Source organism: Serratia sp. Nf2, from assembly GCF_003028435.1.
Classification (GTDB): Bacteria; Pseudomonadota; Gammaproteobacteria; order Enterobacterales; family Enterobacteriaceae; genus Serratia; species Serratia marcescens_L.
On the sequence record NZ_PYTW01000014.1, the window covers coordinates 1 to 56,646 of the forward strand.

55 protein-coding genes and 3 tRNA genes (1 of these 58 only partly in view) are annotated in these 56,646 nt (G+C 58.1%); 40 read left to right on the forward strand and 18 right to left on the reverse strand.

The genetic code is table 11. The annotated features are described in order from the left end of the window. The first annotated feature begins 46 nt into the window (after positions 1-46). Both C9411_RS23890 and dkgB read left to right on the forward strand, forming a co-directional pair. Positions 47-123 (forward strand) — tRNA-Asp (locus tag C9411_RS23890). A gap of 213 nt (positions 124-336) precedes the next feature. Then, positions 337-1,140 (forward strand): 2,5-didehydrogluconate reductase DkgB, encoded by an 804-nt coding sequence (dkgB, locus tag C9411_RS23895; protein WP_107228055.1) that lies wholly within the window; start codon positions 337-339, stop codon positions 1,138-1,140. Between the two features lie 43 nt (positions 1,141-1,183). On the opposite strand, the gene yafC is transcribed toward dkgB, so the two are convergent. Beyond that, a complete protein-coding gene (gene yafC / locus C9411_RS23900) occupies positions 1,184-2,071 on the reverse strand; it encodes a DNA-binding transcriptional regulator YafC (RefSeq protein ID WP_063990811.1) in 888 nt (295 codons plus the stop codon). 331 nt (positions 2,072-2,402) lie between these two features. On the opposite strand from yafC, the gene C9411_RS23905 reads away from it, so the two are divergent. Beyond that, a complete protein-coding gene (locus C9411_RS23905; protein ID WP_028127832.1) occupies positions 2,403-3,197 on the forward strand; it encodes an endonuclease/exonuclease/phosphatase family protein in 795 nt (264 codons plus the stop codon). A gap of 50 nt (positions 3,198-3,247) precedes the next feature. On the opposite strand, the gene mltD is transcribed toward C9411_RS23905, so the two are convergent. Both mltD and gloB read right to left on the reverse strand, forming a co-directional pair. Then, entirely contained in the window at positions 3,248-4,633 is a 1,386-nt protein-coding gene (mltD, locus tag C9411_RS23910; protein ID WP_107228082.1) for a murein transglycosylase D, read from the reverse strand. 71 nt (positions 4,634-4,704) lie between these two features. Then, entirely contained in the window at positions 4,705-5,460 is a 756-nt protein-coding gene (gene gloB, locus C9411_RS23915; RefSeq protein WP_074181258.1) for a hydroxyacylglutathione hydrolase, read from the reverse strand. Positions 5,461-5,504: 44 nt separating this feature from the next. Here gloB and C9411_RS23920 point away from each other — a divergent pair, with 44 nt between their 5' ends. Continuing rightward, a complete protein-coding gene (locus tag C9411_RS23920; protein ID WP_063990813.1) occupies positions 5,505-6,224 on the forward strand; it encodes a class I SAM-dependent methyltransferase in 720 nt (239 codons plus the stop codon). On the opposite strand, the gene rnhA is transcribed toward C9411_RS23920, so the two are convergent. After that, positions 6,221-6,688 (reverse strand): ribonuclease HI, encoded by a 468-nt coding sequence (gene rnhA, locus C9411_RS23925; protein WP_063990814.1) that lies wholly within the window; start codon positions 6,686-6,688, stop codon positions 6,221-6,223. The genes C9411_RS23920 and rnhA overlap by 4 nt on opposite strands. 71 nt (positions 6,689-6,759) lie before the next feature. Between rnhA and dnaQ the strand changes: the two genes are divergently transcribed. Together dnaQ and C9411_RS23935 are read left to right on the forward strand one after the other, a co-directional pair. Beyond that, positions 6,760-7,503, forward strand: a complete 744-nt coding sequence (gene dnaQ, locus C9411_RS23930; RefSeq protein ID WP_063990815.1) for a DNA polymerase III subunit epsilon — start codon at positions 6,760-6,762, stop codon at positions 7,501-7,503. 150 nt (positions 7,504-7,653) lie between these two features. Then, positions 7,654-7,730, forward strand: a tRNA-Asp gene (locus C9411_RS23935). Between the two features lie 106 nt (positions 7,731-7,836). Here C9411_RS23935 and C9411_RS23940 read toward each other — a convergent pair. Further along, complete coding sequence (locus tag C9411_RS23940; protein ID WP_107228056.1) at positions 7,837-10,077, reverse strand: TonB-dependent siderophore receptor; 2,241 nt, start codon at positions 10,075-10,077, stop codon at positions 7,837-7,839. Positions 10,078-10,306: 229 nt separating this feature from the next. Between C9411_RS23940 and C9411_RS23945 the strand changes: the two genes are divergently transcribed. The 4 genes from C9411_RS23945 to hpxK all read left to right on the forward strand — a co-directional run bounded on the left by C9411_RS23945 (position 10,307) and on the right by hpxK (position 14,864). Continuing rightward, on the forward strand, positions 10,307-11,185 hold the full coding sequence (locus C9411_RS23945) for a siderophore-interacting protein (RefSeq protein ID WP_063990817.1): 879 nt from the start codon (positions 10,307-10,309) through the stop codon (positions 11,183-11,185). Positions 11,186-11,321: 136 nt separating this feature from the next. Continuing rightward, positions 11,322-12,161 (forward strand): MurR/RpiR family transcriptional regulator, encoded by an 840-nt coding sequence (locus tag C9411_RS23950; protein WP_107228057.1) that lies wholly within the window; start codon positions 11,322-11,324, stop codon positions 12,159-12,161. Between the two features lie 208 nt (positions 12,162-12,369). Beyond that, the gene (locus C9411_RS23955; RefSeq protein ID WP_107228083.1) at positions 12,370-13,614 is read left to right on the forward strand and encodes an alanine--glyoxylate aminotransferase family protein; all 1,245 of its coding nucleotides are present in this window, start codon (positions 12,370-12,372) and stop codon (positions 13,612-13,614) included. Then, positions 13,611-14,864 (forward strand): allantoate amidohydrolase, encoded by a 1,254-nt coding sequence (gene hpxK, locus C9411_RS23960; RefSeq protein WP_107228058.1) that lies wholly within the window; start codon positions 13,611-13,613, stop codon positions 14,862-14,864. The genes C9411_RS23955 and hpxK overlap by 4 nt, the downstream gene beginning before the upstream one ends. Here the strand turns inward: hpxK and C9411_RS23965 are convergent. Together C9411_RS23965 and C9411_RS23970 are read right to left on the reverse strand one after the other, a co-directional pair. Then, entirely contained in the window at positions 14,856-15,629 is a 774-nt protein-coding gene (locus C9411_RS23965; protein ID WP_107228059.1) for an amidohydrolase, read from the reverse strand. The genes hpxK and C9411_RS23965 overlap by 9 nt on opposite strands. Next, the gene (locus tag C9411_RS23970) at positions 15,617-16,777 is read right to left on the reverse strand and encodes a pyridoxal phosphate-dependent aminotransferase (RefSeq protein ID WP_107228060.1); all 1,161 of its coding nucleotides are present in this window, start codon (positions 16,775-16,777) and stop codon (positions 15,617-15,619) included. The genes C9411_RS23965 and C9411_RS23970 overlap by 13 nt, the downstream gene beginning before the upstream one ends. Positions 16,778-16,941: 164 nt before the next feature. Here C9411_RS23970 and C9411_RS23975 point away from each other — a divergent pair, with 164 nt between their 5' ends. From C9411_RS23975 to C9411_RS23985, 3 genes are read left to right on the forward strand one after another with little or no spacing between them, the layout of a single operon-like run. Continuing rightward, on the forward strand, positions 16,942-17,556 hold the full coding sequence (locus C9411_RS23975) for a methylthioribulose 1-phosphate dehydratase (protein WP_063990822.1): 615 nt from the start codon (positions 16,942-16,944) through the stop codon (positions 17,554-17,556). After that, the gene (gene mtnC / locus C9411_RS23980) at positions 17,553-18,242 is read left to right on the forward strand and encodes an acireductone synthase (RefSeq protein ID WP_107228061.1); all 690 of its coding nucleotides are present in this window, start codon (positions 17,553-17,555) and stop codon (positions 18,240-18,242) included. The genes C9411_RS23975 and mtnC overlap by 4 nt, the downstream gene beginning before the upstream one ends. Next, positions 18,239-18,781 (forward strand): acireductone dioxygenase, encoded by a 543-nt coding sequence (locus tag C9411_RS23985; RefSeq protein WP_107228062.1) that lies wholly within the window; start codon positions 18,239-18,241, stop codon positions 18,779-18,781. The genes mtnC and C9411_RS23985 overlap by 4 nt, the downstream gene beginning before the upstream one ends. 17 nt (positions 18,782-18,798) lie before the next feature. Here C9411_RS23985 and mtnA read toward each other — a convergent pair whose 3' ends face one another. Further along, the gene (gene mtnA / locus C9411_RS23990; protein ID WP_107228063.1) at positions 18,799-19,827 is read right to left on the reverse strand and encodes an S-methyl-5-thioribose-1-phosphate isomerase; all 1,029 of its coding nucleotides are present in this window, start codon (positions 19,825-19,827) and stop codon (positions 18,799-18,801) included. 145 nt (positions 19,828-19,972) lie between these two features. On the opposite strand from mtnA, the gene mtnK reads away from it, so the two are divergent. Continuing rightward, positions 19,973-21,172 (forward strand): S-methyl-5-thioribose kinase, encoded by a 1,200-nt coding sequence (gene mtnK, locus C9411_RS23995; protein ID WP_063990826.1) that lies wholly within the window; start codon positions 19,973-19,975, stop codon positions 21,170-21,172. A gap of 73 nt (positions 21,173-21,245) precedes the next feature. Here mtnK and C9411_RS24000 read toward each other — a convergent pair whose 3' ends face one another. Continuing rightward, positions 21,246-21,398, reverse strand: coding sequence for a Hok/Gef family protein (locus C9411_RS24000; RefSeq protein WP_063990827.1), 153 nt, complete (start codon positions 21,396-21,398; stop codon positions 21,246-21,248). A 289-nt stretch (positions 21,399-21,687) separates the two neighbouring features. After that, positions 21,688-24,144, reverse strand: coding sequence for an acyl-CoA dehydrogenase FadE (fadE, locus tag C9411_RS24005; RefSeq protein ID WP_063990828.1), 2,457 nt, complete (start codon positions 24,142-24,144; stop codon positions 21,688-21,690). 246 nt (positions 24,145-24,390) lie between these two features. On the opposite strand from fadE, the gene lpcA reads away from it, so the two are divergent. Next, on the forward strand, positions 24,391-24,972 hold the full coding sequence (lpcA, locus tag C9411_RS24010; RefSeq protein WP_004930220.1) for a D-sedoheptulose 7-phosphate isomerase: 582 nt from the start codon (positions 24,391-24,393) through the stop codon (positions 24,970-24,972). Positions 24,973-25,065: 93 nt separating this feature from the next. Further along, complete coding sequence (locus tag C9411_RS24015) at positions 25,066-25,869, forward strand: class II glutamine amidotransferase (RefSeq protein ID WP_004930222.1); 804 nt, start codon at positions 25,066-25,068, stop codon at positions 25,867-25,869. Here C9411_RS24015 and dpaA read toward each other — a convergent pair. Continuing rightward, complete coding sequence (dpaA, locus tag C9411_RS24020; RefSeq protein ID WP_063990829.1) at positions 25,804-26,574, reverse strand: peptidoglycan meso-diaminopimelic acid protein amidase; 771 nt, start codon at positions 26,572-26,574, stop codon at positions 25,804-25,806. The genes C9411_RS24015 and dpaA overlap by 66 nt on opposite strands. Before the next feature lie 555 nt (positions 26,575-27,129). On the opposite strand from dpaA, the gene C9411_RS24030 reads away from it, so the two are divergent. The 9 genes from C9411_RS24030 (at position 27,130) to C9411_RS24075 (ending at position 34,718) form a co-directional block, all read left to right on the forward strand. Next, positions 27,130-28,479: a Na(+)-translocating NADH-quinone reductase subunit A gene (locus tag C9411_RS24030; protein WP_107228065.1), complete on the forward strand. Its 1,350-nt coding sequence runs from the start codon at positions 27,130-27,132 to the stop codon at positions 28,477-28,479. Positions 28,480-28,482: 3 nt separating this feature from the next. Beyond that, the gene (locus tag C9411_RS24035; protein ID WP_063990831.1) at positions 28,483-29,724 is read left to right on the forward strand and encodes an NADH:ubiquinone reductase (Na(+)-transporting) subunit B; all 1,242 of its coding nucleotides are present in this window, start codon (positions 28,483-28,485) and stop codon (positions 29,722-29,724) included. Continuing rightward, positions 29,714-30,508 (forward strand): Na(+)-translocating NADH-quinone reductase subunit C, encoded by a 795-nt coding sequence (locus C9411_RS24040; protein WP_063990832.1) that lies wholly within the window; start codon positions 29,714-29,716, stop codon positions 30,506-30,508. The genes C9411_RS24035 and C9411_RS24040 overlap by 11 nt, the downstream gene beginning before the upstream one ends. Further along, positions 30,501-31,130, forward strand: coding sequence for an NADH:ubiquinone reductase (Na(+)-transporting) subunit D (locus C9411_RS24045; RefSeq protein WP_004930232.1), 630 nt, complete (start codon positions 30,501-30,503; stop codon positions 31,128-31,130). Before C9411_RS24040 ends, C9411_RS24045 begins: the two co-directional genes overlap by 8 nt. Before the next feature lie 6 nt (positions 31,131-31,136). Next, positions 31,137-31,733, forward strand: a complete 597-nt coding sequence (gene nqrE, locus C9411_RS24050; protein ID WP_004930235.1) for an NADH:ubiquinone reductase (Na(+)-transporting) subunit E — start codon at positions 31,137-31,139, stop codon at positions 31,731-31,733. A 15-nt stretch (positions 31,734-31,748) separates the two neighbouring features. Further along, complete coding sequence (nqrF, locus tag C9411_RS24055) at positions 31,749-32,972, forward strand: NADH:ubiquinone reductase (Na(+)-transporting) subunit F (protein ID WP_033637209.1); 1,224 nt, start codon at positions 31,749-31,751, stop codon at positions 32,970-32,972. Next, positions 32,973-34,004 carry an FAD:protein FMN transferase gene (locus C9411_RS24060; RefSeq protein WP_063990834.1) on the forward strand — a complete coding sequence of 344 codons (1,032 nt, stop codon included), beginning with the start codon at positions 32,973-32,975 and terminating at the stop codon, positions 34,002-34,004. Between the two features lie 7 nt (positions 34,005-34,011). Further along, positions 34,012-34,239 carry a (Na+)-NQR maturation NqrM gene (gene nqrM, locus C9411_RS24065; RefSeq protein WP_004930244.1) on the forward strand — a complete coding sequence of 76 codons (228 nt, stop codon included), beginning with the start codon at positions 34,012-34,014 and terminating at the stop codon, positions 34,237-34,239. Positions 34,240-34,415: 176 nt separating this feature from the next. Beyond that, complete coding sequence (locus tag C9411_RS24075; protein ID WP_107228066.1) at positions 34,416-34,718, forward strand: putative T6SS immunity periplasmic lipoprotein; 303 nt, start codon at positions 34,416-34,418, stop codon at positions 34,716-34,718. Between the two features lie 265 nt (positions 34,719-34,983). Here the strand turns inward: C9411_RS24075 and C9411_RS24080 are convergent, their stop codons facing one another. From C9411_RS24080 to C9411_RS24090, 3 genes are all read right to left on the reverse strand, one after another. Next, positions 34,984-35,193, reverse strand: coding sequence for a hypothetical protein (locus C9411_RS24080; RefSeq protein ID WP_033651022.1), 210 nt, complete (start codon positions 35,191-35,193; stop codon positions 34,984-34,986). Beyond that, positions 35,190-35,708, reverse strand: a complete 519-nt coding sequence (locus tag C9411_RS24085) for a T6SS effector amidase Tae4 family protein (RefSeq protein WP_107228067.1) — start codon at positions 35,706-35,708, stop codon at positions 35,190-35,192. Before C9411_RS24085 ends, C9411_RS24080 begins: the two co-directional genes overlap by 4 nt. Before the next feature lie 388 nt (positions 35,709-36,096). Beyond that, positions 36,097-36,993: a glycerophosphodiester phosphodiesterase family protein gene (locus tag C9411_RS24090; protein WP_107228068.1), complete on the reverse strand. Its 897-nt coding sequence runs from the start codon at positions 36,991-36,993 to the stop codon at positions 36,097-36,099. Between the two features lie 182 nt (positions 36,994-37,175). Between C9411_RS24090 and dinB the strand changes: the two genes are divergently transcribed. Next, on the forward strand, positions 37,176-38,237 hold the full coding sequence (dinB, locus tag C9411_RS24095; RefSeq protein WP_107228069.1) for a DNA polymerase IV: 1,062 nt from the start codon (positions 37,176-37,178) through the stop codon (positions 38,235-38,237). 42 nt (positions 38,238-38,279) lie between these two features. On the opposite strand, the gene pepD is transcribed toward dinB, so the two are convergent. Then, on the reverse strand, positions 38,280-39,740 hold the full coding sequence (pepD, locus tag C9411_RS24100; protein ID WP_107228070.1) for a beta-Ala-His dipeptidase: 1,461 nt from the start codon (positions 39,738-39,740) through the stop codon (positions 38,280-38,282). Between the two features lie 338 nt (positions 39,741-40,078). Here pepD and gpt point away from each other — a divergent pair, with 338 nt between their 5' ends. The 13 genes from gpt to C9411_RS24170 all read left to right on the forward strand — a co-directional run bounded on the left by gpt (position 40,079) and on the right by C9411_RS24170 (position 51,216). Beyond that, the gene (gene gpt, locus C9411_RS24105; protein ID WP_025301674.1) at positions 40,079-40,537 is read left to right on the forward strand and encodes a xanthine phosphoribosyltransferase; all 459 of its coding nucleotides are present in this window, start codon (positions 40,079-40,081) and stop codon (positions 40,535-40,537) included. Positions 40,538-40,678: 141 nt separating this feature from the next. Further along, positions 40,679-41,926 (forward strand): esterase FrsA, encoded by a 1,248-nt coding sequence (frsA, locus tag C9411_RS24110; RefSeq protein ID WP_021504999.1) that lies wholly within the window; start codon positions 40,679-40,681, stop codon positions 41,924-41,926. Positions 41,927-41,986: 60 nt separating this feature from the next. Next, the gene (gene crl / locus C9411_RS24115) at positions 41,987-42,388 is read left to right on the forward strand and encodes a sigma factor-binding protein Crl (protein WP_107228071.1); all 402 of its coding nucleotides are present in this window, start codon (positions 41,987-41,989) and stop codon (positions 42,386-42,388) included. Positions 42,389-42,504: 116 nt separating this feature from the next. Then, a complete protein-coding gene (proB, locus tag C9411_RS24120; protein WP_015376738.1) occupies positions 42,505-43,608 on the forward strand; it encodes a glutamate 5-kinase in 1,104 nt (367 codons plus the stop codon). A 9-nt stretch (positions 43,609-43,617) separates the two neighbouring features. Continuing rightward, positions 43,618-44,871: a glutamate-5-semialdehyde dehydrogenase gene (gene proA, locus C9411_RS24125; protein WP_049272387.1), complete on the forward strand. Its 1,254-nt coding sequence runs from the start codon at positions 43,618-43,620 to the stop codon at positions 44,869-44,871. 186 nt (positions 44,872-45,057) lie between these two features. Next, positions 45,058-45,133 (forward strand) — tRNA-Thr (locus tag C9411_RS24130). Positions 45,134-45,295: 162 nt separating this feature from the next. Further along, positions 45,296-46,477, forward strand: a complete 1,182-nt coding sequence (locus tag C9411_RS24135) for an integrase arm-type DNA-binding domain-containing protein (RefSeq protein ID WP_046688294.1) — start codon at positions 45,296-45,298, stop codon at positions 46,475-46,477. Positions 46,478-47,256: 779 nt separating this feature from the next. Further along, complete coding sequence (locus C9411_RS24145) at positions 47,257-47,520, forward strand: AlpA family transcriptional regulator (RefSeq protein ID WP_107228074.1); 264 nt, start codon at positions 47,257-47,259, stop codon at positions 47,518-47,520. Further along, positions 47,520-47,732 carry a hypothetical protein gene (locus C9411_RS24150; protein ID WP_196239171.1) on the forward strand — a complete coding sequence of 71 codons (213 nt, stop codon included), beginning with the start codon at positions 47,520-47,522 and terminating at the stop codon, positions 47,730-47,732. Before C9411_RS24145 ends, C9411_RS24150 begins: the two co-directional genes overlap by 1 nt. Next, on the forward strand, positions 47,719-48,264 hold the full coding sequence (locus C9411_RS24155; protein ID WP_107228075.1) for a host cell division inhibitor Icd-like protein: 546 nt from the start codon (positions 47,719-47,721) through the stop codon (positions 48,262-48,264). The genes C9411_RS24150 and C9411_RS24155 overlap by 14 nt, the downstream gene beginning before the upstream one ends. Continuing rightward, entirely contained in the window at positions 48,261-48,524 is a 264-nt protein-coding gene (locus C9411_RS24160; protein WP_043146645.1) for a hypothetical protein, read from the forward strand. The genes C9411_RS24155 and C9411_RS24160 overlap by 4 nt, the downstream gene beginning before the upstream one ends. Beyond that, positions 48,521-48,856 (forward strand): DUF5375 family protein, encoded by a 336-nt coding sequence (locus tag C9411_RS24165; RefSeq protein ID WP_033631431.1) that lies wholly within the window; start codon positions 48,521-48,523, stop codon positions 48,854-48,856. Before C9411_RS24160 ends, C9411_RS24165 begins: the two co-directional genes overlap by 4 nt. Before the next feature lie 11 nt (positions 48,857-48,867). Beyond that, positions 48,868-51,216, forward strand: a complete 2,349-nt coding sequence (locus C9411_RS24170) for a primase-helicase zinc-binding domain-containing protein (RefSeq protein WP_107228076.1) — start codon at positions 48,868-48,870, stop codon at positions 51,214-51,216. A 312-nt stretch (positions 51,217-51,528) separates the two neighbouring features. On the opposite strand, the gene C9411_RS24175 is transcribed toward C9411_RS24170, so the two are convergent. After that, a complete protein-coding gene (locus C9411_RS24175) occupies positions 51,529-54,621 on the reverse strand; it encodes a multidrug efflux RND transporter permease subunit (RefSeq protein WP_107228077.1) in 3,093 nt (1,030 codons plus the stop codon). 167 nt (positions 54,622-54,788) lie between these two features. Beyond that, a complete protein-coding gene (locus tag C9411_RS24180) occupies positions 54,789-55,679 on the reverse strand; it encodes an ABC transporter six-transmembrane domain-containing protein (RefSeq protein ID WP_107228078.1) in 891 nt (296 codons plus the stop codon). Positions 55,680-55,775: 96 nt separating this feature from the next. Here C9411_RS24180 and C9411_RS24185 point away from each other — a divergent pair, with 96 nt between their 5' ends. Next, entirely contained in the window at positions 55,776-56,372 is a 597-nt protein-coding gene (locus C9411_RS24185) for a TetR/AcrR family transcriptional regulator (RefSeq protein ID WP_107228079.1), read from the forward strand. 87 nt (positions 56,373-56,459) lie between these two features. On the opposite strand, the gene C9411_RS24190 is transcribed toward C9411_RS24185, so the two are convergent. Next, positions 56,460-56,646, reverse strand: the 3' portion of a protein-coding gene (locus tag C9411_RS24190; protein WP_146158895.1) for a transcriptional regulator. Its footprint extends 788 nt past the window's final position; only the last 187 of its 975 coding nucleotides appear in the window; its start codon lies off the right edge, out of view; its stop codon occupies positions 56,460-56,462.

The following is a 56,646-nucleotide window of genomic DNA, read 5'->3' on the forward strand; positions in this document are numbered from 1 at the left end:
AGCGCGAATTTGCCGGCATCGAGAGATGCGACGTAAAAGAATCGGTGGAGCGGTAGTTCAGTTGGTTAGAATACCTGCCTGTCACGCAGGGGGTCGCGGGTTCGAGCCCCGTCCGTTCCGCCACTTAATTGATAAGCCCTGAGTCAGAGACTCAGGGCTTTTTCATATGCAAAATTCACGAAATATCGTCGAATTTGCCACCGCTCCTGCCGCTTTTTCTCAATATTGTTGCCTGCTGGTCAAAAGTATTATGCCGAACCTGGCGTTTTTGCTCACTAAAAATATTGCCATACTCTCTTGCATCGCTATTTATCCACTAATGAGAGAGTAAACATTGTGAGCATTCCTGCATTTGGTTTAGGTACTTTCCGCCTTCAGGATCAGGTCGTTATCGACTCGGTAAGCACGGCGCTGGAACTGGGCTATCGGGCTATCGATACCGCACAGATCTATGAAAACGAAGCGGCCGTCGGCCAGGCTATCGCCGCCAGCGGTGTGCCGCGTGACGAGTTGTTCATCACGACCAAAATTTGGATCGCGAATCTGGCAAAGGGTGCATTAATTCCCAGCCTGCGAGACAGCCTGGTCAAGCTGCAGACCTCATATGTCGATCTGACGCTGATTCACTGGCCATCGCCAAATGATGAGGTGCCTGTCGCGGAGTTTATGGCTGAACTGCTGGAAGCCAAGCGCTTGGGGCTGACCCGTCAGATAGGGGTATCCAATTTCACGGTCGATCTGATGCAGCAGGCGATTGACTCGGTCGGCGCCGATCAGATTGCGACTAATCAGATAGAACTGTCACCGTTCTTGCAGAATGAAAAAGTGGTGGCGTTCGCACGGCAGCATGGTATTGCCATCACCTCTTATATGACGCTGGCGTATGGCAAAGCGTTGCAGGATGAGACGATCAAAAGCATTGCCGCACGTCACAATGCGACGCCGGCACAGGTGGTTCTGGCCTGGGCGTTGAAGCTGGGCTATGCGGTGATCCCTTCCTCGACCAAGCGTGAAAACCTGGAAAGCAACCTGTTGGCACAGCAGCTGATGCTGAGTGACGACGATATGGCGCAGATTGCGGCGCTTGAAAGCAACGGCCGATTGGTCAGCCCGGAAGGTCTGGCACCCAACTGGGATTAATCTCTGGACATCACGACGCCAGGCGCCCAAGAGGGCGCCTTTTTTATCGCTTTAGCCGATCGCTGATAAAATCGATAAAACTGCGCAGGCGGTTACTGACGGCGCTATCGCTGTAGTACACCGCGTTGATCGGCATTTCGAGTGGCAACGTGTCTTCCAGTAGAAGGGGGACCAGGTCTCCGCGTTTGACGTCTTCATCACTCATAAAGTCCGACAGGCAGGCGATGCCGTTGCCGTGCAGGCACAGGTGGCGCTGGGTTTCGCCGCTGTTGGTAGTCAGACCTGGAACGATCTCCAGTTGTCGACCATCGGCACAGGTCAGCGGCCAGCGGTTCAGGTTGGGCAGATCGTTGAAGCCGATGCAGCAATGGTGCTCCAGATCGGCTACCGTCTTTGGTGCGCCATACTGCGCCAGGTAGGCGGGGGAGGCCAGGATGCGCCGATAGCTGGCCATCAGCTTGCGCGCTTTCAGCGTAGAGTCCGTCAGCTCGCCGACGCGTATTGCGATATCCACTTTTCGTTCGATCAAATTGATGAAGTTTTCCGAAGAGACCAGCGATAGCGACATTTCCGGATAGCGTTCACGAAACTCGGCGACCAGCGGCGTCAACAGATGCAAGACGACTGGCGTTGCGGCATCGACGCGCAGCAGCCCCTGCGGGCGTTGACGGCTTTCCATCAACGCATTTTCCGCTGCGGCCATATCGCTCAACACTTTCTGCACCTGCCGAAAGTAGTTTTCGCCTTCTTGGGTCAGGCTGATTTGGCGTGTCGTGCGGTTGAGCAGGGTTACCCCCAGCTTGCTCTCCAGCTTTTTTACCGTCCGACTGACCACGGAGTTGGCCTGCTGCAGGCGCTCCGCCGCCCGGCTGAAACTGCCGCTTTCCACTACGGTAACGAAGGTGATAAGCTCGTCCGAATTCGCTTTCATTTTTGCTCCACAGGCAAGCTCTATTCTAAATTTTTAGCGATTTAGTCATTTAAGCACGTCGGAGCATCCTCGTCACCCACATGAACGTGATTGCGCATATTCCTGTTTCCCCGTTTGCATTTTGCTGGCCCTTTCGCATTTTTCACCTCTGCTGCACCACCTTTACACAGCTATACCCTCAGAAGATTGAAATCGCCGCAGACGGCCCCTATAACTGAAAAGGTTATGCCTGTAAAAGCCATGCCCTCTGTGCGGGGCAGGCGTATAATCAATTCACCGTTGGCGAAGTCTTCATCGCCAGTTTCATGCTAATGGGTAATAGGCGAATCGCGTGCCGAAACGAACTTATGCAATGAGGTATGTTGCAGGACAGCCAGTTGAGCGAATCTTTCCTGGCGCCGTTAACCAGCCGTTGCCGCCAGGGGCGGCGCTGCCGACGACCGGCGCCTTGCGCGTTATGGTGTGGAATATTTTCAAACAGCAGCGAGCCGACTGGCTTTCGGTGCTGAAAAATCATGGCAAAGATGCGCAGCTGGTGCTGTTGCAAGAGGCGCAAACCACGCCGGAGCTGGTGAGCTACGCGACCGCCAACTATTTGGCGGCCGATCAGGTGCCGGCCTTTGTGCTGCCGCAGCACCCTTCCGGCGTGATGACGCTGGCGGCCGCTCATCCGGTTTACTGCTGCCCGCTGCGCGAGCGAGAGCCGCTGCTGCGGCTGTCCAAGTCGGCCCTGATCACCGTTTATCCGCTGTACAACGGCGAGTTGTTGATGGTGGTGAACATCCATGCGGTGAACTTTAGCCTGGGAGTCGACGTCTACAGCAAACAGCTGGGGCCGATCGGCGAGCAGATCGCCAGCCACCGGGGGCCGGTGATCATGGCCGGGGACTTTAACGCCTGGAGCCGCAAACGTATCAATGCCTTGTATGACTTCGCCGGCGAGATGGCGCTGCGCGAAGTGAGTTTCGCCGACGATCACCGCCGTAAGGCCTTTGGCCGTCCGTTGGACTTCGTGTTTTACCGTAATCTTGGGGTTGTAGAGGCGTCGGTACTGGTGACCAGCGCGTCGGATCACAACCCGCTGTTGGTGGAGTTCCACCCGGAAAAAGACTCCCCCGTCTGGTGAATCACAGGTAATAAAAAAGCACCCCGAGGGGTGCTTTTTTGTGCCGAAACTTAGGTGTCCGGCGTAAGCTTGTTGCCGACAAACAGGGTCAACTTCAGACCGGGTTGAAGGCTGTTGCCTTTACCGAGCGTTGAATTCCAACGCATCACGTCGTTAATATCGACGCCGTGACGACGTGCGATACTGGCAAGCGAATCCCCTTTACGAACCTGATAGGTGATACTGCTATTACTGCCAGTATTGCTGGCCACTTGCAGGGTTTGCCCAACTTTTATGGCGCTCTTGGCGCGTAAGTTGTTCCAACTCTGCAAATCGCTGGTCTTAACGTTCAGCCGCTTGGCAATGCCCGATAAGGTGTCGCCGGAGCGCACTTTATACGAGCTGCCACCGGTCAAACCGCTGTTCTTCGCCAACTGCGTCGTTGGCTGAGTCACGGCGATCTGGCCATCGGCCAGCGAGTCTTTCAGTTGCTCGGCATGTCCTTTGGGAACCATGATGTAATGGGGCCCGTTGGGTGCCGTAACGCCTTTTTTGTAGCCTGGGTTATACGCTTTCATCTTGGTGACTGAAAGCCCCGCCATCTCAGCCGCCTGAGTCAGCTGGATCTGCTGCCCGACATCGATACGCGCCAGTGCACGGGTTTCATCCGTTTTCGGGAGTTTCACGCCGTACTTCTTGCTGTTCTTGATGATGTCGCTCAGCGCCAGCATTTTCGGGACATAGATTGACGTTTCACGCGGAAGCGACAGTGCCCAGAAATTGGTTGGCTTACCCTGGCGTTTGTTTGCCTTCACCGCTTGCATCACGCGGCCTTCACCACTGTTATAGGCGGCTACGGTCAGTAACCAGTCGCCGTTAAACATGCGGTTCAAGCGTTGCATCATGTTCAGCGCAGCGGTTGTCGAGGCGACGACATCGCGTCGACCGTCATACCACTGATTGTTTTTCAAACCATAATTGCGACCCGTTTGCGGCACGATTTGCCATAGCCCTGCGGCGTTGGCACTTGACGTGGCGTGTGGGTCAAAAGCGCTCTCCACTATGGGTAGCAGTACCAGTTCCATCGGCATATTACGTTTCTTAATCTGCCCGACTATCCAGTACATGTACGGCTCTGCCCGTAATGTTACATCGTGGAGATAGCTCTTACTTTTTAAGTACTTTCTTTTCTGATCACGGATCCGGGAATTTTCCGGAACCTCCATCTTCAGCTCGTCGCTAATGAAGTTCCACAGGTCCTGTTGCGCGGCGGGACTGTTGTTATCCAACCACCGCGCCGAGCTCGCTCGGCCATTTGCTGTGTACTCTCCTGCTTCACCATCTTGACCAGCCGAAGACAAACTCTGTGCATGCTGTTCTGGCGCCGGTGCGTCCTGCCTGGACGACTGGCAACCCACTAGCAAGACTGAGGCGAGAAATATCGCTTTAGCCTTCATGTGTGTGTCAATGTAGTTGCTTAAAAGACGAGCAATAATACTTTGCTTCGCCAAATAACACAACTAAAAGCTTAGAAGTTATCTTTCCGCAGGCGTAATTCAGAAAAAACTGAATGAAGGCTTTCTGGTGGTGAATTAAAGCCTAATTTCTTTTGTAAATCAGTATCATGGCAACGTAAAAACAGGTTAATTTTGCGCTCTAATTGCAATGTGGTCGGCACACTGGCTTGGCCTTTTGCCCTTAACGCTTCAACATGTTGTTGATATGTTTCAATCTCTCGATCTTCCGGCAAAATAGCCCGCGCAAACTTAAGATTTGAAAGAGTATATTCATGCGCGCAGCAAATTAAGGTGTTATCGGGAAGTTGCGCGAGTTGTTGAAATGAGTCGTACATTTGTTTGGCGGTGCCTTCAAACAGTCTGCCGCAGCCGGCGGAAAAAATTGTGTCGCCGCAGAACAGATAAGGGGCACTATAGAATGCCACATGGCCCAATGTATGGCCGGGGACGGCGAAAGTCCTGAACTGGCGCCCATCGATGTTAAAGGTGTCGCCGTCGCGGACGATGTGATTGGCGCCTTTGTCAGCGGTTTCTTGCGGCCCATAGACAGCCATGCCGGGATACTGGGCCACGATCTGCGCCACGCCGCCGACGTGATCGTGATGATGGTGGGTCAGCAGGATCGCCGCCGGCACCAGCTGCAGGCGCTGCAGCGCTTCGAGCACCGGCTGCGCCTCACCCGGATCGACGATAATGCAGCGCCCCTGTCGGTCATCCAATAACCAAATGTAATTGTCCTGGAAGGCGGGAATGCTGATAAGATTCATGGTGTACCTCTCGTTGGCAACGGCTTGAAAGAAGATAATAAATCATGAAACCAGCCCATACTCTACAAAAGCTCACCGGCCCGCAGTCCTGGGCCGAGCTGCCGTGGGGGGAGTATTATCGTGAAGCGCTCGAGCGGCAGTTGCAACCCTGGTGGCCAAAGCTGTTCGGTTTCCATCTGCTGAAGATGGGCATGCTCAGCGCCGAGCTGGCCACGGACAAGTGCGCGATTTCCCATCAGGTCAACGTAGGGCTGGAGGGAGAAGGGCTGCAGGTGATCGCCGATGCTTATCAACTGCCGTTTGCCGCCAAGTCGGTGGATGCCTGCCTGTTGGCGCATACGCTGTCCTATGCAGACGATCCGCACCGCATGCTGCGTGAAGTCGACAGGGTGTTGATCGACGACGGCTGGGTGGTTATCAGTAGCTTCAATCCGTTCAGCCTGCTGGGATTGGGTAAGCTGGTGCCCGGATTGCGTCGCCGTCAGCCCTATGTCAGCCGCATGTTTACCCAGATGCGGTTGCTGGATTGGCTTAGCCTGCTGAATTATGAGGTGCTGCACCAGGCGCGTTTTCACGTGCTGCCGTGGCATCGCCAGGGCGGCAAGTTTTTATGCACCCATTTGCCGGCGCTGGGCTGCATGAGCGTGATTGTGGCGCGTAAACGCACTTTGCCGCTGACGCCCACGCCGATGAAACTGGGGGCGAGAAAACCGTCTCTCAGCCGCGCGGTGGGCGCGACCAAGAGCTATCGCAAACTGCCTTAGGCTTCCGGTTGGTAACCGACGTCTTCCTGTGTCGGCTTACCGGCCGCTTCGCGCGCCAATACGTCACAACGTTCGTTTTCCGGGTGGCCGGCGTGGCCCTTGACCCATTCCCATCTCACCTCGTGGCGCTGAATGGCCTGATCCAACCGCTGCCACAGATCGACATTCTTGACCGGCTTTTTGTCGGCGGTTTTCCAGCCGCGCTTCTTCCAGTTATGGATCCAACTGGTGATGCCCTGACGCACATACTGGCTGTCGGTACTGAGCGTCACGGCGCAGGGCACGGTCAGCGCTTCCAGCGCCACGATCGCCGCCATCATTTCCATGCGGTTATTGGTGGTCAGACGAAAACCCTCGCTGAAGGTTTTTTCCGTCTGCTTATAGCGTAATATCGCACCGTAGCCACCGGGGCCGGGGTTGCCAAGGCAGGAGCCGTCGGTGAAAATTTCTACCTGTTTGAGCATCTCTGGTAGACTCTTCCTATCAGTTTTTAAAAGCCAAGTCTGACATAAACGAGCGCTGCGAGCACTGCAATATGATCTCTACAACCACCAGACAGATTGTCCTCGATACCGAAACCACCGGTATGAACAAGCTTGGGGTGCACTACGAAGGGCACCGCATCATCGAAATCGGTGCGGTGGAGGTGATTAACCGCCGCCTGACCGGGCGCAATTTCCACGTTTACATCAAGCCGGATCGGCTGGTGGATCCGGAAGCCTACGGCGTACACGGCATCAGCGACGATTTCCTGGTCGACAAGCCGACCTTCGATCAGGTTGCCGAGGAATTCCTCGACTTCATCCGCGGCGGCGAGCTGGTGATCCATAACGCGGCGTTCGATATCGGCTTTATGGATCACGAATTCCGCATGTTGCAGCAGGGCATCCCGAAGACCGAGACCTTCTGCACCATCACCGACAGCCTGCTGATGGCGCGTCGCCTGTTCCCGGGCAAGCGCAACAACCTCGATGCCTTGTGCAGCCGTTATGAGATAGACAACAGCAAGCGTACGCTACACGGCGCATTGCTCGATGCCGAGATCCTGGCGGAAGTTTATCTGGCGATGACCGGCGGTCAGACCTCGATAGCGTTCCAGATGGAGGGTGATACCCAGCAAAACGACGCCGCGCAAGAAATTCAGCGCATCGTCCGCCCGGCGACGGCGATGAAAGTGGTCTACGCCAGCGACGAAGAAGTGAAGGCGCACGAGGCGCGTCTGGATCTGGTGGCGAAAAAGGGCGGCAGTTGCCTGTGGCGCGGTGCGCCGGCGGAGTAGGAGTAACGGCATTTTTGCACGAAAAAAACGCACAGGGTGAAGCTTCGTTGAAAAACTGTGCAAACGGTTCATTTGGTGAGAAAAAGGCGTTGACGGAACCGAGAGGCGTCCGTAATATGCGCCTCGTTCCCCCGCAAGAGGGAATGGCGCGGAGCGGTAGTTCAGTTGGTTAGAATACCTGCCTGTCACGCAGGGGGTCGCGGGTTCGAGCCCCGTCCGTTCCGCCACTATTCAGAAGCCCTGAGTTAGCGATAACTCGGGGCTTTGTCGTTTCTGCTCTCTGAAAAACGGTGCGGCCCAATAAAAGGGACCGGCGGACCGGCCCCTTATTCCTCAGAACAACACCGAGTAGTTCAAACCGAAGGTGCGCCCGCGGCCTTTATAGCTGTACAGCTCAGGCGAGCCGTAGGTCGGGCTGTACAGGATCGGCGCGCGTTGGCCCCAAACGGTGGTGTACTGCTTGTCCAGCAGGTTTTCCACGCTGAAGCTGATTTTCCCCACCGGCAGGCTATAGCTGCCGAGAAAATCGAGGGTGTTGTAGCCATCGATCTTGCGGCCCTGAGTGGAGTTGGCCTTGGTGTAATCGCCGTCGTCCGACACGTCGAAGGTTTGCTGCGACTGTAAGCGCAGATTCCAGTCGCCCGGCGCCCAGCCGACATAAGCGGTGACTTTCGATGGGCTGGCGGTATCCACCACCAACTTCTTCCATTCGCCGTTGACCTTGGTTTCGGAACGGATAACGTTGAAGTTGGTGCCGGCGCTCCAGTCGCTGTCTTCAAAGAAATAATCCACCGCGCCTTCCACCCCGTAGATGCGGCGCTTGTCCGCATTGACGTTGATGGTCATGTCGGTTTTGTTGATGGCGATGCTCTTGTCGGACAGCGAGTAGTAGGCGGCGATTTGCGTGCGGAGGTTATCGCCGGTATAGCGCCAGCCCAACTCGTAGGCATTGACCTTGATGCCTTCCAGCTTGGAATCGCCGACGTTGACGCTCTTCAGCAACTGGTAATGGCCGCCGTTCAACGCGTAGGTGCCGTTGCCGTAATATTTGCCCGGATCCGGGATCTCGAAGCCCTGAGAGAAGTTGAACCAGGTTTGCTGGCGATCGGTCAGGTGCGCCAACAGGCCGGCATTAAACAGCGCGTTGTTGTAGTCGGTTTTCCCTCCCGGTATCGCGTCGGCAGAAGTCGCGGCGCCGGTGGCGATCGCCTGCTGTTGGTTATAGCCGACGAAGTCGTCAATCTTGTTTTCGGTGTATTGGTAACGCACGCCGCCGCTCAGGGTGAAGATCGGGTTGATATCGTAGCTGGCCTGCAGGAACGACGCCAGGTTGCTGGTGGTATAGCTCGGATAGCGGCCGGTGCTGTAAGCGTTCTCCAGCGTCATGCCGCCGGACTGTTGGGCCTTCGCCAGGTTGAAAAACTGTTGGTTGGCGTTGAAGCTCTCATGCTCGGCGTCGATGCCGTAAGTCAGCGTCAGCGCATCGACAGGCTTGCTGTTTAACGTCAGCTTGCCGCCGTAGAAATCGGTTTTTTGCTGCGAAGCGCCAATGCTGCTGACGTAATAGTCCGGCGCTTTGCCCGCCAGCGTCGGGAATGGGTAGAAGGTCAAGGTTTCGTCGCGGTAGTAGACCTGCGCCACCAAATCCTGGCCAAGGAAATCGGTGTTGGAATACTGCAGGTTGATCAGATGGCGTTCGGTGCCGGGGATGCGGTCGGAATTTAAGTTGCCGCTGTTGTATGCCTTGGCGCCGCCCGTCACCGCCGCGAAGTTTTCCCCCAGGAACAGGCCGTGGTCGCCGTCGGATTGGCTTTTGTAGTATTGGGTGGTCAGCTGCAGCTGTTGATGATCGTCGATGTTGAGGGTGCCGGTGCCCATCACGTCAAGGCGATCGGAATACTGCAGGCCGGTTTGGGTATTGTCGATCAGTACCTCATTGCCTTTGCCGTCGTACCAGCCGCCATAGCGCTGGTAAGAAACGGACAGGCGCCCCGAGGCGTTGTCGTTGCCGCCGCTGACCGCCGCCGCCACGTTCTCGTCGTGATCGTTATGGCCGCCAAAGCCGGTTTTACCGCCGATCTGCAACTCGACCTGCTGTTCCCGTTGCCCCTTTTTGGTGACGATGTTGATCAGGCCGCCGGTGCTGCCACCGCCGTACAGCGAAGTCGCGCCGGAAATCACCTCAATATGATCGATATTGAACGGATCGATCGAATCCAACTGGCGGCTGTCGCTGCGCGATGAATTCAGGCGTACGCCGTCGATCATCACCATCATCGAACGGCCGCGCATATTCATACCATAGTTGGTGCGGCCCTGGCCGCTGACGTCCATGCCGGGGATCAGCTGCGCCAACATGTCTTTGATCTCTTTACCGCCCTGAACCTGCTGTTCAATCTCCTGGCTTTCGATGACCCAAATGGTCTGCGCCATTTCCGCCACGCTGCGGTGCGAACGGCTGGCGGAGACCACCAACTGCTCTTCGTTGCCGGCTTTCTGATCTTCTGCCCAAGCCGCCGGCGCAAGCATTGCCAGCAGACAAGGGTTCAATACCCAAAGGTGTTTGCGTTTCATCGTTATTTCCCAGGTGATATTGTTATTACTCTATTTTTGAGAATGATTCTTTTATCAATAACGTTTCTTGTTATCAATAAAATCATGATATGATTTTTTGCGATACATTAACGTAATTAATTAGTTTTATTAACATTTTACCCGCTGCACGATCGAGCACCCCACGCCGTCAACACGGCAGCCGATCGGCCATACGCACAAGCGACAGCGTTGCCGGAGAATCGAGAACATGTCCGCCAGCTACAGAATTTTTGATATCACCTTGAAAAGTAAAACGCTGATTTCACCTTCGCTGGTGCGCTGCGTGTTTGAAGGTGCGGATATTCATCGGATGAAGCTTGAAGCGCCAGATCAGCGCATCAAACTGTTGTTCCCGGCGGCGGACGGCAAGATCCCGCAGTTGGTCAACAGCCCGGACTGGTACGGCGATTACATGGCGATCCCCAAAGAACAGCGTCCGGTGATGCGCACCTATACGCTGCGTGCGTTGCGCCGTGAGCAGAATCAGATGGACGTCGAATTCGTGCTGCATGGCGTGAACGGTCCGGCTTCCGCCTGGGCGACCCACGCCGAGCCGGGTGATGCCATTCAGACGGTCGCGCCCAACGGCGAGTTCGGCGGCGACAGCGGCGGCTACGAATGGGCGCCGCCGGCGCAGTTGCAGCAGGCGCTGTTGATCGCCGATGAGACGGCGGTGCCGGCGGCGATGGGTATTCTGGAGCAGCTGGCGCAGCAGGCCAATCCGCCGCGGGTGCAGGCATTCTTCGAGGTGCCGGTGGCGGGGGATTGCCTGGATTTGGCCCGTTTCCCGTTCGCTGAGGTTTACTGGCTACCGCGCGACGTAGGGCACCAACTGGCACACGGCACGCTGCTGGTGGAGGCGGTGCGCCAGCGGGTCGACATTCCCGCGTCGGCGTGCGCGCAGGCGCAGTCCCTGGCGGAAAGCAGCCTGAGCGATGAGGTGTTGTGGGAGCGGGCGGCCGGCGGTAACGCTTTTTATGCTTGGGTGGCGGCCGAGTCTTCCACGGTGAAAACGCTGCGGCGTTATCTGATCGGCGAACGCGATTTGGATCGCGCTACCGTCAACTTCATGGCCTATTGGTGCTGAACGCGCGGCCCTTTTCCGGCATTGACGCGGGAGAAGGGCATGCCGCTGCCATTTCCCACCCACGAATAATCGCTTGCCAGCGGGTAGTTCGACCGTGTTATGTTCCGCTGAAACGAAGGTTACAGCGAGAACGATAATGCAACGGTTCGACGAACGCCTGCGCCGCGACTACCCACAGCTGACGCCGCAGGAGCAGCGGGTGGCCGACTTCATCTTCGATCACTATGACGATTTGATCGGTTACAACAGCGCCGAGCTGGCGCGCCTGAGCGGCGTTTCCAAAGCCACGGTCAGCCGCTTGTTCAAACGGCTGGGCTACCCCAACTACCGCGCCATGCGCGATGAGCTGCGCACCCTGCGCCAGAGCGGCATGCCGCTGACCGACAGCCGCGATGCGGTGCAGGGCGATACGCTGTTGGCGCGGCACTGTAAGCAGGAAATGGCCAACCTCACCCGCTGGGTAAAGCAGATCGATGCGGTACAGTTCAGCGCGGCGATCGCCGCACTGACGCAGGCGCGAGGCGTACTGCTGCTGGGGCTGCGCAACAGCTATCCGGTGGCGATGCACCTGCGCCAGCAGCTGATGCAGGTGCGTGAACAGGTTCTGCTGGCGCCGCAGCCGGGGCAGACGCTGGCGGAAGATCTGGCGGGGCTGACGCCGCAGGACATGGCGGTGGTGGTGGCGTTCCGTCGCCGGCCGCGTCAGATAAAGGCGGTGCTGACGCTGTTGCAAAGTCGCGGAGTACCGACGCTGCTGATCTGCGAGCCGCAGGCGCAGGCGCTGTTTCCGTTGGCCAACTGGCACTTGACCGTGCCGCTCGACAGCGTGTCGGCGTTCGACAGCTATGCCGCTGCCATGAGCCTGGCCAGCCTGCTCAGCAATGCGTTGCTGCATGAGCGGCTGGCTCAGGGGCGGCAGCGTATTCATCACGTCGCCGAACTGTTCCTGGCGCTGGACGAACTGGAGCTGCGTTAAGCGCGGCAGGTCATTTCCCTTCCTTCACCTACCGCCGTTTAAGGCGGATCGGTCACCTCATTTTGTTACTTTGGTTTCATTTATTGGTTATAAGAATCTTTTGTTTCAACTGAATTCCTATCGGGAGTAGGCTATTGGGCAGCAAACAAACGTCATGTCGACGCTGAAGGCATAACTCAATAACTTACTAAGCTGACAGGGAATGAACATGTTGGATATCTCGCAATTCGATCAGATTAACCCGCCGGCGCGCCTGCTGATGGGGCCGGGGCCGATCAACGCCGATCCGCGCGTACTGCGCGCCATGTCGAGCCAGCTGATCGGCCAGTACGATCCGGCGATGACCGGCTATATGAATCAGGTCATGGCGCTGTACCGCGCGCTGTTCCGCACCGAAAACCGCTGGACGATGTTGGTGGACGGCACCTCGCGCGCCGGCATCGAAGCGGTGCTGGTTTCCGCTATTCGGCCGGGCGATAAGGTGTTGGTGCCGGTCTTCGGCCGTTTCGGGCATCTGCTGTGCGAGATTGCCCGCCGCTGCCGTGCCGAGGTACACACGATCGAGGTACCGTGGGGCGAGGTGTTCAGCGCCGATCGCATCGAAGACGCGATTAAGCGAGTGCGTCCGCGCCTGCTGCTGACGGTGCAGGGCGACACCTCCACCACCATGCTGCAGCCGCTGCATGAGCTGGGCGATATCTGCCGCCGCCACGGCGTGCTGTTCTATACCGACGCAACGGCTTCCTTCGGCGGCAACCCGTTGGAGACCGATGCCTGGGGGCTGGATGCGGTCTCCGCCGGGCTGCAGAAGTGCCTGGGCGGCCCCTCCGGCAGTTCGCCGGTCACTCTCAGCCCGCAGTTTGAAGAGATTGTGCGCCGCCGTAAATGCGTGGAGGAGGGGATCCGTACCGCCGAGCATGCCGACGGCGACGACGAGATGATCTACTCCAACTATTTCGACCTCGGCATGATCATGGATTATTGGGGGCCGGAGCGTCTCAATCACCATACCGAAGCCACCAGCATGCTGTTCGCGGCGCGAGAATGCGCGCGAGTGATCCTCGAAGAAGGGCTGGATCACGCCATCGCTCGCCACCGGCTGCACGGCGCGGCAATGCTGGCGGGCATCCGGGGCATGGGGCTGGCGGTGTTCGGCGATCTCGAGCACCGCATGAACAACGTGCTCGGCGTGATGATCCCGCCGCAGGTGCACGGCGAACAGGTGCGGCAGATGATGCTGAACGACTTCGCCATCGAAATCGGCACCTCGTTCGGCCCGCTGCAGGGCAAGATCTGGCGCATCGGCACCATGGGCTACAACGCGCGCAAGGATTGCGTGCTGCAAACCCTGGCGGCGCTGGAGGCGGTGTTGAATCGTCTCGGCTTCGCCAGCAAGCAGGGCGAGGCGTTGCAGGCCGCCTGGAACGTTTATGACGCAGGCAAGCGTGGATGACGCCGGTGGAGGCGCAGCAGGCTGCCGCACGGGTGATGGCGCGCTGTGACGAGCTGGCGGCGATCAGCGCAGAGCCCGATCGGCTGACGCGTCTTTATCTCTCTGCTGAACATCGGCGCGCCAATCGTCTGGTCGGAGAGTGGATGCGCGAGAGCGGGATGCAGGTTTGGCAGGACAGCGTCGGTAATATCTGCGGCCGTTATGAAGGGCTCACGCCCGCTGCCCCCGCGCTGCTGCTCGGTTCGCATCTGGACACGGTGCGCAACGCCGGGCGCTATGACGGCATGCTCGGCGTGCTCACGGCGCTGGAAACGGTGGCGCACTATCACCGCCAGGGGCGTCGATTGCCGCTGGCGCTGGAGGTGATAGGCTTTGCCGACGAAGAGGGCGCGCGCTTTGGCGTCACGCTGCTCGGCAGCCGCGGCCTGACCGGCCAGTGGCCCGCAGAGTGGCTGGCGTGCACCGACGCCGACGGCATCAGCGTGGCACAGGCCATGCGCGACTTTGGGCTGGATCCGGCGGCGATTGCGCAGGCGCGTCGCGCGCCAAACGAAATTCGCGCCTATCTCGAATTGCATATCGAACAGGGCCCGTGTCTGGAGGCAGCCGATTTGGCGCTGGGCGTGGTGACGGCGATCAATGGCGCGCGCCGGCTTACCTGCACTTTCAACGGTGAGGCGGGCCACGCCGGCACGGTGCCGATGGGGCAGCGCAAAGACGCGTTGGCGGCCGCGGCGGAATGGATGATGGCGGTCGAAACGCTGACCCGCGCCGCCGATCCGCATTTGGTGGCCACCGTGGGGTGTATTGAATGCCTGCCGGGCGCGGTCAATGTGATCCCCGGTGAAGTGCGATTGACGCTCGACGTCCGTGGCCCGCAGGATGCGCAACTGGCGGCGCTATTGTCGGCGTTGCTGGCGCAGGCGCAGGCGATCTGCGTACGCCGCGGAGTACGCTTCGCCAGTGAAGAGTTTTACCGCATTGACGCCACCGCCTGCGACGCGGAGCTGCAGCACCGTTGGCAGGCGGCCGTCGAGCAGGTACAGGGGCGCGGCCTGGCGCTGCCGAGCGGCGCCGGTCACGATGCCATCGCCGTGGCGGCGCACTGGCCGGTCGGCATCCTGTTCGTGCGTTGCGCCGGCGGCGTCAGTCATCATCCTGACGAAGCGGTGCGGCCGGCGGACGTGGCGCTGGCGATCCGGGCCTATTGCCTGATGATCGCCGGCTGGGAGAAGGGGGAATCAGTCTAAACGCAGAAAGCTGTCGGCATCGCGCCAGGCCGGGAAGGCGCTGCGGTAACTCTGCAGGGTTTCCAGCGACAGCTCGGCGTCCAACCGCGTGGCCGCGCCGGGCTCCGCATCCGCCAGGATCTCGCCCTGAGGGCTGATGATCAAGCTGTCTCCGCTGTAGTTCAGGCCGTTGGGATCTTCGCCCACCCGGTTGCAGCCCGCCACATACACCTGATTTTCAATCGCCCGCGCCGCCAGCAGCGTTTGCCAATGGCTGCTGCGCGGCGCCGGCCAGTTGGCGACGTACAGCGCCAGATCGTAATCCTGCTGATAGCGCGCCCAAACCGGGAAACGCAGGTCGTAGCAGATCTGCGGCAGGATGCGCCAGCCGCGCCACTCGAAGATTTCACGCCGGTTGCCGGCCTGGTAGTGCAGGTGTTCGCCGGCCATGCGGAACAGGTGGCGTTTGTCATAGGCGTGCACCTGGCCGCCCGGCTCCACCAACAGGAAGCGGTTGACCGCGCCCTCGTCGGTTTTCAGCGCCACGCTGCCGCCGATTAACGCGTGGCTTTTCACCGCCCAACCGTGCAGCCATTCGATCACCTGCTGTTCGGGCAGCGCGCTCTCGCCGGCATCCATGGCGAAACCGGTGGTGAACATCTCCGGCAAGACGATGAGATCTCGGCCAATGATCGGCGCCAGCAACGCATCGAAAGCCGCCAGGTTGGCGGGGCCGTCGCGCCAGACCAGCGGTTGCTGCAACAGGGTAATTTTTAAAGTCGACATAACCGCTCCGCAGCTGCATCCAGCGTGGCGTCCTGTTTAGCGAAGCACAGCCGGATCAATTTATGAGGGAAAGGATCGGCACAGAAGACCGACAGCGGAATGGCCGCCACGCCCACGTGCTCGGTTAACCAATGGCAGAATGCCACATCGTCCAGATCGGAGATGGCGCTGTAGTCTGCCAGCAAGAAGTATGTACCCGCGCAGGGTAAAATTTCCAGTCGGCTGCTCGCCAGCGCTTGCACAAAGCGGTCGCGTTTGGCGCGATAGAACGCCGGAAGCTGTCGCCAGTGCTCCGGCTCGGCGCGCAGGCTATCCGCCAGCGCCAGCTGCGCCGGGGTATTGACCGAAAAGGTCAGGTATTGATGCACTTTGCGCACCTCGGCACTCAGCGCGGCGGGCGCCACGCAGTAACCCACTTTCCAGCCGGTCATGTGGAAGGTTTTACCGAAGGAGGACACCGCGATCGCGCGCTGGCGCAGCTGCGGGTGGGCCAGCACGCTGGCGTGCCCGCCTTTGGCGAAGCAGATGTGTTCGTAAACCTCGTCGCTGAGCACGTAGATTTCGCGTTCGGCGATAGCGTGCCACAGCTGCTGCATGTCTTCCGCCTGCCAGGCGGTAGCGGACGGGTTGTGCGGCGTGTTGACGATCACCAGGCGGGTGCGCGGTGACAGCGCGGCGGCGAACTTTGGCCAATCCACGGCAAACGCGGGCGGCTGCAGGGCGATGCGTTTGAGTATGCCGCCGGCCAGCGTCACCGCCGGTGCATAGCTGTCGTAGCTGGGATCGAAACAGATCACCTCGTCGCCGGGGCGCACCAGCGCGCTGATGGCGGCAAACAGCGCTTCGGTGGCGCCGGCGGTGACGGTCACTTCGGCGGCGGCGTCCGGCTGCCAGCCATACAGCTCGGCGGTTTTGTCGGCGATGGCTTCGCGCAGCGGCGCCACGCCGGTCATCGGCGCATATTGGTTGGCGCCCTGGGCGACGTGCCAGGCCAGACGTTCTTTCAGGTAGTCTGGGCCGTCGAAATCGGGGAAGCCCTGAGACAGGTTGATCGCCTGGTGCTGCTGCGCCAGCGCGCTCATCTGGGTAAAGATGGTGGTGCCCAGTGAGGGCAGTTTGCTTTCGGGAACCAATGCGGAAGTGCTCATAGCAGGTGAATACTCCAGGCGCTTATATTGCCGTCAATATAACACGATGCTAGTATTTGGCAATCAAGACGCTTAGATGGCTAAATTCGAAAAAGTGCTTAGCCCGCCACGCGGCAGGCAAAGCTTCTTCTGCCGGCCGCCTTACCGAACGGGAAACGATAATAATGACGGATAATCCGCAACTTACCGCATTGCTGGCGGCCTGCCACTGGATTGGCGACAAAGGCTGGTGCCCGGCGACCGGCGGCAACATGTCGCTGCGCCTGGACGAACGTCAGTGCCTGGTCACCGAGTCCGGCAAAGACAAGGGTAGCCTGAGCGCCGCCGATTTTCTGCAGGTGGATATCGCCGACAATCATGTGCCGAGCGGCCGCACGCCATCGGCGGAGACTGGGCTGCATACGCTGCTCTACCGCCTGTCTGCGCACATCGGCGCGGTGCTGCATACCCATTCGGTCAACGCTACCGTCTTGTCGCGGGTGGAACGCGGCGATGCGCTGGTGTTGCAGGGGTACGAAATGCAGAAGTCGCTGGCCGGCCAGCGCAGCCACCTGGACAGCGTGGCGATCCCCATTTTCGACAACGATCAGGACATTCCCCAGCTGGCTGCGCGCGTGGCGGCCTATGCCGAGGCCACGCCGTTGCAATACGGCTTTCTGGTGCGCGGCCACGGTCTGTATTGCTGGGGGAGTCAGGTGGCGGAAGCTCGCCGTCATCTCGAAGGGCTGGAATTCTTGTTCCAGTGTGAACTGCAACGCCGCTTACTGGAGGCGAAATGATCCGCGCTATCGTGACCGATATTGAAGGTACCACCAGCGATATTCGCTTCGTGCATCAGGTACTGTTTCCTTACGCCCGCGAACGGCTGGCAGATTTTGTGCGCCGCCATGCCGCTGAGAGCGAAGTCGCCGCACCGCTGGCGGCGCTGCGCGCTGAAATTGACCAGCCGCAGGCTGATCTCGACACGCTGATCGCCGCCCTGTACCGCTTTATGGATGAAGATCGCAAATCCACCGCGCTCAAGGCGTTGCAGGGCATTATCTGGCGCAGCGGTTACCGCGAAGGGGACTTCCGTGGGCATCTGTATCCGGAAGTCGCGGGACAGTTGGCCGCCTGGCAGCGGCAGGGAGTGAAGCTTTACGTCTATTCCTCCGGTTCGGTGGAGGCGCAGAAGCTGCTGTTCGGCCACAGCGACGCGGGCGATCTGCAGCCGCTGTTCAGCGGCTATTTCGATACGCACGTCGGCGCCAAGCGTGAAACCGCGTCGTATCGCAACATCGCGCAGGCTATCGGCCTCGCGCCCGACGAGCTGCTGTTTTTGTCCGACATCCACCAGGAGCTGGATGCGGCGCAGACCGCCGGCTGGCATACCTGCCAGCTGATCCGCGATGACGCGGACGACCAGAGCCAGCATCCGCAGGTTAACCGTTTTGATCGTATCGATTTAGGGGAGTTCGTCTCATGAGTGGATTGACCATTTTCAGCGATACAGCGCCGCAGCAGCCGCTGTGGCAGAGCCGCGATGCGCAGGAGATCCAGCGGCAGTTGGCGCAAATCGGCGTGCGCTTTGAGCGCTGGCAGGCAGATCGCGAGCTGGGCGACAATCCGCAGCCGGAGGCGGTGATCGCCGCCTATCAGCATGAGATAGACCGGCTGGTGGCGGAAAAGGGCTACCAGAGCTGGGACGTGATCAGCATGCGGCCGGACCACGAACAGCGCCAGGCGCTGCGCGAAAAATTCCTGTCCGAACATACGCACGGCGAAGATGAAGTGCGCTTTTTCGTCGAAGGCGCAGGGCTGTTTTGCCTGCATCTGGACAGCAAGATCTTCCAGATCCTGTGCGAAAAGAACGATCTGATCTCGGTGCCGGCCAACACCCGGCACTGGTTCGATATGGGCTCGGCCCCGCATTTCACCGCGATCCGGGTGTTCGACAACCCGGAAGGCTGGGTGGCGCATTTCACCGGCGACAAGATCGCCGATGATTACCCGCGTCTGGACTGATCGCCAATCGGCGGGCGTTAACCCAACGCCCGCCGGAAGATCCCCGCTTCAACCTGCTGCGGTGTAATCACGCCGCTGTCGAATACCCATCCGCTGATGAGCTTCGCCGGCGTGACGTCGAACGCCGGATTGTAGACCGGCGCATCGGCAGGCGCCCACTGGCAGGCGCCGAAGCTGCCTGAAACGCCGGTGACTTCGGCCGCCGCGCGCTGCTCGATCGGGATGGCGGCGCCGTCCGGGCAGTGTGGATCGTGGGTGGTATGCGGGGCGGCCACGTAGAAGGGGATGCCGTGATAGTGCGCCAGCACCGCCAGGCTGTAAGTGCCGATTTTGTTGGCGACGTCGCCGTTGGCGGCGATGCGATCCGCGCCGACCCACACTGCATCGACCTGGCCCTGCGCCATCAGGCTGGCGGCCATCGAATCGCAGATCAGGCGATAGGGAATGCCCAGCTCGCCAAGTTCCCAGGCGGTCAGGCGGCCGCCCTGCAGCAGCGGCCGGGTTTCATCGACCCACACCTGTTGCACCTTGCCCTGCCGGTGGGCGCGCCGCAGCACCCCGAGGGCGGTGCCGACGCCGGCGGTGGCCAATCCGCCGGTATTGCAGTGGGTCAGCAGGCGGCTGCCGGGTTTGACCAGCCCAGCGCCGTGATCGGCGATGCGATCGCACAGCAGGCGATCTTCTTCCACCAACCGCAGCGCTTCGTTCGCCATCGCCGGTGCCCAATCGGGCTCGGCCAGCGCCAGCTTCATGCGATCCAGATTATTCATCAGGTTGACCGCCGTCGGGCGGGCGGCGCGCAGCGTGTGCAGCGCCTGTTCCAGCTCGGCACGCGATAGACCGCGTTCCGCGAGCAGCGCCAGCAGCAGGCTGGCGGACAGCCCGATCAGCGGCGCGCCGCGCACCCGCAGGCTGTGAATATGCCCGACCAACTCTTCCACGCTGTCGCAGGCGCGCCACCGCTTTTCCTGCGGCAGGGCTTGCTGATCGAGGATCCAAAGGCGGTTGTCCTGCAGGGTCAAACTGGTGGTGTTAAGCGCTTGCATCGGCGGTTAATTCCTTGTTGCGTGGTTATTGCATCTGAAACGCTATTCTGCCAACATGACTTCCAGATGTATAGACGTCCAAATGCTTTTACGTCTAAATAAACAGAATCGCTGGGTCAGTGAGAGAGAACAGAGGGGTTGGGGAATGTCGCTTTATCGTACGTTTACGGCTGCCGACGCCGTTGAATACGCCCGCCAGTACGGGCAGGTGGCCGAACCGCAGGCGCTGGTCAGCGCCGACGAGATCGGTGACGGCAACCTGAACCTGGTGTTCAAGATCCGCGATCGCGAAGGCGTGAGCCGGGTGATCGTCAAACAGGCGCTGCCCTACGTGCGCTGCGTGGGCGAATCCTGGCCGCTGACGCTGGATCGGGCGCGCATCGAAGCGGAAACGTTGCTGGTCCACGGCGGCTTCTGCCCACGCCATACGGTAAAAGTCTTGCATCACGATCCCGAATTGGCGGTGATGGTGCAGGAAGATCTTTCCGACCATCGCATCTGGCGCAGTGAGCTGGTGCAGGGCAACTATCACCCGCTGGCGGCCGGACAGCTCGCGGAATACCTGGCGCAAACGCTGTTCCACACCTCCGATTTTTATCAGTCGGCACAGCAGAAGAAGGCGGAAGTCAGCCGTTTCACCAACCCCGAGCTGTGCCAGATCACCGAAGATCTGTTCTTTACCGATCCCTATGTCGATCATGAGCGCAATCAGTTCGAGGCGGCGCTGTTGCCGCAGGTGCAGGCGCTGCGTGAGGATGCGCCGCTGAAGCTGGCGGTTGCCGGCCTGAAACATCGCTTCCTCAGCAAGGCGGAAGCGCTGTTGCACGGCGATATTCACAGCGGTTCGATCTTCGTGGCGGAAGGGCGGTTGAAAGCGATCGACGCTGAATTCGGTTTCTACGGCCCGATCGGTTTCGATATCGGTACTGCGTTAGGCAACTTGCTGCTCAACTATTGCGGCCTGCCGGGGCTGTTCGGGCCGCGCGACGCCGCCGCTGGGCGCGAGCAGCGCCTGCAGGATGTGCGCGAGCTGTGGCTGATCTTCGCCGATCGCTTCCTGGCGCTGTGCCATCAGCAAAGCCGGGATGCGGCGTTGGCGACGCCGGGTTACGCTGAGCAGTTCCTGCAGCAGGTCTGGACTGACGCAGTAGGGTATTGCGGCACCGAACTGATTCGGCGCACCATCGGCCTGGCGCACGTCGCCGATCTGGACAGCATCGCCGACGCCGATATGCGCCTAGACTGCCAGCGTCATGCGCTGGGACTGGGGCGCACGCTGATCGTCAATGCGCCACAGATCGAGCATATCGACGCGCTGTTGGCGCGCATTCGTCAGCAAGGTTGAAAAGGCGGGTGCTCGTGGATCCTGCCTGACACCATCAGCCAACGGGCGGGGCGAACCCCGCCGTTGGGTTGCCTTACCGTTCGGATTCGTAAGCCAAAGTGGCCGCAACCTCCGAGTCTCCCAGCCTGATGCGCAGTTCGCACAGCGAACCGCGGGTTAGCCAGATGAACGGGATCAGCGTCATACAGACGATCACCAGTTTAAGTACGACCCGTTTTTGCTGCATCTTTGACCTCCCTATCCTTGCCTTGCGGCGGGTAAGAGGCTAACCTGATGTTGTTGGGCATCAGAGTGGCCTCGGGTTGATAATATCGACTCGGGGCCTTTCTCTTTCTCTCCTTTGCCAAGGCTCCGGACAGAAAGATCCAGAGCACCCGCCGCGCAGTCTACTCGAACTTCCTCCCCGTGAAATCCGCCGTTGCGCCAACCTGCGGCGCGGTGCGAAGTTCGTGATGCAAGAAAAGAAAAAGGGGCGATGATGATCGCCCCTTGGATGTGTGGAGTGGGAATTGGCGTTAAGCCGCTTCGGTCTGCTGTTGGCGCTTAGACTGCGCCGCCGGCTTTTCCGGCTTGGCAGCCGCCAGCGCATCCGGCGCAAAGTCGTCCACGTTGATGGAGCGCAGACGGCTCTCTTCGGCTTTCACCAGGATTTTCGCCTCGTCGGCGCTGATCTTGCCTTCTTCCAGCGCGCGTTCCGCCAAACGATCCAGACGGGTGAACGGCAGGTTTTTACCGACCGCCTTGCACAGACGTTCATGAATCGGCTCGGCGGCCATCACGTCGGCCAGCGCCGCTTCCAGCAGGCCGATTGGGTTATGTTCGCTCGGCGTCAGGTACTGGCCGCGCCCCAGACGGCTGCGGGTGGCGGAAGGCACCTGCAGGATCTTGGCCAACTGGTGATCCAGACGATCGGACGGTGCGGTATGCACGCGGCCGAGCGGGAAGACCACGAAGCGCATCGCGCCGGCGATAAAGCGGTTCGGGAAGTTGCGCAGCAGGTCATCCAGCGCCTGTTCGGCTTTATGCAGGCTGTCTTGCACGCCCCAATGCACCAGCGGCAGATCTTCTTTCTGACGGCCTTCGTCGTCAAAGCGTTTCAGCACGGCGGAAGCCAAATACATCTGGCTGAGGATGTCCCCCAGGCGAGCGGAGATGCGCTCGCGGCGCTTCAGGCTGCCGCCCAGCACGCCCATGGAAACGTCCGATAGCAACGCCAGGTTGGCGCTCAGGCGGTTCAACTGCTGATAGTAACGACGGGTCGCGTCCTTGGTCGGTGTGGCGCTGGTGCGGCCGTTGGTCAGGCCCAGCCAGAAGCTGCGTACCTTGTTGCTGCCGACGTGGCCCAAGTGGCCGAACAGCGATTTATCGAAGGCGTTCAGATCGTTGCTTTGCGCCGCCGCCATTTCATCCAGCACATAAGGATGGCAGCGGATCGCGCCTTGACCGAAGATCATCATGGTGCGGGTCAGGATGTTCGCGCCTTCCACCGTGATGGCGATCGGTGCGCCTTGATAGGCGCGAGCCAGGAAGTTGGATTCGCCGAGCATGATGCCTTTACCGCCGGCGATGTCCATGGCGTCAACGATCGACTGCTGGCCGCGGTGCGTACAGTGGTATTTGACGATGGCTGACAGCACGGCCGGCTTCTCGCCCTGCACCAGCGCATAGGTGATCAGCGAAGCGGCGGCGTCCATCACATAGGTGTTGCCGGCGATGCGCGCCAACGGTTCTTCAATCCCTTCCATCTTGCCGATGGAGATCTTGAACTGACGGCGAATGTGCGCGTAGGCGCCGGTCGCCAGGGCGATGGATTTCAGGCTGCCGGTAGAGTTGGACGGCAGGGTGATGCCGCGACCGACCGACAGACACTCAACCAGCATGCGCCAGCCCTGGCCGGCCATTTTCGGCCCGCCGATAATGTAATCGATCGGGACGAACACGTCGGTGCCGCGGGTCGGGCCGTTCTGGAACGGCACGTTCAGCGGGAAGTGGCGGTTGCCGATTTCCACGCCCGGCGTGCTGGTCGGGATCAGCGCACAGGTGATGCCCGGGGATTCGTTATCGCTCAGCAGGCGGTTTGGGTCATGCAGTTTGAACGCCAGGCCCAGTACGGTGGCGACCGGCGCCAGCGTGATGTAGCGTTTGTTCCAGGTCAGGCGCATGCCCAGCACCTGTTTGCCTTGCCATTCGCCCATGCACACGGTGCCGACGTCCGGAATGGCGCCGGCATCGGAACCCGCTTCCGGGCTGGTCAGCGCGAAGCAAGGGATCTCGTCGCCGCGCGCCAGGCCCGGCAGGTAGTGGTTTTTCTGTTCTTCGGTACCGTAGTGCTGCAGCAGTTCGCCCGGGCCGAGGGAGTTCGGCACGCCGACGGTGATCGCCAGGATGCCGGAAACACCTGCCAGTTTTTGCAGCACCATCGCCTGAGCGTAAGGGGAGAATTCCAGACCGCCATACTCTTTCTTGATGATCATCGCGAAGAAACGGTGTTCTTTCAGGTACGCCCAGAGTTCAGGCGGCAGATCGGCCAGTTCGTGGGTGATCTGGAAGTCGTTGGCCATGCGGCAGGCTTCTTCCACCGGGCCATCGATAAACGCCTGCTCTTCTTCCGTCAGGCGCGGTTTCGGGTAGCTATGCAGCTTGTTCCAGTCCGGCGCGCCGCGGAACAGATCGCCTTCCCACCAGGTGGTGCCGGCGTCGATCGCTTCCTTCTCGGTGGTGGACATCGGCGGCATCACCTTGCGGAAGGCGCGCAGCGCCGGCGCGGAGAGCAGGGAACGGCGCACAGAGGAAAGGTTCAGCGGCAGCAGCACGATCGCCAGCGGCAGCAACAGCCAGAAGCTCCACAGGCCGATAGCGCCCATGGCGGCGGTGTACGCCACCAGGATCAGGCTGCTGAGGGTAAGGTTCACTCGGTGGTAGAACACCACGCCGAGGAGAGCCAGGAAAACGACGATACTAAGAACCATCATAAGAAGCTCCGAAGTAGTAAGAGGTCTGACCTGTTGTGTGTATGTAATAGGTTTTAGTACAAGGCAGAATTTTTATCAATGCGTTTACAGTTTAATTACAACTCAGGTCACAAACTGACAGCACCAATCATCAAAAACCTCTCCGCTTCCTTAACCGGCGCGCTGTTTGGCTGAGAATGCTTCTCGCTGTTTCCGCGATCCGGTACACTGCGAAGCGGAAGATTTGACGATAACAAGAGGTTCCTCATGTACCACGACCTTATTCGCAGTGAACTGAACGAAGCGGCTGATACCCTGGCGAAATTTATCAATGACGACGCCAACATCGACGCCATCCAACGTGCGGCGGTGCTGCTGGCGGATTCCTTCAAAGCCGGCGGTAAAGTGATTTCCTGCGGCAACGGCGGTTCCCATTGCGACGCGATGCACTTCGCCGAAGAGCTGACCGGCCGCTACCGTGAAAACCGTCCGGGCTACCCGGCGATTGCCATCTCGGACGTGAGCCACCTGTCCTGCGTCAGCAACGACTTCGGCTATGAGTACGTATTCTCTCGCTATGTAGAAGCGGTAGGCCGCGAAGGCGACGTGCTGCTGGGCATTTCCACCTCCGGCAACTCCGGCAACATCATCAAAGCCATCGATGCGGCGCGCGCCAAGGGGATGAAAGTGATCACCCTGACCGGCAAGGACGGCGGCAAGATGGCGGGTTCCGCCGATGTGGAAATTCGCGTGCCGCACTTCGGCTACGCCGACCGCATTCAGGAAATCCACATCAAAGCGATTCACATCTTGATTCAGCTGATCGAAAAAGAGATGGTTAAGGCTTGATAGCCTGCGGGGAGCTGCGGCTCCCCATGAATAAGACTGCGGGCGCCGCATGGCCCGCACAGCCTGTGTCAGTGTGGTTAAGGAGTGCTGGCGATGTGTGAACTGCTCGGGATGAGCGCAAACGTACCGACCGATATCTGCTTCAGCTTTACCGGCCTGGTACAGCGCGGCGGCCGTACCGGGCCGCATAAGGATGGCTGGGGCATTACCTTCTATGAAGGGAACGGCTGCCGCACATTCAAGGATCCGCAGCCGAGCTTCAACTCGCCGATCGCCCGCCTGGTGCAGGATTACCCGATCAAGTCCTGTGCGGTGGTGTCCCATATTCGCCAGGCTAACCGCGGCGAAGTGGCGCTGGAAAACACCCACCCGTTCACCCGCGAACTGTGGGGCCGCAACTGGACCTATGCACACAACGGCCAATTGAAAGGCTATCGTCAGCTGGATACCGGCACGTTTCGCCCGGTCGGCCAGACCGACAGCGAATACGCGTTCTGCTGGCTGCTGCATCAGCTGGCGCTGAAATACCCGCGCACTCCGAGCCAGTGGCCGGCGGTTTTCCGCTACATCGGCCTGTTGGCGAGCCAGCTGCGCAAGAAAGGGGTGTTCAACATGCTGTTGTCGGACGGGCGCTTCGTGATGGCCTATTGCTCCACCAACCTGTATTGGATCACGCGCCGCGCGCCGTTCGGCAAGGCGACGCTGCTCGATCAGGATGTGGAAATCGATTTTCAGCAGCAGACCACACCGAACGATGTGGTCACGGTGATCGCCACCCAACCGCTGACCGCCAACGAAACCTGGCACAAGATTGAGCCAGGCGAGTTCGCGTTATTTCACTTCGGTGAGCGGCTTGTTCTGAGCGAAGGGGTTGGTGTTGGGCGTCGGGCTGGCTGACGCGTACTGCGTCATCATGCCGCCGCTGCTCATCAACGGTTGACCCAAGACGTACTGGCCATTGAGCACGCCCATTGTCGGCGGCTGGTGGTTCTTCGCGAAGTAATCGTAGCCCGGCTTCAGCTGGCGCCAGAAGGCGATATAGCTGGATGACGCATGGCGCTTGAGGTTTTGCTCGGTCATGCGGAACGGGTAGATGCTGATGTCGACGCGGCTTTGTCCATAGGCGAAGGCGGCTTCGACGTAGCGATAGATCTCATCCATATAGGTGTTGGTCATCGCGTAACAGCCGATCGATTTACATTCGCCGTGGATCATCAGATAAGCGCCGGAATAGCCCTGCGACTTGTCGTAATCATTAGGGAAACCGATATTGATCGCCCGATAATACTTGCTGTCGGGTTTCAGATGGCGTGCGTCAACGCTATAAAAGCCTTCCGGACTTTTAAAATCGCCTTCACGACGTTTAGGGCCCAGCCCGCCGGAGAAATTACAGATCGGGAACGTGTTGACCAGGCGGAATTCATTGCCCATTTTGGCATACAATTCCAGCTTGCGTTCCTCTTTGAAGATCTGAATATAGACCGGCGAACCCAATAATTGCTGTTTAACTACCGGCGCTTCGGGTACCTGCTCGCTGGCGCTGCAGGCCGTGATCATCGGCATAGAAACAAGCATCGCAAACAACAGCGCGATTTTGCTCATTATTATTCCTGCTTATATTTATCTGCCGGCGCAATTGAGGTTGGCCAGCATGCCACTGATTATTGTTTTTACTGCTGCAAAACACCGCCAGATTACCAGCGCGTTTATTTTTAGCAATACGTGATATGTATAAAAAAACGACAAAGCTCGATAAAAGTGAAATGACCGGCAGATTTTAACGATAAGTAGTGAAAAACAGGCGAAATTTAATTGCGTTTGCTTGACCCAAGTCACGACGGAACGCAGAACAATGTTGCGAACAATGTTAATATTCCCTCTTCAATTTAACGCGCTGTGGCGATTGAAACGGCAGGGGTTATGGCATATAACCCGGCCGTTTTGATGGTTATTTGGCTACAGGCCGTTAACACATCGACTGTCGAGCAAACAACGGAAAGGGGGGAATCAAGGGAATGCGCGTTACCCCAATTTTTCACTGCGAGAAAGTTCATGTTGGGCGTGCCGCCATGCGCACTGCCCGGCAATCCTGGCATCGTCAGCACCCGCCTCTGGGGCCGGGCAGACGTGTAAACCCAACTACATCGTATAAATCCTATGATTAAGATCAGAAAAGGGTTAGATCTGCCGATAGCCGGGGCTCCGGTTCAGGCGATCCAAGACGGCCCGAACATTCAGCATGTCGCCCTGCTTGGGGAAGAGTATGTCGGAATGCGTCCCTCCATGCTGGTGCAGGAAGGCGATACCGTTAAGAAAGGCCAGGCGTTGTTCGAAGATAAGAAAAACCCCGGGGTTTTCTTCACGGCTCCCGCCAGCGGCCGCATCGATGCGATTAACCGCGGCGAACGGCGCGTATTGCAATCGGTGGTGATTGCGCTGGAAAACGGCGGCGACGATCAGCTCGAGTTTGCGCACTACCCGCTGGGTGAACTGGCCCAGTTGCCGCGCGAACAGGTCGAGAGCGAACTGATCGCCAGCGGCCTGTGGACCGCGCTGCGCACCCGTCCGTTCAGCAAAACGCCGAGCCCCGGCAGCGAAGCGCGCGCCATTTTCGTCACCGCGATGGATACCCAGCCGTTGGCCGCCGATCCGCAGGTGATCATCGCCGAACAGCAGGCGGCGTTCAACGCCGGGCTGCTGGTGTTGGCGCGCCTGACGGCGGGCAAGGTACACGTATGTCACGCCGCCGGCGCCTCCGTTGGCCAGCAGAGCAGCCCGCAGATCGCCTACAGCGAATTTGCCGGCCCGCACCCCGCCGGGCTGGTGGGCACTCACATTCACTTCCTGGAACCGGTCAGCCTGAAGAAAACCGTTTGGCACATCGGCTACCAGGACGTCATCGCCATCGGCACGCTGTTCACCACCGGCAAGCTCGATACCTGCCGGGTCGTGGCGCTGGCCGGGCCGCAGGTGGCGCAGCCGGCGCTGCTGCGTACTCGCCTGGGGGCCAGCCTCGAGGAGCTGACCGCCGGCCGCCTGAAAGACGGCGAGAACCGGGTGATCTCCGGTTCGGTGCTGAACGGCATGCACGCCGCTGGCCCGAACGCCTGGCTCGGCCGTTTCCACTCGCAGGTGTCGGTGCTGGAAGAAGGGCGCGACAAAGAGCTGTTCGGTTGGATCGTGCCTTCGCCGAACAAGTTCTCCATTACCCGCACCACGCTGGGCCACTTCCTGAAGAACAAACTGTTCGCCTTCTCGACCACCACCCACGGCGGCGAGCGCGCCATGGTGCCGATCGGCAACTACGAGCGGGTGATGCCGCTGGATATTTTGCCGACGCTGCTGCTGCGCGATCTGCTGGCGGGCGACAGCGACAGCGCGCAGGCGCTGGGCTGTCTGGAGCTGGATGAGGAAGATCTGGCGCTGTGCACCTTCGTTTGCCCCGGCAAGTATGAGTACGCGCCGGTGCTGCGCGAGGTGCTGACCAAGATTGAGCAGGAAGGATAACCGATGGGCCTGAAGAATTATTTTGAGAAGATAGAGCATCACTTCACGCCGGGCGGCAAACTGGAAAAGTGGTACCCGCTGTATGAAGCAACCACCACGGTGTTTTATACCCCCGGCACGGTGACGCGCGGCGCTTCGCACGTGCGCGACGCCATCGATTTGAAACGCATGATGATCCTGGTGTGGCTGGCAGTGTTCCCGACGATGTTCTGGGGCATGTACAACGTCGGCCAGCAGGCGATCCCGGCGCTGCACCATCTGTACAGCGGCGACGAGCTGCAACAGGTGCTGGCGGGCGACTGGCATTATCGCCTGGCGCAGTGGCTCGGCGCTTCGCTGGCGGCCGACGCCGGCTGGGTCAGCAAGATGGTGCTGGGCGCCTGTTACTTCCTGCCGATCTACGCCGTGGTGTTCGTCGTCGGCGGCTTCTGGGAAGTGCTGTTCGCCATTATCCGCAAGCATGAGGTCAACGAAGGCTTCTTCGTCACCTCTATCCTGTTCGCGCTGATCGTACCGCCGACCCTGCCGCTGTGGCAGGCGGCGCTGGGCATCACTTTCGGCGTGGTGGTGGCCAAAGAGATCTTCGGCGGCACCGGGCGCAACTTCCTCAACCCGGCGTTGGCCGGCCGCGCCTTCCTGTTCTTCGCCTATCCGGCGCAGATCTCCGGCGATCTGGTGTGGACCTCTGCGGACGGTTTCTCCGGCGCGACGCCGCTGGCGCAGTGGAGCGCAGGCGGGGCGCACAGCCTGAGCAACGTGGCCACCGGCCAGTCCATCAGCTGGATGGACGCCTTCCTCGGCAACATTCCTGGCTCCATCGGGGAAGTCTCCACGCTGATGATCCTGATCGGCGGGGCGATTATCCTGTTCGGCCGCGTGGCCTCCTGGCGCATCGTCGCCGGCGTAATGCTCGGCATGGTGGCTTCCGCCCTGTTGTTCAACGCCATCGGTTCCGATACCAACCCGATGTTCGCCATGCCGTGGCACTGGCATCTGGTGCTGGGCGGTTTCGCCTTCGGCATGATCTTTATGGCGACCGACCCAGTTTCCGCCTCCTTCACCAACAAGGGGAAATGGTGGTACGGCATTCTGATCGGCGTGATGTGCGTGCTGATTCGGGTGGTCAACCCCGCCTATCCGGAAGGCATGATGCTGGCGATCCTGTTCGCCAACCTGTTCGCACCGCTGTTCGATTATCTGGTGGTGCAGGCCAACATCAAGCGGAGAAAAGCCCGTGGCGAATGAAGCGAAAAACGACGGCATCGGTAAAACGCTGCTGGTAGTGCTGCTGCTGTGTCTGGTGTGTTCAGTGGTGGTGGCGGGCTCCGCCGTCGGCCTGAAGTCCAAACAGCAGGAGCAAAAGCTGCTCGACAAGCAGCGCAATATTCTCGATGTAGCCGGCCTGTTGCAGCCGAAAATGGAGAGCGAGCAGGTCAAGCATCTGTACAGCGAGCGCATCGAACCGCGCCTGGTGGATCTCAACAGCGGCGAGTTTGTCGCCGGCAAGGCGGCGGCGTTCGATCTGGGCGCCGCGCTGCGCGACGACGCCAAAAGCGTGGCGCTGGCGGCGGGCGACGATCCGGCCGGCATCAAGCGCCGCAGCAATCAGGCGGAAATCTACCTGGTGCGCGATGAAAGCGGCCAGGTGAACAAGATTGTGCTGCCGGTATACGGCACCGGCCTGTGGTCGATGATGTACGCCTTCGTGGCGTTGGATAACGATGGCAACACGGTCAAGGGCATCACCTACTACGACCAGGGGGAAACCCCGGGGTTGGGCGGTGAGGTCGAGAACCCGTCCTGGCGCCAGCAGTGGGTCGGCAAACAGCTGTTTGACGATAACGGCCAGCCGGCGATCCGCGTGGTGAAAGGCGGCGCGCGTCAGGGGGATGTACACGGGGTGGACGGCCTGTCCGGCGCCACGCTGACCTCCAACGGCGTGCAGCATACGTTTGATTTCTGGTTGGGCGAGCACGGCTTCGGCCCGTTCCTGAAAAAAGTTCGTGAAGGAGCGCTGAAAAATGGCTGATTCCAAAGAGATAAAGCGGGTCCTACTGGGGCCGCTGTTCGACAATAACCCGATCGCCCTGCAGGTGTTGGGCGTCTGTTCTGCGTTGGCGGTGACCACCAAGCTGGAGACGGCGGTGGTGATGACCATTGCGGTGACGCTGGTCACGGCGTTCTCCAGCTTCTTCATCTCGCTGATCCGTCACCATATTCCCAACAGCGTGCGCATCATCGTGCAGATGGCGATCATCGCCTCGCTGGTGATCGTGGTCGATCAGCTGTTGCGCGCCTATGCGTTCGAGATCTCCAAGCAGCTGTCGGTGTTCGTCGGCCTTATCATCACCAACTGTATCGTGATGGGGCGCGCCGAGGCTTACGCCATGAAGTCGCCGCCGATCGAGAGCTTTATGGACGGCATCGGCAACGGGCTGGGCTACGGGGTGATCCTGGTGCTGGTCGGTTTCCTGCGCGAGCTGATTGGCTCCGGCAAGCTGTTCGGCGTCCCGGTGCTGGAAACGGTGCAGAACGGCGGCTGGTATCAGCCGAACGGTCTGTTCCTGCTGGCGCCGAGCGCGTTCTTCATCATCGGCCTGCTGATCTGGGTGCTGCGCACCCTGAAGCCGGCGCAGATCGAAAAGGAGTAAAGGCCGATGGAACACTATATCAGCCTGTTTGTGCGCGCGGTGTTCGTCGAGAACATGGCGCTGGCGTTCTTCCTCGGGATGTGTACCTTCCTGGCGGTCTCGAAGAAGGTCTCGACCGCCTTTGGCCTGGGCATTGCGGTGACCATCGTGCTCGGCATTTCGGTGCCGGTGAACAACCTGGTCTACAACCTGATCCTGCGTGACGGTGCGCTGGTGGAAGGCGTCGATCTGAGCTTCCTCAACTTCATCACCTTCATCGGCGTGATCGCGGCGCTGGTGCAGATTTTGGAGATGATCCTCGATCGCTTCTTCCCGTCGCTGTATAACGCGCTCGGCATCTTCCTGCCGCTCATCACCGTGAACTGCGCCATCTTCGGCGGCGTGTCCTTCATGGTGCAGCGCGACTACAACTTTGCTGAATCGGTGGTGTACGGCTTTGGTTCCGGCACCGGCTGGATGCTGGCGATCGTCGCCATGGCGGGGATCCGCGAAAAACTCAAGTATGCCAACGTGCCGGCGGGACTGCGCGGCCTGGGCATTACCTTTATCACCACCGGACTGATGGCGCTGGGCTTCATGTCCTTCTCCGGTGTTCAGTTGTAAAGGCGGGAAGAATTTATGGAAATTATTTTAGGCGTAGCAATGTTCACCACCATCGTGATGGTGTTGGTATTGCTGATCCTGTTCGCCAAATCGAAGCTGGTGAACACCGGCGACATCGCGGTGGAGATCAACGGCGATCTGGATAAGAGCTTCCATGCGCCGGCGGGCGACAAGCTGCTTAACGTGCTCTCCAGCCAGGGGATTTTCGTCTCCTCGGCCTGCGGCGGCGGCGGTTCCTGCGGCCAGTGCCGGGTGGTGATCAAAGAGGGCGGCGGCGATATCCTGCCGACCGAGCTCTCGCACATCAACAAGCGCGAAGCGAAAGAGGGTTGCCGCCTGGCGTGCCAGGTGAACGTGAAGCAGAACCTGAAGATCGAGCTGCCGGAAGAGATCTTCGGCGTGAAGAAATGGGAGTGCGAGGTTATCTCCAACGATAACAAAGCCACCTTTATCAAAGAGCTGAAGCTGAAGATCCCCGATGGCGAAGACGTGCCGTTCCGCGCGGGCGGCTTCATCCAGATCGAAGCCCCGGCGCACGACATCAGCTACGCCGACTTCGACGTGCCGCAGGAGTATCGCGGCGACTGGGACAAGTTCAACCTGTTCCGCTACCGCTCGACGGTGAACGACACCACGGTGCGCGCCTACTCGATGGCCAACTACCCGGAAGAGAAGGGCATCATCATGCTCAACGTGCGTATCGCCACGCCGCCGCCGAACAACCCGGACGTGCCGCCGGGCATCATGTCTTCCTATATCTGGTCGCTGAAGGCGGGTGACAAGGTGACGATCTCCGGGCCGTTCGGCGAGTTCTTCGCCAAGGAGACCGACGCCGAAATGATCTTCATCGGCGGCGGCGCGGGCATGGCGCCGATGCGTTCGCACATCTTCGATCAGCTCAAGCGCCTGAACTCGAAGCGCAAGATCACCTTCTGGTACGGCGCGCGTTCGCTGCGCGAGATGTTCTATGAAGACGACTTCAACCAGCTGCAGGCGGAGAACGACAACTTCACCTGGCACGTGGCGCTGTCGGATCCGCAGCCGGAAGATAACTGGACCGGCTACACCGGCTTTATCCATAATGTTCTGCTGGAGAACTACCTGAGGAATCACCCGGCGCCGGAGGACTGCGAGTTTTACATGTGCGGGCCGCCGATGATGAACGCTGCGGTGATCAAGATGCTGAAAGATCTGGGCGTCGAAGACGAAAACATCATGCTGGATGACTTTGGTGGCTAAATGCGCGCATTGGCGATGAAGAACTGGCTGACGGGCGTGGCGCTGAGCGCCACCCTGCTGCTGACCGGCTGCGGGCCGGAGCAGGTGGACCTGACGGGTAAAACCATGGGCACCTCGTATTCGATCCGTTACGTGACCGGCGACGATACGCCGTCGGCGCGCGAGATGCAGGCGGAGATCGACAAACGGCTGGAGCAGGTGAACGACCAGATGTCCACCTACCGGCCGGATTCCGAGCTGAGCCGCTTCAACGCCAGCCGCGACATTGACCGGCCGTTCCCTGTTTCGCCGGCGACCGCCGAGGTGGTGCGCGAAGCGCTGCGCATCAACCGCGTGACCGATGGCGCGCTGGACGTGACCGTCGGGCCGCTGGTCAACCTGTGGGGCTTCGGCCCGGAAGGGCGGCCGGATAAAGTGCCGAGCGAGGCGGAGCTGGCGCACCGTCGCGCCTGGACCGGTGCCGATAAACTGGCGGTGCAGGGCAGCGCGCTGGTGAAAAGCATCCCCGAGCTGTATGTCGACCTGTCGTCGATCGCCAAAGGATACGGCGTGGACGTGGTGGCGGAGTATCTGCAATCGCAACACGTGCAAAACTACATGGTGGATATCGGCGGTGAGGTGCGCACGCGCGGGCATAACGGCGAGCAAAAGCCGTGGCGCATCGCCATCGAGCGCCCGACCGCCGGCGCGCAGCAGCAGGCGCAGCTGGTGATCCAACCGGGGCAGATGTCGATCGCCACCTCGGGTGACTATCGCAACTACTTCGAGCAGGACGGGGTGCGCTATTCGCACACCATCGATCCGATCACCGGCCGGCCGATCAACCACCGTTTGGTGTCGATCACCGTGCTGAGCCCGACCTGTATGACCGCCGACGGCCTGTCCACCGGCCTGAACGTGATGGGGCCGGAGCGCGGCCTGGCGCTGGCCAATCTGCTTGGCATCCCGGTGTTCATGATCGTGAAAACCGCCGACGGGTTTGAGGAGCGCTATTCGGACGCGTTCAAACCCTACCTGAAAAAGCGTTCGTGAGGTTGCTATGCTGACGGTATTCGCCGCCACCTTCGTGTTGTTCCTGCTGATCGTCGGCGGGATGTCGCTGGGTTACGTGTTCAAACGCAAAAGCCTGCAGGGCAGCTGCGGCGGCATCACCGCATTGGGGATGGAGAAAGTCTGCGACTGCCCAGAGCCGTGCGATGCGCGCAAAAAGCGCGAAGCCAAAGCGGCACAGCGGCGCGAGCAGTTGGACAAACACCGCATTCTGTAGCTGTAGCGAAAACCCGGCCTTGGCCGGGTTTTTTATTTGGGCCTTAGCCGAAAGGCGTATGAAAGTTGGGCTGTGCGCGATTAACAATGGCGCGAATTTTCAGGGCGTAACGGATAAAACGATCGCCAGAAAATACGAATATGCGCTTTCTCAGTTTCTTAAGCAGAGGTAACAGGATGAACCGCATTTTTTTGGCTGGAACGCTGACTTTGCTGCTTGCCGGCTGCATGCACATGAACGATCCGAGGCCAAAGAACTACGCGGCCAACGTCACTGTGGTTGAGAACCACGTTTGCGTGCGGGTTCAACCGGAAGGGGACGAGCGGTTGGCCGGCGTCATTATCGAAGAAATCGGCAACGCCAACGCTATCTTCGGCAAGAACTTCGCGGATAACGAGATGCCTGTGTCACTGCGGCTACGTGTATTCCCGACGATAACTATAAATTCGAAGACGGGAGGTCTTACGGGGTATCGGTGACGCTGTTGTCGCGGGATAAACGAAGTAAAGGTCTTGAGCCTGCCGCCCGGCTATTTGGGGCAGGGTTTAGTGTACGCAATGAAAATGGCACCATCCAGGTGGTTCCTGTCCACTAATGGGCGTTGAAAGTCAGACAGGCATAAGGCGAGTTTGTCGAACCGCCTTATGCCGTTAGTCGGTTATTTATTTCGCTTTGCGGAAGTTTTTCATATCTATGTAAGGCATCAGTGTTCAAAAATATGTTACCGCATTCATTTATGAGGGGTTATTTGCTTTTGGAATAGGCTAGGTTGCCGAGTGAACCTCCCACGAAACAGCACAACACTAGGCCAATCGCCAGCAACTCGAAGTTAGCCGACATCTGATCCTCGCCCTCAACGTGGCCAATAATCCAGTCTGAGAGAAAGGGAAAAGCCAGGAGCATGAGGCCGATACCTATTATCGCACCGGCAATAATTGCTGCTATCCGTTTCATATCACCTGCCAGAACCAGACTTCTTTTGATTTAAAGAAATCGCTAAAACGTCCATCCCAAGAAAGCCCCCATTGAATACGAAAATAGCTCGATAGTGTGGTTAAACGAGAACCATTCAACAGATCTATATGATCTCCCGAGCGATTGCGAAAGTTTTCATTCCCTCGCTGCCAGTAATCTTTAAAAAAGATAATGCCGGTTTTGCCTTTCAGCACCCGCTCAAACTGGTTGGGTGTGACTTTTACCATGCATCCTAGCCCCGGTATCGGTGTTCGTGCTAAAGCATTTGCCAGTTCTTCAGCACGCAAAATATGGCCCTCACTTTTCTTGTGTAACCAACAAAAGTTCACGCCTGACAATTTACTGACATCATACCCACAATGAACCAAAGCTGAACGGATGCGTATAGCATACTGATTATAAAATGATTTATTACCATGGGCAGTGCGGCATGGATACTCATCCCCATTGATTTGAGGATGTTTTTCCCAAAGTTTGTTAAAAGTTATCGACATATAATTCCTTTTAAATCATTCCATTATTCTCTAGCCCTCCGATGCCATAACATATGTTGATACCCGTAGAGCTATTTAGATGAGTGGAGGTGCTATTTAGAAAAGTCTAAGAAAGACTGATTGTTGGCGTGTTTCCAAAGATGGCCAGATCCTAGAGTATTGTCGTCACTAATGGTGATGTTTTGTTCGAAAAATAGACGTTGATCGCATTATGAGAAGAGGATATTTATGCACCGAATATTATGTGGCTATACGTTTTATTTTTAATATATTTAATTGATAAAAAATAAAATATTAATATTGATTGATCGTGAAATCCCGGAGAAATTCCCTTCATTGGGGAGCGTGAGTATCCCCATTTCCTCAGATTTTCTCCGGTGTTCTATTGTTATTTCACCTTGCGGAAGCTTTTTGCCTCGGCCGGTGAGTTGACCATCACGCCGTCGGCGCCCAGCGCCAGCGCCTGCTGATATTCCTGTGGCGAGTTGACGCCGAACAGGATGATGTGCGCCGGGCCCTGCGAGCGGAAGCAGTCCATCGACTCTTTATCCCAGGTGAGAAATGCCTTCGAACGCCCTTCGCCGAGGGTATATTTCTCCACCACTTCCACCTCGCGCTTCAACTCCAGCCCGTACCAGCGCGGCTGCCGGTTGTCCGGTTTGACGTCGCACTGGTGCGCCATGGTGACGTTAGCCAGCAGCGTGCGGGTCTCGTCGCGGCTTTCGAAGCGTGGGATAGCCGGCGGCAGCGCCTGCAGGTATTTGGCGTCGGTGGAGTAGACGCGGGTGCGGTTCAGGCTGTCGGTGCTTTCCAGCGTCGCCAGCAGCGCCTGGCCAAACTGCGCCGGATCGGCGTCCGGGGATTTGATGTCCAGATAAAAGGTGACGTGAGGAAAAGCTTTAAGCACGTCGTCGAGCCGGGGAATGCCGATACCCTGGCCGCGGAACGGATGCGCATCCCCCCTGGCGAAGGCCCAGCCGGCGTCGGTCTCGGCCAGCTGCGCGGCGGTATAGGCAGAAACCGGGCCCTGCCGGTTGGTCAATGTTTTCAGATCCGAAGGGCGATACAGCACGATGACGCCGTCTTTGGATGCTTGCAGGGTGATCCAGATGGCGTCGGCGCCGTTTTTCAGCGCGGTTTCGATGGCGATGCGGGTGTTCTCCGGCGCATCGGCGGTGCCGCCGCGGTGGGCGACGATCGCCGGCGCGTGACCGGTGGCGGCGCTGGCCGCCAGTGCGCTAAGGGATAGCGCGGAAGCCAGCAGCCAATGAGAAAATCTGATCATGTAGGGTACCTTGTCATTATCGTTGTGGTGAGCCGCACGGGATACGGAAATCATACTATTGAAAAATTAAGCTTTTTTAACAACGCGGAAATATCTGGCGGAAACGGCGCTTTCATCGAACCCTGAGGCCTTGAGCTTTCGGTATCTGACTGTATACTTATACAGTGTTACTGGAGGGTGCGATGCGTAAAATCATTCATGTCGATATGGACTGCTTCTTCGCGGCGGTGGAAATGCGCGACGATCCCAGCCTGCGCGATATCCCGCTGGCGATTGGCGGCAGCGCCGATCGGCGTGGGGTGATCAGCACCGCCAACTACCCGGCGCGGCGCTACGGCGTGCACAGCGCCATGTCCACGGCGATGGCGCTCAAGCTGTGCCCGCATCTCACCCTGCTGCCGGGGCGCATGGCGGCCTACAAAGAGGCCTCGCTGCACATCCGCGAAATCTTCGCTCGCTATACCCCGTTGATCGAGCCGCTGTCGCTCGACGAGGCCTATCTTGACGTGACCGACAGCCCGCAATGCAACGGTTCGGCGACGCTGATCGCCCAGGAAATCCGCCAGGCTATCGCCGACGAGCTGAACCTCACCGCCTCGGCCGGCGTTGCGCCGATCAAGTTTCTCGCCAAAATCGCCTCCGAGATGAACAAGCCGAACGGGCAGTACGTGATCACGCCGCCGCAGGTGCCGGCGTTTTTGCAACAGCTGCCGCTCAGCAAGATCCCCGGCGTCGGCAAGGTGACCGCCAAGCGGCTGGAGGCCGTGGGGCTTATCACCTGCGCCGACGTGCAGCAATACGATTTGGCGCAGTTGCTCAAGCGCTTCGGCAAGTTCGGCCGGGTGCTGTGGGAGCGGTGTCAGGGCATCGATAGGCGCGAAATCTCTCCTGAGCGGCTGCGCAAATCGGTGGGGGTGGAGCGCACGCTGGCGGAAGATATTCACGACTGGGAAGACTGCGAAACGCTGATTATCGACAAACTCTATCCCGAGCTGGAGATGCGGCTGCGCAAGGTCAAACCGGATCTGCACATCGCCCGGCAGGGCGTGAAGCTGAAGTTTCAGGATTTTCAGCAAACCACCCAGGAGCACGTGTTCCCGGTGTTGAATCGGCAGGATTTGCTGGAGGTGGCGCGGCAGGCGTGGCGCGAGCGGCGCGAAGGGCGTGGCGTGCGGCTGGTGGGGCTGCATGTGACGCTGCTCGATCCGCAGTTGGAGCGGCAGTTGGCGCTGCCTTGGGAATAAAAAAGCCGGCGACTCGCCGGCTTTTTGCGTTAAGCGCGCAGCTTACGCGCGCTCAGGGATCGCTTTCAGCAGCGAGATCAGCAGCTTCCAGTACAGACCGACGCTTTCGATATGCACCTGCTCATCCGGCGAGTGCGGGCCGGTGATGGTGGGCCCGATCGATACCATGTCCATGTTTGGATACGGTTTTTTGAACAGACCGCATTCCAGACCGGCGTGGATCACCATGATGTTCGGCGTCTTGTCGAACAGATCCTGATACAGCTCGCGCACCAGGTGCATCACCGGCGAGTCGGCATCCGGCTGCCAGCCCGGGTAGCCGCCCTTCGGCGCCACTTTGGCGCCGGCCAGCTGGCCCAGCGCGGTCAGCATCTCGACCACGTAGTCTTTGCCGCTGTCGATCAGGGAGCGGATCAGGCAGATGATTTCCGCTTCGTTTTCGCTGGTGGTGACCACGCCGACGTTCAGCGAGGTTTCCACCACGCCTTTCACCGCGTCGCTCATGCGGATCACGCCGTTCGGCGTGCCGTTCAGCAGCGCCAGGAAGCGCTGCTGGCTGTCGGCGCTCAGCGCCTGCGAAGCGCTGGTGGTCGGCTCCAGCAGCACGGTGATGTTCTTCTCTTTGGCGGAGAGTTCATTCTGCAGCACGGCCAGGAACTCCTGGCTCAGCGCTTTCAGCGCGTCGGCCTTGTCTGCCGGCACCGCAACCACCGCGGAGGCTTCACGCGGGATGGCGTTGCGAAGGGTGCCGCCGTTCAGATCCAGCACGCGCAGGTTCAGCGCCGCCGCGTGGGCGAACAGGAAGCGTGCCAGCAGCTTGTTGGCATTGCCCAGCCCGACGTGGATCTCGGCGCCGGAGTGGCCGCCTTTCAGGCCCTTGAGGGTCAGCTTCAGGGTTTGGTAACCGGCCGGCACCGCTTCGCGCTGCAGCGGCAGGGTAGTGATGAAGTCGATACCACCGGCGCAACCCATGTAGATTTCGCCTTCTTCTTCGGAGTCGGTATTGATCAGGATGTCCGCCTGCAGCCAGTTCGGCTGCAGCCCGAAGGCGCCGTCCATGCCTGCTTCTTCGGTCATGGTCAGCAGCACTTCCAGCGGGCCGTGCTCAACGCTGTCGTCGGCCAGCACCGCTAGGGCGGAGGCCATGCCGATGCCGTTGTCGGCGCCCAGCGTGGTGCCGCGCGCTTTCACCCACTCGCCGGCGATATAAGGCTGGATCGGATCCTTGGCGAAGTCGTGTACGGTGTCGTTATTCTTTTGCGGCACCATGTCCAGGTGCGCCTGCAGCGCGACCGGCTTGCGGTTTTCCATGCCTTTGGTGGCCGGCTTGCGCAGCAGGATATTGCCGACCTGATCGCGCTCGGCGTGCAGGTTCTTTTCTTTGGCCCAGGTGAGGATGTGCTGCGCCAGCGCTTCTTCATGATAAGAAGGATGCGGGATAGAACAGATCTTGGCGAAAATATCCCACAGCGGCTGTGGCGAAAGCTGAGACAATTCAGACACTATAAGTCTCCTGTGACGGCAGGCTCCGACAGGACGGGCGTGCCGCGCGGTTGAGGTGAGCGGGTATCTGTGCGTCGTGGCACGATCACCAGAGAATATCACTTTATTTCCGGCGGTGCGCGCACCGTATTGTGCGGTTTAAGCGCTTGATCACACGGCTTCGCTGCGGGAATGTTCGCTTTTTCAGCATCAATCACCGAAAAGCCGCGCGGCGGAAATCGCGAGGTTTTCCTCGGTACAGCTGGAATTCAATGCGGCCAGTCTCTATAATCTCGCGCAACCTTTTTTCCCCTGAACTATAAAATAAGCCGCTTCACCGCCGGCTGGGACACGATTCTATGAGCGAAAAATACGTTGTTACCTGGGATATGCTGCAAATGCACGCACGCAAGCTGGCGCACCGCCTGCTGCCTGCCGACAAATGGACAGGCATCATTGCCGTAAGCCGCGGCGGTCTGGTACCGGCGGGCCTGCTGGCGCGCGAACTGGGCATCCGCTATGTGGATACCGTCTGCATTTCCAGCTATGACCATGACAACCAACGCGAAATGAAAGTGCTCAAGCGCGCCGAAGGCGACGGTGAAGGCTTCATCGTGGTGGATGATCTGGTGGATACCGGCGGCACCGCGAAAGCGATCCGCGACATGTACCCGAAAGCGCATTTCGTGACCATCTTCGCCAAACCGGCGGGCCGTCCGCTGGTGGACGACTACGAGGTCGACATCCCGCAGGATACCTGGATCGAACAGCCGTGGGACATGGGCGTCAGCTTCGTTCCCCCTATCGGCGGCCGCTAAGCCCAGCCAGTTCTAAGTCAACGCCCGGTTATGCCGGGCGTTTGCGTTATCTTGGTTTATCCCGCCAGAGTTAGGTACACTACCTCCAGTTAAGTAGGCCTTTTGCGGCCTATCGCCAGATTTACGGAGGCTGTTGTTACCATGGCACAGGCCAACCTTTCTGAAATTCTTTTCAAGCCTAAATTCAAACACCCTGAAACCTCGACGCTGGTGCTGCGCGCGCGCAACAAAGTGAGCGCCGCCATGCATTCCGCGTTGGAAGGCGACACCACCGGCAGCTGGTACCGCATGCTGAATCCGCTGCTGTGGGCCTGGCGCGGAGTCAGCCCGATCGAAATCCACGAAGTGCTGGCGCGCATCGCCGCCTCGGACGCCGAGCGCAGCAATCCGCAGCGGCTGGATACCGTGGTGGGCTACCGCAACGGCAACTGGATCTACGAGTGGATCCATCAGGGCATGCAGTGGCAGCAGCGGGCGACGGAGCAGCAGGATCCGCTGCTCGGCGGCGAATACTGGCTGAAGGCCGCGAGCCTGTACAGCATCGCCGGTTACCCGCACCTGAAGGGCGACGAGCTGGCCGAACAGGCGGAGATGCTCGCCAACCGCGCTTACGAAGAGGCGGCGCTGCTGCTGCCGTATCAGCTGAAAGAGCTGGAGTTTCGCATCGAGGGCGGCGGCAGCGTCACCGGTTTCCTGCACATGCCGGAGAAGGGCGAAGCGCCGTTCCCGACGGTGCTGATGTGCGGCAGCCTCGACACGCTGCAGACCGACTACCACCGCCTGTTCCGCGACTACCTGGCGCCGCACGGCATCGCCATGCTGACGCTCGACATGCCGTCGATCGGCTCCTCTTGCAAATGGAAGCTGACGCAGGACTCCAGCTACCTGCACCAACAGGTGCTGATCCAGCTGGCCTCGGTGCCGTGGGTGGACCATCAGCGGGTGAGCGCCTTTGGCTTCCGCTTCGGCGCCAACGTGGCGGTGCGATTGGCCTACCTGGAGCCGCAGCGGCTGCGCGGCGTAGCCTGCCTGGGGCCGGTGGTGCATCGCCTGCTGTGCGACAGCAGCACCCAGCTGAACGTGCCGGACATGTATATGGATGTGCTGGCCAGCCGCATGGGCATGGCCAACGCTTCCGACAACGTGCTGAAGGTGGAGCTGAACAGCTACTCGCTGAAAATGCAGGGGTTGCTGGGGCGCCGCTGCCCGACGCCGATGATCTCCGGCTACTGGGAGCGCGATACGCTCAGCCCGAAAGAGGAGTCGCAGCTGATCGTCACCTCCTCGGTGAGCGGCAAGCTGGTCGCCATCCCGCGCACCCCGGTTTACGACAGCTTCCACCGGGCGTTGCTGCAGATGTCCGGTTGGCTGAGGGACAAAATGCGTTAATTAGTTGCTAAATTTTAACAGTTTGTTAAAAAGAGTGGTCTACATTGAGGAGGTTAGAGAATGACGTTACCGAGTGGTCACCCTAAAAGCCGACTAATGAAACGTTTTGCCAGCTTGGGGCCGTACCTGCGTGAAGGGCAATGTGAAAACGACCGTTTTTTCTTTGATTGTTTGGCCGTCTGCGTCAATGTAAAGCCCGCTCCGGAGAAGCGCGAGTTCTGGGGCTGGTGGATGGAGCTGCAGGCGGAAGAGGCGCGCTTCACCTATTCGTACCAATTCGGCCTGTTCGACAAGGAAGGCGACTGGATGGCGCAAAACATTAAGGATGATGAAGTGAGCGCCAAGTTGGAAGACACCCTGCGCGACTTCCATCGCCGCCTGGGCGAGCTGCTGGCGACCATGGAACTGGGGCTGGAACCCGCCGACGATTTCAAAGAAAAACTGATCAAACTCTCCGCCTGACCCCGTTTGACCACGTATTGTGCTGATTTCGCGTTGTGCCTGTTGGCATAACGCGTCTCTCCTGTTACAAAGACCTTTGCACTCTTCTTCTCATCATTACACACGGCAGAAATACTATGAACGGCAGCCAGACATTGGTTGTGAAATTGGGCACCAGCGTGTTGACCGGCGGATCGCTGCGTCTGAACCGCGCCCACATCGTCGAATTGGTGCGCCAGTGCGCGCAGCAACACGCCGCGGGCCACCGCATCGTCATCGTCACCTCCGGCGCCATCGCCGCCGGGCGCGAACACCTGGGCTACCCCGAGCTGCCCGCCACTATCGCTTCCAAGCAGCTGCTGGCGGCGGTGGGGCAGAGCCGGCTGATCCAGCTGTGGGAACAGCTGTTCTCCATTTACGGCATCCACGTCGGGCAGATGCTGCTGACGCGCGCCGATCTGGAAGACCGCGAGCGCTTCCTCAACGCGCGCGACACCATGACGGCGCTGCTGGACAACCGCATCGTGCCGGTAATCAATGAGAACGACGCCGTCGCTACCGCCGAAATCAAGGTGGGCGACAACGATAACCTGTCGGCGCTGGCGGCCATCTTGGCCGGGGCCGACAAACTGTTGCTGCTGACCGATCAGCAGGGCCTCTACACCGCCGATCCGCGTAACAACCCCCAGGCTGAACTGATCCGTGAAGTGCACGGCATCGACGACGCGCTGCGCGCCATCGCCGGCGACAGCGTCTCCGGCCTGGGCACCGGCGGCATGGGCACCAAGCTGCAGGCGGCCGACGTGGCCTGCCGCGCCGGCATCGACGTGGTGATCGCCGCGGGCAGCAAGCCGGGCGTGGTGGCGGACGTGATCGAAGGCAAACCGGTGGGCACCCGTTTCCACGCGCTGGAAACCCCGCTGGAAAACCGCAAGCGCTGGATCTTCGGTGCGCCGCCGGCCGGTGAGATCACCGTCGACGATGGCGCGGTGGAAGCGATGATGGCGCGCGGCAGCTCGCTGCTGCCGAAGGGCATTCGCGAAGTGAAGGGCGACTTCTCGCGCGGCGAAGTGATCCGCATCCGCAACCTGGCGGGGCGCGATCTGGCGCACGGCGTCAGCCGCTACAACAGCGACGCGATGCGGATGATCGCTGGGCACCACTCGCAGGAAATCAGCGAAATCCTCGGTTATGAATACGGTCCGGTGGCAGTGCACCGCGACGACATGATTGTCAGTTAAGGAGTGAGCATGCTGGAGCAGATGGGGAAGGCCGCCAAGCAGGCCTCCTGGCAGCTGGCGGTGCTGAGCACGGCGAAGAAGAATCAGGTGCTGTCGGTAATGGCCGACAGGCTGGAAGCCAACAGCGAAGCGATCCTGCTGGCGAACGAACAAGACATGGCGCAGGCGCGCGCCACCGGCATGAGCGAAGCGCTGCTCGATCGCCTGCTGCTGACTCCGGCGCGGCTGGCGGCGATCGCCAACGACGTGCGCCAGGTGTGCCGCCTGAACGATCCGGTCGGCCACGTGCTGGACGGCAACCTGCTGGACAGCGGGCTGAAGCTGGAGCGCCGCCGGGTGCCGCTCGGCGTGATCGGCGTGATTTACGAGGCGCGGCCGAACGTCACCATCGACGTCGCCAGCCTGTGCCTGAAAACCGGCAACGCGGTGATCCTGCGCGGCGGTAAAGAGACGCACAATACCAACCAGGCAACGGTGAAAGTGATCCAGCAGGCGCTGGAACAGTGCGGCCTGCCGGCGGCGGCGGTACAGGCGATCGACAGCCCGGATCGCGCGCTGGTGAACGAACTGCTGCGCCTGGATCGCTATGTCGACATGCTGATCCCGCGCGGCGGCGCCGGCCTGCACAAGCTGTGCCGCGAGCAATCGACCATCCCGGTGATTACCGGCGGCATCGGCGTGTGCCACACCTACGTGGATGCCGACGTCGACTTCGACAAGGCGCTGACGGTCATTGAGAACGCCAAGATCCAGCGCCCGAGCGCCTGTAACTCGCTGGAGACGCTGCTGGTGCACCGCAGCATCGCCACCGAGTTCCTGCCGGCGCTGAGCGCCAAAATGGCGGCGGCGGGCGTGACGCTGCACGCGGCGGAAAACGCGCTGCCGCTGCTGCAGGGGGGCCCGGCGACGGTGGTGCCGGTGAACGCGGAAGATTACGACGACGAATGGCTGTCGCTGGATCTGAACGTGCTGCTGGTGGACGATATCGATCAGGCCATCGACCACATCCGCACCCACGGCACCAACCACTCCGACGCGATCCTCACCCGCTCGCTGAGCAGCGCCGAGCACTTCGTGCGCGCGGTGGACTCCTCGGCGGTGTATGTCAACGCCAGCACCCGCTTCACCGACGGCGGCCAGTTCGGCCTGGGCGCGGAAGTGGCGGTAAGCACCCAGAAACTGCACGCCCGCGGCCCGATGGGCCTGGACGCGCTGACCACCTACAAGTGGATCGGCTACGGCGACGATCTGGTGCGCAGCTAAGGCCGGATTGCGACAGTAAAGACGTCAGGGCGCAGCGTGCTGCGCCCTGATTTTTTGGAAGGGCCAACGCGCGGCAGTATAGCTGCTTGCAAAACAACCAAACGCCCCGGCGGCTATTGACTCATTTCGTGCACAGGTCTACCTTGTTCAACGCACTTCCGGCTTGCCCCGCAGGCCCGGCTCGATGCCGATATAGCTCAGTTGGTAGAGCAGCGCATTCGTAATGCGAAGGTCGTAGGTTCGACTCCTATTATCGGCACCACACCCTCTTCTTGTAACGTCCGCAGTCATCCAAAAAAATATTAAATAACAATGTATTGATTGGGTTTTATGTCCGTGGCTGTCCGGCGCTGTCCTGTGGAATCCAATATCAGGTGTGTGTAGAATTGCGTGTACTTCTGTTCGGTCTTGAATTTCTATACACATGCGACTTAATAACTTACAAATCCGGAATGCTAAACCCACCCCTAAACCTTACACGTTGAGTGATGGGTTGGGCTTATCCCTTTTGGTCGAACCCAATGGCAGCAAGAGCTGGCGCTTTCGTTATCGTTTTGCCGGTAAGCCCAAGATGATTTCATTCGGCGTCTATCCTGCCGTTTCGTTGGCCGATGCTCGGTTAAAGCGCGATGAATCCAGAAAGTTAGTTGCTGAGGGGCAGAACCCCAGCACAGTTCGTAAAGAGAAAAAGCTGGCGCAGCTATACGGGAATGCGAACACCTTTGAAGCGATCGCGAAGGAGTGGCATCAGTCCAAATTGGCGACGTGGTCAGCAGGGTATGCGGCCGATATCATGGACGCGTTCAACATTGATATTTTCCCCTATCTGGGGCAGCATCCCATTTCGGCGATAAAGCCGCTTGAGCTACTCACAGTGCTTCGCAAAATTGAGGCGCGTGGGGCGCTTGAGAAAATGCGTAAGGTCAGACAGCGCTGTGGTGAAGTCTTCCGATATGCCACGGCAACCGGGCGGGCGGAGTTCAACCCAGCCGCTGATCTCTCCAGCGTTTTGATTAGCCCAAAATCTACTCATTATCCTTTTTTATCCGTTGATGAAATCCCCGATTTTCTTGCGGCGCTGGAGATGTACTCCGGCAGTCGGTTGGTACAGCTGGCGACGAAGTTACTGATGTTGACCGGAGTCAGGGGTATTGAGCTGCGCATGGCGCAATGGCATGAGGTTGATCTGGATAACGCGCTTTGGGAAATTCCGCAGGAGCGCATGAAAATGCGTCGAGCCCATCTCGTACCATTATCGACGCAGGCTGTGGCTATATTGAATGAGCTGAAGACGCTTACGGGTAACTATCGCTATGTTTTCTCGGGACGGAATGATGTGAACAAACCGATGAGCGAAGCGAGTATCAACCAGCTCCTCAAACGTATCGGTTATCACGGTCGGCTCACTGGCCACGGCTTCAGGCACATGATGTCCACGATTTTGCATGAGCAGGACTTCAATACCGCCTGGATAGAGATGCAGCTTGCCCACGTGGACAAGAACGCCATTCGCGGCACTTACAACCACGCTCAGTACCTTGAGAAACGCCGTGACATGTTGCAGTGGTACGCCGATTTTATTGCGGGCCTGGCCCAGCACTCTTAGCGCCAATAAATCGTTAAAACCCACTGGCGCGCAATGCTACCCCCGCCACGCCTGCCCGCTTTATGTGTCGCTTTTCATGCAGGTGCATGAGAGACCGCAGGCCGCGCTGCTACTGGTGCGGCAGGGGGTAAAAAATGCATTTTCTTGCATGCAAAATCATGCACTCTATGCATGCACGCGTTCTTAGACACCCGCTAGCCAGGAAAAAGGCTGTTTTTGGGGGGAAGGATAGGGGACGCGTGATGGAAGCGGGCGTGATTATCCCATCATAGCGAGGCCAGAGATGGGGTCTTACGCCGCCTTTCTTCCTGTCTGCGTTTTTGTTATGTGGCTGCCTCAGATATTGATTGCAAAATCACCTTTGCGATTTTAGTTCTTATTTAAACTATTCACTACTGTTCACTTAAATAAAAATACAGTTAAATCAATTGATAAAGCTATGATGAGTCACTTCTGCACTCATCACCCGGTGTTCACTGCTGTTCACTCGGGTAAAAAGGGCCTTTTCTCTGGCTAGCCTGTGGTTGTGCCTGTACGCCTGTTTCTGCCTATTAATAAACGGCTATTCATGGCTCGTTCATTTCTTTGGGTTTGCCAAGGTTTGCCAATAAAGGTCAATATTAACCTATATGCCCATTTGGTTGAAAAATAGGCATAAAAGCTGTCCCACCACACAACAACGCCTTGTTGCCACCCCGATAAATATTCACATAATAGGGCGCTACCGAAGTTCACACAGTCCCGGCCAGTGCTGGCCGGACACAAAGAGGTAGCGTTTTATGTTGATCGTTTCCAACCCCACCCCATCCACCCCGTCGTCGGTGCTTCAGAACGGCGACACCCCACGCGAGCGCTTTATCCGCCTGCCGGAAGTGCTCTACACCACTGGTCTGTCTCGCTCCACCATGTACGAGATGATGAGCCGCAAGCAGTTTCCGGTACAAGTTTCCCTCGGCGGTAAAAATGTCGCCTGGCTGGCCTCCGAGGTCGAGCAGTGGATGGACGAACGTATCGCCAACCGTCACCAGAGGAGCGCTGAGTGATGCAGTTAACCCTCGGTCGACACTGTTTTACCCTGAGCGGCAACGACGCCTTGTTTGTGGCCGAAGCCATCTTGTTGCAACGCAAGCACCCGGATATCGTCTTGCCTGAACATCGCAGTGAAAAACACGGTGTGATTTGCCTGACGAACCGGCAGGCAGAGTTGCGTCGTATCTGTGCTGACGAAGTGGTTGATCACAATGCGATCGATTGAACGTCCGGGGGCGTCTTACGGCTTGCCCCCCTGTCCGGCTCTGCGCTATAGTCCTCCTGCTGTCGCAAAATCGGCAGCCGGGCGTAGGAACCCGTGTTACTTATTGGCGACACAACACGCGCCAGGCGTGTTTTTTTATGTCGTGGCCTTAGTGCGCTCATTTTTTGCGCGGTGGATGTTATGCTATCGCAGCAGTCAATCAATGGTGGCTCAGGCGGGGCAGCCTTCGGGCTGGCCGGTTTCCAATAAGGCCGGTATTCCTACCCCCGTCTGGGCTACCACCCATAAGTGTAGGAACTTCGGTGGTAGCAATAACCAATACTTATTGGAGGCTGCCACCATGGCTACGACCCTCACCCCGACTCACCCGACATTCTGCTTTCTGTTCGCGGCCGTACGCCGTTCTGCGCTGACGGCTTCGCCCCGTATGGTGCGCACCGTGGCGGATAGCGAACGCAATGCCCGCCGCGTGCTGGCCCGTGATTACGTGTTGTCCTTTGCCGGTCGTCTGCCGGTTAAGGCGGCAGCATGAACACCCTGGCCGACCGTTACTACCGTGACACCCATTACCCTATTCCGCACGCCGATTTTCTGCGTCTCCAGCATGCGCACGCCACCGGCGTGCTGTTCCTCGACCTGCTGGATACCCTCGACCTCGGCGGGCAGCGCCCCGATGCCACGCAACAGGCGTCGTTTGCCTCGGTTATTGCCTTGCTGACCGACCAGCTCGGCCACGTCGTCAACACCTGTGAATCCCAAATCCTTGCCCGCATGGAGGCCACCGCCGCATGAATACCTCATCCTGTTTACCGATTGAAGTCCGCACCGCCGTTTTCCGCCGCGCCGTGGCACAAGCCTATCTGGATACCTGCGCCTTTTACCGGGTGAGCCTCGGGTACACGCTGGACGAGCTGCAGATGACGATTGCCCTGCGTCTGGAAGGGCACTTTGTGCGTCAGTACGGCGCAGAAGACGGCATGGACATGGCGTGCACCATGTTGAGTGATATGGTGCAGCCGGACGTTCTGGTGGCCGCGCCGCGCCTGACCGCGCTGGGGCAAAAGATGATGGACGAACTGTGTTGCGAGCGCCTGTCGGCGGCACAGAACGCGACCGTACACTGAGGAGAGAAAGGATGAGCGCCCACTTCGTTTCCCAGACCGTACGCACCGCCACCGGCCAGTGGCCGGTGATATTCCCGGCTCTCGGCATTACCTTGCAGCCGAACGGCAAGCCGCAGCCGTGTCCAACCTGCGGCGGCAAAGACCGCTTCCGTTTCGACAACCAAGATGGACGCGGCACCTGGTTCTGCAATCAGTGCGGGGCCGGTGACGGCCTCAACCTGGTGGAAAAGGCCCTGTCGCTGTCTGCCAGGGCCGCCGCCGAACAGGTGGCTGCCGTGATGGGTGAAAACGCCAGCGCTTTGCCACCGGCCGCTGAGGCCGGCCATGCCTTACAGACGGTCGGCGGGCAAGACAAGGCCGAGGCTCAGCGCAAGGCCGCCAGGCAGGCACATACTCTGGTGGCTGCCGCTCAGTGCAAAAGCGGCAATGCCTACCTGAGCGCCAAAGGCTGGTCGGAGGCAGAAACCCTGACCCTTCACGGCCAGTCGCTGCGCGTCGGCGGTATCACCTTCCGGCCCGGCGACCTGCTGTTGCCGCTGCACAATGCCGGGGGAGAAGTGGTCAACGTGCAGTTGATTAACGCCAACGGTGATAAACGCATGCTGGCAGGCGGGCAGGTGAAAGCCGCCTGCCACATCTTGAGTGGCCCGGACAATGCGGTTATCTGGCTCACCGAAGGCTATGCCACCGGTCTCACCGTGCATCGCCTGACCGGTGAGACGGTGTGTGTGGCGCTCAGCGCCAACAACCTGGCGGCGGTGGCAGAGCAACTGCGCAGCCACTACCCGGACGCACGGCTGCTGCTGGCGGCCGATAATGACCGAAACGGCACCGGGCAGACCCGCGCCGCCGAGGCGGCCACACGCACCGGCGGTGTTCCGGCGCTGCCGCCCACGGAAGGCGACTGGAACGACGTCTACTGTAATCAGGGGATTGAGGCCACGCGCGCGCAGCTCAGGGCATTCAGCCAGCCGCCGCAGCCCAGCCCGTTTGACACGCTGAGCGATGCCGATTTGAAAGCCATGAGCGCCAGCGAGAAAGCAGAGCTGCTGGCCGAGCACTACGGTAACACCCTGGCGGTGCCGCCGGTGGGGGAAGAGCTGTGCCGCTATACGCGCGGTGCCTGGCAGGTGCTGCCACACCGGCAACTGAGCCGGGAGATTGCCGCGTTGTTCCAGAAGGTGCGCGCACCGTTCTCCGCCGCCGGTATCAACAGCATTTTGGACACCCTCAAGCTGATGGTGCCGCAGATGGGCGACCCGGCCCGCCGGTTGATAGGCTTTCGTAACGGGGTGTTTGATACGGTCAGCGGGCAGTTCGGTGCTCACCGGCAAGAGCACTGGCTGCGCACCGTCAACAGCGTGGACTACACGCCGCCGCGTGCCGGGGAGAACCTGGCCGACCATGCACCACACTTCTGGCACTGGCTGACACGGGTCGCCGGGGGCAACCACGAAAAGCAAGAACGTATCCTCGCGGCGCTCTTTATGGTGCTGGCCAACCGCTACGACTGGCAACTGTTCCTCGAAGTGACCGGCCCCGGCGGCAGCGGCAAGAGCGTGATGGCGGCCATCGCCCGGCTGCTGGCAGGTAGTGATAACACCACCTCCGCCACCATCGACAACCTGGAGTCGGCGCGCGAGCGGGCCAGCGTGGTCGGCTACTCGCTGATAATTCTGCCCGACCAGGAGAAATGGAGCGGTGACGGCGCCGGTATCAAGGCCATCACCGGCGGCGATGCGGTCGCCATCGATCCCAAATACCGCGATGCCTACGCCGCCTACATCCCGGCGGTGATACTGGCGGTGAACAACAACCCGATGCAGTTCAGCGACCGCAGCGGCGGTGTCTCCCGGCGTCGAGTGATTATCACCTTCCCGGACGCGATACCGCTGGCCGAGCGAGACCCGCAGCTGTTGGACAAAATTACTAATGAGCTGTCAGTCATTGTGCGCCACCTGATGCAGCGCTTCGCCAACCCGAACGAGGCCCGCACATTGCTCCAGGCGCAGCAAAGCTCGGACGAGGCGCTGGCCATCAAACGACAGGCCGACCCGCTGGTTGATTTTTGCGGTTACCTGACGGTGCTCAGCACCGCAGAAGGGATGATGATAGGCAATGCCAACATCACCCCGCCGAACCCGCGCCGCTATCTGTACCACGCCTACCTGTCGTTTATGGCCGCACGGGGCTATCAGCATGTGATGAACCTGACGGCGTTTGGGCTGGCGGTGCCGCAGACGCTGAAAGAGTATGAGCATACGCTATTGAAACGCCGTACCAAGCAGGGAATGCAAACCAATGTGGTGTTGAGTGAAGAGTGTGAAGCGGACTGGCTGCCGAAGTGCGGTACGGTGTGACGATGAGCGGGTCGATCGGCCGGGCCGATCAATCGCCCTTTATTGATCTGCCGAACCCATTGGACGCTCAATCGTTGCACCGCCTATAGTGACATTGAAAGATATACAGCAACACCAGGGCATTACCCCGGCCGCAGAGCGGCCGGTATAAAAACGACAAGCGCTCCTAAACCGGCTCAGGCCGGTTTTTTTCCTTCAAAGTATAGTGCTCAGCTTGCTAGCAATTCCACGATGTTAGAAATGCCTCCATTCCTGTCCTGAATCGTAATGCGTATTGCTGGCAAAGGGCATTCCTCCCCTTGCTATGGTAACTTATAGCTTTGTTTTTTCCAGCATACGCATGACGAATAGATAGAAGACAGGAACAAAGAATATGGCTAATAATGTTCCACTTATCATACCGCCGAAAACGCCAGTGCCGATGGAGTGCTGGGTCTTATCACTGGCGCCGGTAGCGAGTATTAACGGTACAACACCGAGCGTAAAGGCGAGTGAAGTCATCATAATGGGTCGCAATCGCTGCCGCGATGCCAGCAATATTGCGGAAAAAATATCCATACCTTGCATTCGTAATTGTCTGGCGAACTCAATAATCAAAATGGCGTTTTTAGTAGAAAGCCCGATGATCGTTATCATTCCGACTCTAAAAAACACATCATTTGACATGTCAGCAATGAAGACTGCGCAAACCGCACCGATAAGCCCCAACGGCACAACCAACATCACGGCAAAAGGGGTTGCCCAACTTTCATAAAGGGCTGCCAGCACCATGAATACAACAAGAATAGAGAGCAAAATAAGCAACGGAAGTTGTGAAGCTGACTCTTTTTCCTGGAGCGAACTACCGGCCCATTCAGCTTTAAAGCCTTCGGGGAGATCTCTTGCCAGTCTCTCCATCTCTGCCATAGCAGTTCCACTAGAATGCCCATTAGCGGCACTACCTGTCACTCTGAGTGCTGGATACCCTTGATAGCGATTCAATTGCTGCGGTGACAAAGTCCATGATGAAGACACGAATGTTGAAAGAGGCACCATCTCTCCGATTCTATTTTTGATAGAGATTTTGAGTAAGTCTGCGAGTTGCATCCGGTAAGCGATGTCAGCCTGAATAATGACCTGCTGAACACGGCCGTTATCAGTGTAATCATTGACATAGTAAGATCCAGAAGCCGCAGAGAGCGCTTCGCTAATTTCATTAAATGACACACCGAAAGTTTCGGCCTTCTCTCTATCGACCTTTAATGAAAGACTTACACCTTCAGGTAAGCCATCAATAGCTACCCCTCCCAAAACCGTACTTTGATTAGCGAGCACAAGAAGCTGATCTGTTGCCTTTTTCAATGCGTTATAACCTTTTCCACTGCGATCTTCTATGTACAGCATAAACTCTGAGGAGGTTCCCATATCAGAAATAGCCGGTGGCAATTGACTGGTTGTCTTACCATCATCAATATTCTTCATTGCGGCTTCAGCAAAATGAGCCTCATCCTGAGCCGTTGCCCCATTTCTATATGGCCAGTCTTTTAGTGTTGTAAATGTCATCGCCGTATTTTGGCCCGAGCCGGAAAAACCAAAGCCAAGGATAGAGACATTATTCTCGATGGCACTACGGGTTGCTATCGCCGCCTCGTAGTGTTTCACAACTTCACGAGTACGCTCCATGGTTGCGTCGGAAGGAAGCTGGATTGATGACATAAAATAGCCCTGATCTTCCTCAGGCAAAAACGAAGAGGGAAGCTTTTTCAGCCCTATAAAAAGCAGGCCGCAGAGGGCAACATAAAGTAACATTACTCGCCCCCCACGTTTCAGTATATATATCAACCCCGTTTCATAACGAATGGTTAACGCATTAAATCTGCGATTAAACCAGCGTGAAAAGCGACCCGATTGATTCTCTTTTGGTTCATGTGCTTTCAGCAGAGATGCACATAAAGCAGGAGTCAACGTCAACGCCAAAAACGCGGAGAACAAAATAGATACGGCCATAGAAAGCGTAAACTGTTTGTAAATGACTCCCACCGAACCGCTGGCGAATCCCATAGGGATAAATACTGCGGTCAAGACCAGAGTAATACCGACAATGGCGGGAGTAATTTCTTCCATGGCTTGGTGTGTCGCCTGCTTGGGAGGAAGCCCTTTCTCCTCTATCAGACGTTCGACATTTTCCACAACTACGATAGCATCATCTACAATGATGCCGATTGCCAACACCATGCCAAACATGGTCAGTACATTGATGGAAAAACCACTGAACAGCATAACGGTGAACGTGCCCAACAATGCAACCGGTGCCACGATAGCCGGAATAAGCGTGCAACGGAGTTTATGCAAAAAAAGCAGCATAACGAGGAACACCAAAACCATTGCTTCAATGAACGTTTGGATGACTTTCTGTACGGATAATTTGACAAATGGGGCGGTATCAAAAGGGACTGAAAATGCCATCCCTTGTGGCAACGTGCTTGAAAGTTCTTTAAGTCGCGCATGGACGCCGGCAGCCGTACTGATGGCGTTAGCGCCCGGTGATAGTTTGATGGCAGCAGAGGTTGCTGGTTGGCCATTTTCACGCGTTTCAAATGCATAACTTTGCAAGCCCTGCTCTACGCGAGCAATATCAGCCAGTTTTAAACGACCGCCGCTGACATTCGCTTTAAGGGTGATATTGCGAAACTCTTCGACAGAAGAAAGCTGTCCGCTCACAGTAATAGGGTAAGTTACTTTTTGCCCAACAGCTGCTGGAGCATCACCAATCCTACCGGGTGAAACCTGTAGATTCTGTCGGCTAATCGCGGTAATGACATCATTAACCGATAGCTTGTAGCTAAACATTTTTATCGGGTCCAACCAGACACGCATTGCCTTTTCTGCGCCGAAAAGCTGAACTTTACCTACACCTGGTACACGGCGCAGTTCATCAGTGATATGACGAGCAAAATAATCACTTAAGTCAGCCTCTTGATACTGGCCTGAAGGTGATTTCAAACCAATCAACATCAGAAAGCCAGAGTTGGCTGACTCCACGTTTATTCCATTCTGCCGCACAACTTGTGGAAGGCGCGCCTCTACCATCTTGATTTGGTTCTGAACGTCTACCTGAGCAAGTTTGATATCAGTACCAGGTTTAAACGTCATTGTTATTGAAGCGACACCCGATGTATCGCTGGACGACTCAAAATAAAGCAGGTTATCTACCCCAGAGATTTCACGCTCAAGCAGTGATATCACGGATGTATTCATGGTATCCGGTGTTGCCCCAGGATAGGTAACAGATATTGTCACACTGGGTGGTGCGACAGCGGGATATTGGGCTACCGGTAACTGGGGGATAGCAAGAACGCCACCAAGTATAATAAATAGTGCGATAACCCAAGCAAAGACGGGGCGTTCAATAAAAAAACGGGACATATAACACCATCCAAATTAATTATAAAGTGGTTATGGATTAATGTGACTGCAAAGCATAAAATGCTATAGTATGTTGAATCAAACTACGGTTCACTTTCCCGCCTTATATACACAGTTCCATACGTCAAAAGCATCATGTAATAATAAGGGGGAGCTCATTGTCCAACTTACTCTGATTCTGTATTGACACGTCTACCAATATCCTTGAGTTCGGAATACTTCTCCAGCAATCGAGGTCCATCATCCAGGCTTGTGGCAAACATCCATAAGTAAGTCATTACCGAATAAATATGACCGGCATTGATGTTCACTGAATTGGACATCCATATAATCGTCAGGCTAAACAGCATGGCGACAAGACCACCGACCGACAAATACCCCAACGCTTCACGATCAGAAAGTCTTATGCGCAGCTTGGCAAGCGTTGAATAATGCCGGTTCAAAGATAACGTTGAAGCTTTGTTAACAAAGTCGACCTCTTTTTCAAGGCGATTGTTCAGTTTGTTATAAAGCACCTCATTTTTCCTGGTAAATCCGGACAGAAAACAAGCCAGGAATACCAAGATGGCCAAACATGAAATCCCTGCCCAGAATTCGATGATCAACAACATTACCGCTGCACCTATCATCGAGGAAAGTGATGTAATGAGCGTAGGTAAGTGCAACTCAAAGAAATCGACAAATTCTCTGGACAGTGTCACCCGGGCTGCAACGGTAGAGTGGTTAAGATTATTTCTGCGTTGCGCCATAACAACAGAAACCGCCAGAGCAGCATAAATCTTGGCAAAAGTGCGGGTGTCCACGCTTCTACGTGCAGCTCCCAGACACCAGATAAATAAGATCATCAATCCGTAAAGCACAGCATTCAGCGTCTGCCCGGCCATGATGGCATTGATGGCAATACCAGCCAAAATCGGGTACAGAAGATAGGTCAGGTTTTCGGCAACAACCAGAAAAAAGGTGAAGAACAGCTTTCTCTTGTTTCTTTTTGCCAGTAATTTCAATGTATTGCTTGCACTTCCGACTGGCTTTTGGGCTGCGATATTATGACTGCTCATGACGTTTTTTTCTGTTAAAATTAAAAATTGAGCAACCGCTCAACACATGAGTGCATGCTATTTGAGCGCTTGCTCAAAGTCAATGGGAGAGGTTAAATGAAAGCTAAATCAGAGCTCATGAGAGAAAAAATATTGAATGGTGTCGTCGAGCTATTTATCGAAAAGGGCATCGAAAACGTCACTACGCGTGAGCTTACTGAGCATATTGGTGTCTCCAGAAGCCATATTTACCATTACTTTAAAGATTGGCAATCGTTGAGCATCGAAGCCGTTGCTAATTTCATGCGCAGCGAATTGGCAGAGTTTCGCACTATCATCACACCGCTACCTGCTATTCAGAAACTTCAAGAGTTCATTCATGGCATGATCTCAGAAGAACCTGACCCTACCAGAAAACTATATGGCTCGTTATGGTTACTTTCCACCCACAACGGAGCTTATGCCGAACAGATGCAATTCTTTTTAGATGAATGGCACAAGGTATTAACTTATATCATTGACTCCGGTATAGAGGAGGGCGTTTTTCAGCGAGTCGATGTACACCGTACAGCACGACAACTGGATGCAATGCTATTTGGCTACAGCGAACATTTGTTTACTTTGCCCTCTTCAGCTGCGTTATTACAGGCAAAAGAGGATATTGAAAGTTTTATAGAGATGAATTTACTCAGCGATAATATTAATGTTATATAAAGAAACTGGCGGCAGTTATTATTGAATAGTGTCGCCAGGTCTTGATTTTTTATTTTCATTAAAATCAATAATGAGATGATCATTATTTCAAAGCATCAAGGATCTGCCTAAAGTTAACACGTTGCACCATTGCTTTTTATACTCCCATCGTGGATCTTCCATGCCTAACGAGTAGATTGTCTTAATATTTTTCTCTTTACCTATCTTTTTCGCCAACTCTATATTTTTATACATGAGAAGACTCCCCACACTATACTGGGCAAAGGCTTGATCA

Coding starts and splice junctions, on each gene's coding strand:
- yafC (WP_063990811.1), bottom strand. CDS start 2,071: ATGAAAGCGAATTCGGACGAGCTTATCACCTTCGTTACCGTAGTGGAA.
- mltD (WP_107228082.1), bottom strand. CDS start 4,633: ATGAAGGCTAAAGCGATATTTCTCGCCTCAGTCTTGCTAGTGGGTTGC.
- gloB (WP_074181258.1), bottom strand. CDS start 5,460: ATGAATCTTATCAGCATTCCCGCCTTCCAGGACAATTACATTTGGTTA.
- C9411_RS23920 (WP_063990813.1), top strand. CDS start 5,505: ATGAAACCAGCCCATACTCTACAAAAGCTCACCGGCCCGCAGTCCTGG.
- rnhA (WP_063990814.1), bottom strand. CDS start 6,688: ATGCTCAAACAGGTAGAAATTTTCACCGACGGCTCCTGCCTTGGCAAC.
- dnaQ (WP_063990815.1), top strand. CDS start 6,760: ATGATCTCTACAACCACCAGACAGATTGTCCTCGATACCGAAACCACC.
- C9411_RS23940 (WP_107228056.1), bottom strand. CDS start 10,077: ATGAAACGCAAACACCTTTGGGTATTGAACCCTTGTCTGCTGGCAATG.
- C9411_RS23945 (WP_063990817.1), top strand. CDS start 10,307: ATGTCCGCCAGCTACAGAATTTTTGATATCACCTTGAAAAGTAAAACG.
- C9411_RS23950 (WP_107228057.1), top strand. CDS start 11,322: ATGCAACGGTTCGACGAACGCCTGCGCCGCGACTACCCACAGCTGACG.
- C9411_RS23955 (WP_107228083.1), top strand. CDS start 12,370: ATGTTGGATATCTCGCAATTCGATCAGATTAACCCGCCGGCGCGCCTG.
- hpxK (WP_107228058.1), top strand. CDS start 13,611: ATGACGCCGGTGGAGGCGCAGCAGGCTGCCGCACGGGTGATGGCGCGC.
- C9411_RS23965 (WP_107228059.1), bottom strand. CDS start 15,629: ATGTCGACTTTAAAAATTACCCTGTTGCAGCAACCGCTGGTCTGGCGC.
- C9411_RS23970 (WP_107228060.1), bottom strand. CDS start 16,777: ATGAGCACTTCCGCATTGGTTCCCGAAAGCAAACTGCCCTCACTGGGC.
- C9411_RS23975 (WP_063990822.1), top strand. CDS start 16,942: ATGACGGATAATCCGCAACTTACCGCATTGCTGGCGGCCTGCCACTGG.
- mtnC (WP_107228061.1), top strand. CDS start 17,553: ATGATCCGCGCTATCGTGACCGATATTGAAGGTACCACCAGCGATATT.
- C9411_RS23985 (WP_107228062.1), top strand. CDS start 18,239: ATGAGTGGATTGACCATTTTCAGCGATACAGCGCCGCAGCAGCCGCTG.
- mtnA (WP_107228063.1), bottom strand. CDS start 19,827: ATGCAAGCGCTTAACACCACCAGTTTGACCCTGCAGGACAACCGCCTT.
- mtnK (WP_063990826.1), top strand. CDS start 19,973: ATGTCGCTTTATCGTACGTTTACGGCTGCCGACGCCGTTGAATACGCC.
- C9411_RS24000 (WP_063990827.1), bottom strand. CDS start 21,398: ATGCAGCAAAAACGGGTCGTACTTAAACTGGTGATCGTCTGTATGACG.
- fadE (WP_063990828.1), bottom strand. CDS start 24,144: ATGATGGTTCTTAGTATCGTCGTTTTCCTGGCTCTCCTCGGCGTGGTG.
- lpcA (WP_004930220.1), top strand. CDS start 24,391: ATGTACCACGACCTTATTCGCAGTGAACTGAACGAAGCGGCTGATACC.
- C9411_RS24015 (WP_004930222.1), top strand. CDS start 25,066: ATGTGTGAACTGCTCGGGATGAGCGCAAACGTACCGACCGATATCTGC.
- dpaA (WP_063990829.1), bottom strand. CDS start 26,574: ATGAGCAAAATCGCGCTGTTGTTTGCGATGCTTGTTTCTATGCCGATG.
- C9411_RS24030 (WP_107228065.1), top strand. CDS start 27,130: ATGATTAAGATCAGAAAAGGGTTAGATCTGCCGATAGCCGGGGCTCCG.
- C9411_RS24035 (WP_063990831.1), top strand. CDS start 28,483: ATGGGCCTGAAGAATTATTTTGAGAAGATAGAGCATCACTTCACGCCG.
- C9411_RS24045 (WP_004930232.1), top strand. CDS start 30,501: ATGGCTGATTCCAAAGAGATAAAGCGGGTCCTACTGGGGCCGCTGTTC.
- nqrE (WP_004930235.1), top strand. CDS start 31,137: ATGGAACACTATATCAGCCTGTTTGTGCGCGCGGTGTTCGTCGAGAAC.
- nqrF (WP_033637209.1), top strand. CDS start 31,749: ATGGAAATTATTTTAGGCGTAGCAATGTTCACCACCATCGTGATGGTG.
- C9411_RS24060 (WP_063990834.1), top strand. CDS start 32,973: ATGCGCGCATTGGCGATGAAGAACTGGCTGACGGGCGTGGCGCTGAGC.
- nqrM (WP_004930244.1), top strand. CDS start 34,012: ATGCTGACGGTATTCGCCGCCACCTTCGTGTTGTTCCTGCTGATCGTC.
- C9411_RS24075 (WP_107228066.1), top strand. CDS start 34,416: ATGAACCGCATTTTTTTGGCTGGAACGCTGACTTTGCTGCTTGCCGGC.
- C9411_RS24080 (WP_033651022.1), bottom strand. CDS start 35,193: ATGAAACGGATAGCAGCAATTATTGCCGGTGCGATAATAGGTATCGGC.
- C9411_RS24085 (WP_107228067.1), bottom strand. CDS start 35,708: ATGTCGATAACTTTTAACAAACTTTGGGAAAAACATCCTCAAATCAAT.
- C9411_RS24090 (WP_107228068.1), bottom strand. CDS start 36,993: ATGATCAGATTTTCTCATTGGCTGCTGGCTTCCGCGCTATCCCTTAGC.
- dinB (WP_107228069.1), top strand. CDS start 37,176: ATGCGTAAAATCATTCATGTCGATATGGACTGCTTCTTCGCGGCGGTG.
- gpt (WP_025301674.1), top strand. CDS start 40,079: ATGAGCGAAAAATACGTTGTTACCTGGGATATGCTGCAAATGCACGCA.
- frsA (WP_021504999.1), top strand. CDS start 40,679: ATGGCACAGGCCAACCTTTCTGAAATTCTTTTCAAGCCTAAATTCAAA.
- crl (WP_107228071.1), top strand. CDS start 41,987: ATGACGTTACCGAGTGGTCACCCTAAAAGCCGACTAATGAAACGTTTT.
- proB (WP_015376738.1), top strand. CDS start 42,505: ATGAACGGCAGCCAGACATTGGTTGTGAAATTGGGCACCAGCGTGTTG.
- proA (WP_049272387.1), top strand. CDS start 43,618: ATGCTGGAGCAGATGGGGAAGGCCGCCAAGCAGGCCTCCTGGCAGCTG.
- C9411_RS24135 (WP_046688294.1), top strand. CDS start 45,296: ATGCGACTTAATAACTTACAAATCCGGAATGCTAAACCCACCCCTAAA.
- C9411_RS24145 (WP_107228074.1), top strand. CDS start 47,257: ATGTTGATCGTTTCCAACCCCACCCCATCCACCCCGTCGTCGGTGCTT.
- C9411_RS24150 (WP_196239171.1), top strand. CDS start 47,520: ATGCAGTTAACCCTCGGTCGACACTGTTTTACCCTGAGCGGCAACGAC.
- C9411_RS24155 (WP_107228075.1), top strand. CDS start 47,719: ATGCGATCGATTGAACGTCCGGGGGCGTCTTACGGCTTGCCCCCCTGT.
- C9411_RS24160 (WP_043146645.1), top strand. CDS start 48,261: ATGAACACCCTGGCCGACCGTTACTACCGTGACACCCATTACCCTATT.
- C9411_RS24165 (WP_033631431.1), top strand. CDS start 48,521: ATGAATACCTCATCCTGTTTACCGATTGAAGTCCGCACCGCCGTTTTC.
- C9411_RS24170 (WP_107228076.1), top strand. CDS start 48,868: ATGAGCGCCCACTTCGTTTCCCAGACCGTACGCACCGCCACCGGCCAG.
- C9411_RS24175 (WP_107228077.1), bottom strand. CDS start 54,621: ATGTCCCGTTTTTTTATTGAACGCCCCGTCTTTGCTTGGGTTATCGCA.
- C9411_RS24180 (WP_107228078.1), bottom strand. CDS start 55,679: ATGAGCAGTCATAATATCGCAGCCCAAAAGCCAGTCGGAAGTGCAAGC.
- C9411_RS24185 (WP_107228079.1), top strand. CDS start 55,776: ATGAAAGCTAAATCAGAGCTCATGAGAGAAAAAATATTGAATGGTGTC.